This is a genomic window from Gilliamella sp. B3023, from assembly GCF_026536845.1.
Lineage (GTDB): Bacteria > Pseudomonadota > Gammaproteobacteria > Enterobacterales > Orbaceae > Gilliamella > Gilliamella apicola_E.
The window spans coordinates 119,213-176,883 of sequence record NZ_JAFNNH010000003.1; the positions used below are offsets into that span (position 1 = coordinate 119,213).

General features: G+C 35.3%; 56 protein-coding genes, 3 pseudogenes and 1 riboswitch (1 of these 60 cut by a window edge). Of the genes and pseudogenes, 39 read left to right on the top strand and 20 right to left on the bottom strand.

Annotation, left to right across the window (positions count from 1 at the left end):
- The 7 genes from J3U16_RS02925 to J3U16_RS02955 all read left to right on the top strand — a co-directional run.
- On the top strand, positions 1-856 hold an 856-nt coding region (locus J3U16_RS02925), incomplete at its 5' end, for an acetyl-CoA C-acyltransferase (protein WP_267342488.1).
- A 9-nt stretch (positions 857-865) separates the two neighbouring features.
- Positions 866-1,525, top strand: coding sequence for a CoA transferase subunit A (locus J3U16_RS02930; protein WP_065734675.1), 660 nt, complete (start codon positions 866-868; stop codon positions 1,523-1,525).
- 2 nt (positions 1,526-1,527) lie between these two features.
- Positions 1,528-2,166, top strand: coding sequence for a 3-oxoacid CoA-transferase subunit B (locus J3U16_RS02935; protein ID WP_267330516.1), 639 nt, complete (start codon positions 1,528-1,530; stop codon positions 2,164-2,166).
- 154 nt (positions 2,167-2,320) lie between these two features.
- Complete coding sequence (locus J3U16_RS02940; protein ID WP_267330460.1) at positions 2,321-3,016, top strand: TetR/AcrR family transcriptional regulator; 696 nt, start codon at positions 2,321-2,323, stop codon at positions 3,014-3,016.
- A gap of 146 nt (positions 3,017-3,162) precedes the next feature.
- Positions 3,163-3,930, top strand: a complete 768-nt coding sequence (locus J3U16_RS02945; RefSeq protein WP_065734673.1) for a cyclase family protein — start codon at positions 3,163-3,165, stop codon at positions 3,928-3,930.
- Between the two features lie 15 nt (positions 3,931-3,945).
- A complete protein-coding gene (locus J3U16_RS02950) occupies positions 3,946-5,151 on the top strand; it encodes an MFS transporter (RefSeq protein WP_065734672.1) in 1,206 nt (401 codons plus the stop codon).
- Positions 5,152-5,164: 13 nt separating this feature from the next.
- Positions 5,165-5,986, top strand: a complete 822-nt coding sequence (locus J3U16_RS02955) for a 3-keto-5-aminohexanoate cleavage protein (RefSeq protein WP_267330461.1) — start codon at positions 5,165-5,167, stop codon at positions 5,984-5,986.
- 60 nt (positions 5,987-6,046) lie between these two features.
- Here the strand turns inward: J3U16_RS02955 and pepN are convergent, their stop codons facing one another.
- Entirely contained in the window at positions 6,047-8,674 is a 2,628-nt protein-coding gene (gene pepN / locus J3U16_RS02960; protein ID WP_267330462.1) for an aminopeptidase N, read from the bottom strand.
- Between the two features lie 273 nt (positions 8,675-8,947).
- On the opposite strand from pepN, the gene pncB reads away from it, so the two are divergent.
- The 6 genes from pncB (at position 8,948) to mdtH (ending at position 16,444) form a co-directional block, all read left to right on the top strand.
- Positions 8,948-10,135 (top strand): nicotinate phosphoribosyltransferase, encoded by a 1,188-nt coding sequence (pncB, locus tag J3U16_RS02965; protein ID WP_065734669.1) that lies wholly within the window; start codon positions 8,948-8,950, stop codon positions 10,133-10,135.
- Positions 10,136-10,296: 161 nt separating this feature from the next.
- On the top strand, positions 10,297-11,700 hold the full coding sequence (gene asnS, locus J3U16_RS02970; protein ID WP_267330463.1) for an asparagine--tRNA ligase: 1,404 nt from the start codon (positions 10,297-10,299) through the stop codon (positions 11,698-11,700).
- Between the two features lie 306 nt (positions 11,701-12,006).
- Complete coding sequence (locus J3U16_RS02975; protein WP_267330464.1) at positions 12,007-13,185, top strand: porin; 1,179 nt, start codon at positions 12,007-12,009, stop codon at positions 13,183-13,185.
- Between the two features lie 309 nt (positions 13,186-13,494).
- Positions 13,495-14,640 (top strand): porin, encoded by a 1,146-nt coding sequence (locus J3U16_RS02980; RefSeq protein ID WP_267330465.1) that lies wholly within the window; start codon positions 13,495-13,497, stop codon positions 14,638-14,640.
- A 133-nt stretch (positions 14,641-14,773) separates the two neighbouring features.
- Positions 14,774-15,232, top strand: a complete 459-nt coding sequence (locus tag J3U16_RS02985) for a methylglyoxal synthase (protein ID WP_065734666.1) — start codon at positions 14,774-14,776, stop codon at positions 15,230-15,232.
- Complete coding sequence (gene mdtH, locus J3U16_RS02990) at positions 15,233-16,444, top strand: multidrug efflux MFS transporter MdtH (RefSeq protein ID WP_267330466.1); 1,212 nt, start codon at positions 15,233-15,235, stop codon at positions 16,442-16,444.
- Here the strand turns inward: mdtH and J3U16_RS02995 are convergent.
- Together J3U16_RS02995 and lpcA are read right to left on the bottom strand one after the other, a co-directional pair.
- Positions 16,422-17,201: a class II glutamine amidotransferase gene (locus tag J3U16_RS02995; protein ID WP_267330467.1), complete on the bottom strand. Its 780-nt coding sequence runs from the start codon at positions 17,199-17,201 to the stop codon at positions 16,422-16,424. The two genes, mdtH and J3U16_RS02995, sit on opposite strands and share 23 nt — an antisense overlap.
- Position 17,202: 1 nt before the next feature.
- Entirely contained in the window at positions 17,203-17,778 is a 576-nt protein-coding gene (gene lpcA, locus J3U16_RS03000) for a D-sedoheptulose 7-phosphate isomerase (protein ID WP_267330468.1), read from the bottom strand.
- 359 nt (positions 17,779-18,137) lie between these two features.
- Between lpcA and ribE the strand changes: the two genes are divergently transcribed.
- The 11 genes and pseudogenes from ribE to gorA all read left to right on the top strand — a co-directional run bounded on the left by ribE (position 18,138) and on the right by gorA (position 26,930).
- Entirely contained in the window at positions 18,138-18,608 is a 471-nt protein-coding gene (ribE, locus tag J3U16_RS03005; RefSeq protein WP_065563599.1) for a 6,7-dimethyl-8-ribityllumazine synthase, read from the top strand.
- Between the two features lie 4 nt (positions 18,609-18,612).
- Positions 18,613-19,032, top strand: a complete 420-nt coding sequence (nusB, locus tag J3U16_RS03010) for a transcription antitermination factor NusB (protein WP_218058472.1) — start codon at positions 18,613-18,615, stop codon at positions 19,030-19,032.
- Between the two features lie 21 nt (positions 19,033-19,053).
- Positions 19,054-20,091, top strand: a complete 1,038-nt coding sequence (locus J3U16_RS03015) for a TrmH family RNA methyltransferase (RefSeq protein WP_267330469.1) — start codon at positions 19,054-19,056, stop codon at positions 20,089-20,091.
- Between the two features lie 144 nt (positions 20,092-20,235).
- Entirely contained in the window at positions 20,236-21,171 is a 936-nt protein-coding gene (nadR, locus tag J3U16_RS03020) for a multifunctional transcriptional regulator/nicotinamide-nucleotide adenylyltransferase/ribosylnicotinamide kinase NadR (RefSeq protein WP_267330470.1), read from the top strand.
- Between the two features lie 62 nt (positions 21,172-21,233).
- A complete protein-coding gene (gene ubiE / locus J3U16_RS03025) occupies positions 21,234-22,004 on the top strand; it encodes a bifunctional demethylmenaquinone methyltransferase/2-methoxy-6-polyprenyl-1,4-benzoquinol methylase UbiE (protein WP_267330471.1) in 771 nt (256 codons plus the stop codon).
- Positions 22,005-22,019: 15 nt separating this feature from the next.
- A complete protein-coding gene (gene ubiB / locus J3U16_RS03030; protein WP_267330472.1) occupies positions 22,020-23,561 on the top strand; it encodes a ubiquinone biosynthesis regulatory protein kinase UbiB in 1,542 nt (513 codons plus the stop codon).
- A gap of 72 nt (positions 23,562-23,633) precedes the next feature.
- Entirely contained in the window at positions 23,634-23,846 is a 213-nt protein-coding gene (gene tatA / locus J3U16_RS03035) for a twin-arginine translocase TatA/TatE family subunit (RefSeq protein WP_065563594.1), read from the top strand.
- A gap of 3 nt (positions 23,847-23,849) precedes the next feature.
- Positions 23,850-24,173 (top strand): annotated as a pseudogene (gene tatB, locus J3U16_RS03040) (Sec-independent protein translocase protein TatB); the annotation flags it as partial.
- Between the two features lie 14 nt (positions 24,174-24,187).
- Positions 24,188-24,949, top strand: a complete 762-nt coding sequence (tatC, locus tag J3U16_RS03045; protein ID WP_267330473.1) for a twin-arginine translocase subunit TatC — start codon at positions 24,188-24,190, stop codon at positions 24,947-24,949.
- Positions 24,950-24,993: 44 nt separating this feature from the next.
- Positions 24,994-25,343: pseudogene (locus J3U16_RS12095) on the top strand (PfkB family carbohydrate kinase); the annotation flags it as partial.
- Between the two features lie 234 nt (positions 25,344-25,577).
- On the top strand, positions 25,578-26,930 hold the full coding sequence (gene gorA, locus J3U16_RS03060) for a glutathione-disulfide reductase (protein ID WP_065734658.1): 1,353 nt from the start codon (positions 25,578-25,580) through the stop codon (positions 26,928-26,930).
- Positions 26,931-27,003: 73 nt separating this feature from the next.
- Here gorA and J3U16_RS03065 read toward each other — a convergent pair whose 3' ends face one another.
- Positions 27,004-28,353 carry an MFS transporter gene (locus J3U16_RS03065; protein ID WP_065734657.1) on the bottom strand — a complete coding sequence of 450 codons (1,350 nt, stop codon included), beginning with the start codon at positions 28,351-28,353 and terminating at the stop codon, positions 27,004-27,006.
- A gap of 243 nt (positions 28,354-28,596) precedes the next feature.
- On the opposite strand from J3U16_RS03065, the gene J3U16_RS03070 reads away from it, so the two are divergent.
- From J3U16_RS03070 to mnmE, 3 genes are all read left to right on the top strand, one after another.
- On the top strand, positions 28,597-29,148 hold the full coding sequence (locus tag J3U16_RS03070) for a DNA-3-methyladenine glycosylase I (protein ID WP_267330474.1): 552 nt from the start codon (positions 28,597-28,599) through the stop codon (positions 29,146-29,148).
- A gap of 10 nt (positions 29,149-29,158) precedes the next feature.
- Entirely contained in the window at positions 29,159-29,761 is a 603-nt protein-coding gene (locus J3U16_RS03075) for a YdcF family protein (RefSeq protein ID WP_267330475.1), read from the top strand.
- A gap of 95 nt (positions 29,762-29,856) precedes the next feature.
- Positions 29,857-31,218 (top strand): tRNA uridine-5-carboxymethylaminomethyl(34) synthesis GTPase MnmE, encoded by a 1,362-nt coding sequence (gene mnmE, locus J3U16_RS03080; RefSeq protein ID WP_267330476.1) that lies wholly within the window; start codon positions 29,857-29,859, stop codon positions 31,216-31,218.
- Positions 31,219-31,400: 182 nt separating this feature from the next.
- Here the strand turns inward: mnmE and J3U16_RS03085 are convergent, their stop codons facing one another.
- Complete coding sequence (locus J3U16_RS03085) at positions 31,401-32,291, bottom strand: LysR family transcriptional regulator (protein ID WP_267330477.1); 891 nt, start codon at positions 32,289-32,291, stop codon at positions 31,401-31,403.
- Positions 32,292-32,439: 148 nt separating this feature from the next.
- On the opposite strand from J3U16_RS03085, the gene J3U16_RS03090 reads away from it, so the two are divergent.
- Positions 32,440-33,342 (top strand): DMT family transporter, encoded by a 903-nt coding sequence (locus J3U16_RS03090; RefSeq protein WP_065734652.1) that lies wholly within the window; start codon positions 32,440-32,442, stop codon positions 33,340-33,342.
- Positions 33,343-33,614: 272 nt separating this feature from the next.
- A pseudogene (locus J3U16_RS03095) lies at positions 33,615-33,797 on the top strand (tRNA uridine-5-carboxymethylaminomethyl(34) synthesis GTPase MnmE); the annotation flags it as partial.
- 89 nt (positions 33,798-33,886) lie between these two features.
- On the opposite strand, the gene J3U16_RS03100 reads toward J3U16_RS03095, so the two are convergent.
- Positions 33,887-35,311: an MFS transporter gene (locus tag J3U16_RS03100; RefSeq protein ID WP_267330478.1), complete on the bottom strand. Its 1,425-nt coding sequence runs from the start codon at positions 35,309-35,311 to the stop codon at positions 33,887-33,889.
- A 15-nt stretch (positions 35,312-35,326) separates the two neighbouring features.
- Entirely contained in the window at positions 35,327-36,499 is a 1,173-nt protein-coding gene (locus J3U16_RS03105) for a M20 aminoacylase family protein (RefSeq protein WP_267330479.1), read from the bottom strand.
- Positions 36,500-36,928: 429 nt separating this feature from the next.
- On the opposite strand from J3U16_RS03105, the gene J3U16_RS03110 reads away from it, so the two are divergent.
- A complete protein-coding gene (locus J3U16_RS03110) occupies positions 36,929-37,135 on the top strand; it encodes a heavy-metal-associated domain-containing protein (RefSeq protein ID WP_065563584.1) in 207 nt (68 codons plus the stop codon).
- A gap of 196 nt (positions 37,136-37,331) precedes the next feature.
- On the opposite strand, the gene thiD is transcribed toward J3U16_RS03110, so the two are convergent.
- From thiD to J3U16_RS03175, 13 genes are all read right to left on the bottom strand, one after another.
- Positions 37,332-38,144: a bifunctional hydroxymethylpyrimidine kinase/phosphomethylpyrimidine kinase gene (gene thiD / locus J3U16_RS03115; protein ID WP_267330480.1), complete on the bottom strand. Its 813-nt coding sequence runs from the start codon at positions 38,142-38,144 to the stop codon at positions 37,332-37,334.
- Between the two features lie 11 nt (positions 38,145-38,155).
- Positions 38,156-38,797 (bottom strand): thiamine phosphate synthase, encoded by a 642-nt coding sequence (thiE, locus tag J3U16_RS03120; protein ID WP_267330481.1) that lies wholly within the window; start codon positions 38,795-38,797, stop codon positions 38,156-38,158.
- Complete coding sequence (gene thiM, locus J3U16_RS03125; RefSeq protein WP_267330482.1) at positions 38,797-39,582, bottom strand: hydroxyethylthiazole kinase; 786 nt, start codon at positions 39,580-39,582, stop codon at positions 38,797-38,799. The genes thiE and thiM overlap by 1 nt, the downstream gene beginning before the upstream one ends.
- Positions 39,583-39,634: 52 nt before the next feature.
- A riboswitch (TPP riboswitch) is annotated at positions 39,635-39,736 on the bottom strand.
- 54 nt (positions 39,737-39,790) lie between these two features.
- A complete protein-coding gene (trkA, locus tag J3U16_RS03130) occupies positions 39,791-41,152 on the bottom strand; it encodes a Trk system potassium transporter TrkA (protein ID WP_065563580.1) in 1,362 nt (453 codons plus the stop codon).
- 114 nt (positions 41,153-41,266) lie between these two features.
- Positions 41,267-42,262: a tryptophan--tRNA ligase gene (gene trpS / locus J3U16_RS03135; protein ID WP_267330483.1), complete on the bottom strand. Its 996-nt coding sequence runs from the start codon at positions 42,260-42,262 to the stop codon at positions 41,267-41,269.
- Between the two features lie 23 nt (positions 42,263-42,285).
- A complete protein-coding gene (locus J3U16_RS03140) occupies positions 42,286-42,981 on the bottom strand; it encodes a phosphoglycolate phosphatase (protein WP_267330484.1) in 696 nt (231 codons plus the stop codon).
- Positions 42,974-43,651: a ribulose-phosphate 3-epimerase gene (gene rpe, locus J3U16_RS03145; RefSeq protein WP_065734647.1), complete on the bottom strand. Its 678-nt coding sequence runs from the start codon at positions 43,649-43,651 to the stop codon at positions 42,974-42,976. The genes J3U16_RS03140 and rpe overlap by 8 nt, the downstream gene beginning before the upstream one ends.
- Positions 43,652-43,690: 39 nt before the next feature.
- A complete protein-coding gene (locus tag J3U16_RS03150) occupies positions 43,691-44,509 on the bottom strand; it encodes a Dam family site-specific DNA-(adenine-N6)-methyltransferase (RefSeq protein ID WP_267330485.1) in 819 nt (272 codons plus the stop codon).
- Positions 44,510-44,518: 9 nt separating this feature from the next.
- Positions 44,519-45,328 carry an SPOR domain-containing protein gene (locus tag J3U16_RS03155; RefSeq protein ID WP_267330486.1) on the bottom strand — a complete coding sequence of 270 codons (810 nt, stop codon included), beginning with the start codon at positions 45,326-45,328 and terminating at the stop codon, positions 44,519-44,521.
- 60 nt (positions 45,329-45,388) lie between these two features.
- Positions 45,389-45,910, bottom strand: coding sequence for a shikimate kinase AroK (aroK, locus tag J3U16_RS03160; protein ID WP_065563574.1), 522 nt, complete (start codon positions 45,908-45,910; stop codon positions 45,389-45,391).
- Positions 45,911-46,098: 188 nt separating this feature from the next.
- The gene (gutQ, locus tag J3U16_RS03165; RefSeq protein ID WP_267330487.1) at positions 46,099-47,061 is read right to left on the bottom strand and encodes an arabinose-5-phosphate isomerase GutQ; all 963 of its coding nucleotides are present in this window, start codon (positions 47,059-47,061) and stop codon (positions 46,099-46,101) included.
- Positions 47,062-47,231: 170 nt separating this feature from the next.
- Positions 47,232-47,855, bottom strand: a complete 624-nt coding sequence (locus tag J3U16_RS03170; RefSeq protein ID WP_065563572.1) for a LysE family transporter — start codon at positions 47,853-47,855, stop codon at positions 47,232-47,234.
- Positions 47,852-49,294, bottom strand: a complete 1,443-nt coding sequence (locus tag J3U16_RS03175; protein ID WP_065563571.1) for an LTA synthase family protein — start codon at positions 49,292-49,294, stop codon at positions 47,852-47,854. The genes J3U16_RS03170 and J3U16_RS03175 overlap by 4 nt, the downstream gene beginning before the upstream one ends.
- Positions 49,295-49,517: 223 nt before the next feature.
- On the opposite strand from J3U16_RS03175, the gene J3U16_RS03180 reads away from it, so the two are divergent.
- The 9 genes from J3U16_RS03180 to J3U16_RS03220 form a co-directional block, all read left to right on the top strand.
- On the top strand, positions 49,518-50,144 hold the full coding sequence (locus J3U16_RS03180; RefSeq protein ID WP_065563570.1) for a nitroreductase family protein: 627 nt from the start codon (positions 49,518-49,520) through the stop codon (positions 50,142-50,144).
- Between the two features lie 11 nt (positions 50,145-50,155).
- Positions 50,156-51,343, top strand: coding sequence for an FTR1 family iron permease (locus tag J3U16_RS03185; RefSeq protein WP_065563569.1), 1,188 nt, complete (start codon positions 50,156-50,158; stop codon positions 51,341-51,343).
- Between the two features lie 132 nt (positions 51,344-51,475).
- Positions 51,476-52,039 (top strand): iron transporter, encoded by a 564-nt coding sequence (locus J3U16_RS03190; RefSeq protein WP_065563568.1) that lies wholly within the window; start codon positions 51,476-51,478, stop codon positions 52,037-52,039.
- 97 nt (positions 52,040-52,136) lie between these two features.
- Positions 52,137-53,351 (top strand): Fe-S-containing protein, encoded by a 1,215-nt coding sequence (locus J3U16_RS03195; RefSeq protein ID WP_065563567.1) that lies wholly within the window; start codon positions 52,137-52,139, stop codon positions 53,349-53,351.
- Between the two features lie 21 nt (positions 53,352-53,372).
- Entirely contained in the window at positions 53,373-54,641 is a 1,269-nt protein-coding gene (locus tag J3U16_RS03200; RefSeq protein ID WP_267342489.1) for an ABC transporter permease, read from the top strand.
- Between the two features lie 13 nt (positions 54,642-54,654).
- Complete coding sequence (locus tag J3U16_RS03205; protein ID WP_065563565.1) at positions 54,655-55,797, top strand: ABC transporter permease; 1,143 nt, start codon at positions 54,655-54,657, stop codon at positions 55,795-55,797.
- A gap of 11 nt (positions 55,798-55,808) precedes the next feature.
- On the top strand, positions 55,809-56,468 hold the full coding sequence (locus J3U16_RS03210) for an ABC transporter ATP-binding protein (protein ID WP_267342490.1): 660 nt from the start codon (positions 55,809-55,811) through the stop codon (positions 56,466-56,468).
- Positions 56,469-56,488: 20 nt separating this feature from the next.
- Positions 56,489-56,956: a DUF4418 family protein gene (locus J3U16_RS03215; protein WP_267331767.1), complete on the top strand. Its 468-nt coding sequence runs from the start codon at positions 56,489-56,491 to the stop codon at positions 56,954-56,956.
- Positions 56,957-57,018: 62 nt separating this feature from the next.
- Positions 57,019-57,671 carry the 5' portion of an ABC transporter permease gene (locus J3U16_RS03220; RefSeq protein WP_267342491.1) on the top strand. 553 nt of this gene lie beyond the right edge of the window, so only the first 653 of its 1,206 coding nucleotides appear in the window; it begins with the start codon at positions 57,019-57,021; its stop codon lies off the right edge, out of view.

Below are 57,671 nucleotides of genomic sequence, written 5' to 3' on the forward strand. Positions count from 1 at the left end.
AATCGTCATTGCAGGCGGTACGGAAAGTATGAGTAATGCTGGTTATGTCTCTTTTGGTATGCGATTTGGCATGAGAATGGGAGATTCAAAATTGATTGACTCTCTTGTTTACGATGGTTTAACCGATGCTTTTTCTCATGTTCATATGGGAATTACTGCAGAAAATCTAGCTGAAAAATACCACTTAACTAGAAATGAGCTGGATGAATTTGCATTACAAAGCCAATTAAAAGCGGAACAGGCTCAAAAATCAGGTAAATTTGATGAAGAGATCATTCCTGTAGAGATAAAGAATAAAAAGGGAATTGAGGTTGTTAATCAAGATGAGTATCCAAGACATGGTTCAACATTTGAGTCTTTAAATAAATTGCGACCTGCATTTAAAAAAGATGGAGTTGTAACGGCGGGTAATGCATCAGGAATTAATGACGGGGCAGCAGCTTTAGTTTTAATGAGTAAAGAAAAGGCAGTTGAGTTGGGATTAAAACCCTTGGTTACCATTCGATCTTGGGCCAGCGCTGGTGTTGACCCACAATTAATGGGATATGGGCCAGTACCTGCGACACAAAAAGCGTTAAATAAAATTGGCTTATCTGTAGAAGATATTGATCTTATTGAAGCAAATGAAGCTTTTGCTGCTCAAGCAATTAGTGTAATTAAAGGATTAGATCTTGATACCAGTAAAATCAATGTTAATGGGGGTGCGATTGCACTAGGTCATCCAATCGGGGCTTCAGGTGCGAGAATTTTAGTTTCACTTATTCATGAAATGCAGCGACGAGATGCAAAAAATGGATTGGCAACGCTTTGTGTGGGTGGTGGTCAAGGTTTAGCAATGGTTGTCGGTAAATCCTAGGGTATTAATATGAACAAAGTAATGAATAGTATTGAAGATGCATTAAAAGATATTCAAGATGGTTCCGTTATCATGGTTGGTGGATTTATGGCTAATGGTACACCAGAAAAACTTGTTGATTATTTATGTGCTAAAGATGTTAGAAATTTAACGCTGATTTGTAATGATACAGGGCTACCAACAAAAGGTGTTGGAAAAATGGTCATGAAGAAACAATTTAAGAAAATCATCGCTTCTCATGTTGGTTTAAACAAAGAAACAGGACGTCAAATGAGTGCAGGTGAGACAATTGTTGAACTTGTTCCGCAAGGTACCTTGGTTGAGCGGATTCGCTGTGCTGGTTATGGCTTAGGTGGTTTTTTGACACCGACTGGGCTTGGCACGTTGGTAGAAGAAGGAAAAACAAAAATTAAAGTTGATAACAAAGATTATTTACTTGAGTTACCATTGAAAGCAGATGTTGCATTACTTTTTGCATCAAAAGCAGATAAATCAGGTAACTTAATTTATAAAGGTTCAATGAATAATTTTAATAATATTATGGCATCTGCCGCGGATATTACTGTAGTTGAAGTTGAAGAGCTAGTCGAAGTTGGTGAATTAGATCCGCATCATATTATGACACCAAGTGTGTTTGTTGATTATATTATTGATGGGAGAAATTGCTAATGATGGATAAAGAGCAAATCCAGAACTATATCGCTAAGAGAGTTGCACTTGAGCTTAAAGATGGCAATGTAGTAAATTTAGGTATTGGATTACCAACTAGAGTTGCCAATTTTTTACCAGATAATGTACATATTATTTTGCAATCAGAAAATGGTTTTATTGGGCTTGGCCCAACGCCTGATGAAAATCAAATTGATGACTCGATAGTCAATGCAGGCGGACAACCTGTCACTATTTTACCTGGAGGGTGTTTTTTTGATAGTGCTACCTCGTTTGGTATTATACGTGGTGGTCATGTTGATGTATCTGTTCTTGGGGCATTACAAGTTGATCAAAAAGGCAATATAGCTAACTATATGATCCCAGGTAAAATGGTGCCTGGTATGGGCGGAGCAATGGATCTTGTTACTGGTGCTAAAAAAGTTATTGTCGCGATGGAACATACCTCGAAAGGTGCGGTTAAAATCCTAAGAGAGTGTTCTCTACCATTAACTGCTGTTAATGCTGTTGATATGATCATTACTGAGATGGGCGTTATAGAAGTGACCGAGCAAGGACTTGTTTTAACTGAAATAAATCCCATATACTCTTTAGATGAGATTTTGGCTTCTACAGAAGCGGATTTAACAGTAAACATTTAGTATCATTTCTATATTTATAGCGAGAATGTCATCATTTGCCATGACATTTTCGTTATGTCTAATGCCATCTTAAAAATGGCACCTACTGACACACCTATATATTTTAGATAAATTTTAGTAGAATGAAAAAATAATATCTAAATAAGAGTTAGTCATGAAAAATCAATCAGAAATAACCACAGCTGATAAGCTATTAAATGCTGCAGAGCAGTTGTTTGCGGAATATAGCTACAATGAGGTTTCGATTAGAGATATCACCTCGTTAGCAGGTGTAAAATTGGCGCTTGTTCATTATCATTTTGGCTCAAAAGAAGAGCTATATCGTGCAATTATACGTCGGAGAATTGGTAAATTAAGTCAAGATCGCCTTTTCTTATTAAACCACTTCCATAAAAAAAATGCAGGTAAACCCATTAACTTAGAATCAATAGTTGAAGCTTTTTTGGCACCTTATCTTTTTAATACTTTGTATGGTGGGGCTGGTTGGCGTGAATATGCCATTATCGTTGCAAGGTTACTCTCTTCTGGCTCAGAACTTTCTTTATCTATACTGCAACAGGAATTTGATCCTAGTGCTAATTATTTTTTAGATGCTATGCGTAATAACAGTCCTAATGCAAGTGAAAAGCAAATTCAATGGGGATTTGATTTTTTAGTCGGTTCTATGTGTAATATTTTTGCCGAAGTAGATAGAATTAATTTTTTATCAGGTGGAATGTGCTCTATTAACAAACCTGATGAAAGTTGTCAGTACCTATTTAATTATATTTCCATTGGATTAAAAGGTGTACTATCAACTGAACCTCACAGCTTTTCTCCATCCTTTAACCTCTTAAAAAATCGGAAATAACTCAAATTATTCAGATAAACAATTTATTGAACGTTCGTTCAATAAATTGTGATTAAGATCTCATATTTATAAGTTGATAATTGATTGATCGTTCAATTAATAATATTGTCAGATTGATGAAATTCAACTAATAAAAGGAGAAATGAATGAAAATAGTTGATTTGAGTGTTTGTGTTGAACACAACACACCATGCGATCCACCATCAATGCCAACAGAAATTGATTATTGGGATCACACAAAAGGATCTGAACATATTAAAACTTTCTTTCCTGAAGCGACTAATGATGACTTACCAAATGGTCTAGGATGGTCAATTGAATATGTCAAATTAACAACACATAGTGGCACTCATCTTGATGCACCTTGGCATTACCATCCAACAATGAATAATGGGGAAGTCGCCACAACAATTGACAATATGCCACTGGAATGGTGTTTTTCTGATGGTGTGGTACTCGATTTTTCAAATAAACCTGATGGATATCTAGTCACCGCAGACGATATTAAGGATGAATTAAATCGCATTAATTATCAATTAAAGCCGTTAGATATAGTCTTAGTTTGTTCTGGTGCCCAAAAATATTGGGGAAGTAAAGAGTATTTAATTAAAGGTTGTGGAATGGGTAAAGAGGCAACTCTGTACCTTTTAAATCAAGGTATCAAAGTTGTTGGAACTGACGCATGGAGTTGGGATAGACCACTTTCTTTAGTTGCAAAGGAGTTTAAAGAAACCAGAGACTCATCAATTATTTGGGAAGGACATTTTGCTGGGATTGAGAAAGAGTATTATCACCTGGAAAAACTGACTAACTTGGATAAGTTACCGCCCACGGGTTTTAAAGTTGCCTGTTTTCCGATCAAAGTTCATAAAGCGAGCGCAGGTTGGACTCGTACAGTTGCAATTTTTCCTTAATTAGCAGGTGATAAAATGAAAAATCAAATTATTAATAAATGGCATGTGCTCACGGGCGGTTTTTTTAGCTACATGTTTGATGCGATGGATATTACTTTATTAGCTGTTTCTCTTCCGTTCATCATGAAAGATCTTGATATGAGTATGGCGCAAGGAGGTTTATTAGGTACAGCAACACTTGTCGGGGTTGGGATTAGTAGCGTTGTAGTTGGTTGGTATTCTGATAACTATGGCCGACGCAAGGCTTTGTTATGGAGCTTGGTACTGTTTGGTATTTTGACTGCAGCTATTTCACTGAGTCCTAATTGGTATGTAGTGCTAATCTTACGTTTTCTTGCTGGCCTAGGATTAGGTGGAGTATGGGGTATTATTGCTGCTTATATCGCTGAAACCTGGCCCGTTAGACAAAGAGGGCGGGCAGCCGCTTTTGTACTGAGTTCATTCCCAGCTGGAGCTGGTATATCTGCCTTTTTAGCCACTATAGTAATTCCTGTTTATGGTTGGAGAGGACTATTTATTGCTGGAGCTGGTTCAATTCTCGCAGCCTTATACATCTATTTTTTTGTTCCTGAATCTGAAACATGGAAACAACAGAAAGTTGCACGTCAACAACAAGGTGAGCCTGTTAATGTTTCTGTAAAAGAAATATTTTCACCAGAACTGGTTAAAATCACTTTTTTTGCAACTTTATCAGCAACTTTTGCACTTGTTGCTTATTGGGGATCGACAACTTGGATTCCAACATTTTTAATGAAAGAAAGGGGATTAGATATGGAAACCATGTCATTATTTTTCCTCATTTTAAATATCGGTATGTTTGTTGGTTATAATTTATTTGGGTATTTAGCCGATATGATCGGTCGCAAAAATGCCATTATATTATCCTTTTTAGGAACAACGATTACATTACCCATCTATGTCATGACAGAAAATACTTCTGCCCTATTATGGCTTGGTCCTGTATACGCATTTTTTATCTCATTTGCTGGTTTATTTGGCTCATATTTTGGCGAGCTATATCCAACAAGAGTTAGAACGCTAGGTGCTGGATTTTGTTTTAATGTTGGTCGAGGATTATCTGCTTTTTCTCCTGTAGTTTTGGGTATGGTGTCAGCAAAATTTGGTTTAGCTATTGGCATTGGTATTTGCTCAATATTCTTTTTTCTTGCTGCAGTCATGATGTTATTTTTACCAAGTACACATAATAAAGATAAAGGATAAAAAGGAGTTTATCATGAAAAATAAAACGATTATTACTGTTGCAACTACGGGTGCATTCCCGACTAAAAAGCATAATCCTGCGATACCTATGACACCAGAGGAGATCGCTAATGATGTCTATGATTGTTGGCTGGCGGGTGCGTCAATTGCTCATTTGCATATGCGTGATGGCAACGAACAAGGTACTATGGATAAAGCCCGGTTCAAAAAAACTGTAGAATTGATTCGTGCAAAATGCGATATTGTATTAAATCTGACTACTTCTGGCGATCTCAACGCTACCGATGAAACTCGAATGGCACATCTTATTGAGTTGAAACCAGAAATGGCTTCATATGATTGTGGAACAATGAATTGGGGACACTCAACATTATTTGTTAACCATCCCCAATTTCTTGAAAAACTCGGTCAAGTGATGTTAGAAAATCATGTCAAACCAGAGATAGAAATTTTTGATGCAGGCATGATTTATAATTCAGAGTACTATCTAAAGAAAGGTGTATTGCAAGCACCAACTCATTACCAATTTGTTCTTGGGGCACCGGGAGGATCGACAGCAACTGTTGAAAATTTAGTGTATTTAAAGAGTCAATTGCCTGTAGGTTCAACTTGGTCTGCATTAGGGATAGGACAAGGTCACATACCAATTATGCTTACGGCTATTGCTATGGGTGGGCATATTCGGGTTGGGTTAGAGGATAATATCTACTATGCAAAAGATAGATTAGCTAAATCTAATAGAGAATTGGTGGAAAGGGCAGTTCGTCTTGTAAAAGAGGCTAATAAAGAAGTAGCAACGCCCGATGATGCACGCAAAATTTTAGGTCTTATTTAATTTGCCTTGAAAGATATAATACCCTATCACCAGATTTAATGATGGGGTATTAATACTCATCTATGCTGAAAGAGCCTTGCTAATTTTTTCGTAAAGATCTTTAGATAAATTATTCAACTTCAATAAGCTTTCTAAAGCTGCTGTCATTTTTTTCTGACGGTCTTTATTATAATGTTTTAGACGGATAAGTGGATCAATGAGTCGTGATGCCACTTGTGGATTTTTTTGGTTTAACTCTGTTAATATTTCTACTAAGAAATGATAACCACTACCGTCTTCTGCATGGAAAGCGACAGGATTATTATTTACAAAAGCACCAATTAGGCTTCTAATCCGATTTGGATTATTCAGTGAAAATGAGCGGTGATTGAGTAGTTTTTTTACTGTTGATAATACATTTTGCTCAGGGCTTGTTGCATTCAAGGCTAACCATTTATCCATAACCAAACCATCTTGATGCCATTTATTATCAAAATCGACAAGTAAAGTATGACGGCAATCAAGCTGTGCTTTCACCGCTGCGGTAAGTGCAGCTAATGAATCTGTCATATTATTCGCTTGTTCATATTGTTTTTTGGCTAAGGCATCTACTTGTGGTTTATCATTAGCATATGCCAATAATGACAAACAGCAGTTTTTCAGCATACGTTTGCCGATATCTGAATGTTCAATATGATATTGAGCTGTTTGATTATGATGATAGACCGCTGTTAACTCATCATAAAGTTCATTAGCAAACACACCTAATAAGAATTGGCGTACTTGATAAATAGCAATCGGATCAACAACATCAAACAGATTTGCTAATTCATTCTCTGAAGGTAATGTTAATATTTGTGCAATAAGTGCAGGCTCAACAGAGTCTGATAATAGTATTCCTCTAAAAGCATCCAAAACAAGTTCAGAGAAAGTCATAGGTAGATTATGTTGATAATTACTGACATTTAAACGCACATATTTTGCTAATAGCATTTGCGCAGCATCGTAACGACTAAAAGCATTACTAGCATGTTGCATTAAGAATATAAGATCACCATCTTGGTAATCGTAATTGAGTTTTACCGGTGCTGAGAAATCACGCAATAAAGATATAATTGGTTTTTCACTAATATTATCAAATACAAATTGTTGTTTTGCTTGTGTTACATTTAATACATGATGTATAGATTTGTTTTGATATTGCAATCTAATCACTTCGCCATCATGTTGATAAAGTTCAATATCTAATGGAATATGTAGTGCTTGTTTTTGGCTTTGATCTTGCGTTGCTGGCGTATGTTGCTCAACAGTTAGGGTATATTGATGATTTTGAGGATCGTAACTGTCAGTTACTGTTAAAATTGGGGTGCCCGATTGGCTGTACCATAATTTGAATTGTGTTAAGTCAATGCCTGATGCATCTTGCATAGCAGCAACAAAATCATCACAGGTAGCAGCACTTCCATCATGTCGTTTGAAATAGAGTTTCATCCCTGCTTGAAAGTTTTCTTCACCTAATAATGTGTGCATCATACGTATAACTTCTGCACCTTTTTCATATACGGTAACAGTATAGAAATTATTCATTTCAATTACTTGTTCCGGGCGAATAGGATGAGACATAGGGCTGGCATCTTCAGCAAATTGAACGGTTCGTAGTAGTTTGACATCATTAATACGTTTTACCGATCTAAGTCCTTGGTCAGAAGTAAATTCTTGATCTCTAAAAACAGTTAATCCTTCTTTTAAACTAAGTTGGAACCAGTCTCGACAAGTAACGCGATTACCAGTCCAGTTATGAAAATATTCATGACCAATTACGGATTCAATTCCGATATAATCGTCATCTGTCGCGGTTTCAGGTTTAGCCAAGACATATTTAGAATTGAAAATATTTAGTCCTTTATTTTCCATTGCGCCCATATTGAAGAAATCAACAGCCACAATCATGAAAATATCTAAGTCATATTCTAAATCGAAACGATTTTCATCCCAGCGCATGGCATTTTTTAAACTGGTCATTGCCCATTGTGAACGCTCTAAATTACCTTTATCTACATAAATTTCTAAATCAATTTTTCGATTAGAGCGGGTAATAAAGTGATCTTTTAATATATCAAAGTCACCAGCTACTAATGCGAATAAATAGGCTGGTTTAGGAAATGGATCTTGCCATTGAACCCAATGTCTACCGTCGGCTAGTTCGCCTTGTGAAATGCGGTTTCCATTAGATAATAGAAAAGGATATTGTTTTTTATTGGCAGTAATTCGAGTTGAAAAACGAGCTAATACATCTGGTCTATCAAGGTAGTAAGTGATATGACGGAAACCTTCCGCTTCACATTGTGTACAAAGCGCATCACCTGAAACATATAGTCCTTCAAGTGCGGTATTATCAATTGGTTTGATTTCGTTGACAATGGTTAAAGTAAATTCAGATGGAACATTTTTAATGATTAATCCGGTTTTTGTGATTTGATAATCACTCCAAGGCTGCTCATCAATATTTATTGAAACTAATTTAAGTTCTTCACCGTCTAAAATTAAATCGTTAGCTTGATGATTTTTATTAATAACATGACTACGAGCGATAACTGTAGTTGTTTCTGCAGCTAAATCAAAATCGAGGTCAATATCAGTAATCGTGAAGTCGGGTGTTTTATAGTCATGACGAAATTTAGCAATTGGTTGGATATCAGTTGTACTCATTTTTCTTTGCCTTCTAAAGTGATGCGCTGATCATGTATTTGAATTCATCAAAATAGGTCTTAATTACTTTCACTTTCATTTATTAATCAGATAAAAGTAAGTGAATTATCAATATTAATCATTTTGGAATAGATATGGATTAATTTATCAAAATATCTTTATTGGCTATTATAGCGTATTAAAAATAATCTTATTAGATAATTAATCTATATCTTAATTATTATTCTGCTATAATCTCCAGAATTTTCTTGAAAGAACTGATAATAGATAGACATGTTACCCGCAATAATTACATCAATATTAGATACTGATGCTTATAAATTGCATATGCAGCAAGCTGTTTTTCATCATTATCCTGATGTGACTGTGAATGCACAGTTCCGGTGTCGTAGTGATGATTTACTTGGTCAGTATGCTGATCAAATTGCTCATCAAGTTAAATTAATGGAGTCTCTAGCTCTTACTGAAGATGAGTTCGCTTATTTGTCGCATATTTCTTTTTTTAAACCAGATTATTTAAATTGGCTAAAAAATTGGCATTTTAATAGTCAATTGTTAACGATTAAAAATGAAGATGGTCAGCTAGTTATTCAAATTGAAGGTAAATGGGTTGATGTGATTTTGTGGGAAGTGCCATTGCTTGCAGTAATTAGTGAGATTGTTCATAAAGATCGTTCTCCTAATATTGGTGTTGATCAAGCACTGGTAAGACTTAAAGATAAATTAGCAATATTTGATACTAATGATATCGATATATCTGGTTTTAATTTGATGGATTTTGGCACACGAAGACGTTACTCTTTTGCTGTACAAGAAGCCGTTGTTAGTTATTTGCAAAACCATTTTACCAATTTTAATAGTACTAGTAATTATTTATTGGCATATCGTTTAGGATTGACACCAGTTGGTACTCAAGCACATGAATGGTTTCAAGCTCATCAGCGTTTAAGTACCAATTTACAAGACTGCCAGAAGACGGCACTACAAGTTTGGTTAGATGAGTATCCACATGATTTGGGTGTTGCATTAACTGATTGTATTACGATGGATGCATTTTTACGGGATTTTGATTATTATTTAGCCTCTCATTATCAAGGATTACGCCATGATTCAGGCGATCCGATAGAGTGGGGCGAAAAAGCGATTCGTCATTATCAGCAATTAGGAATTGATCCTAAAACAAAATTACTGGTTTTTTCTGATAGCCTAAACTTTGATAAAGCGCTTAAAATCTATCAATACTTCAATAACCGAGTAAAATTATCTTTTGGTATAGGCGGTTTTTTAGCTTGTGACATTCCGTCTACAGAGTTTAATACCAAATCCTTGAATATTGTGTTAAAACTCACTGAATGTAATAATCAACCTGTAGCTAAATTATCAGATAGTCCTGGAAAAACGATTTCGAAAGATTTGGCCTTTATTGACGAATTGAAAAGAACGTTCAAAGTCAATCATTAATAATAAAAGTAGATTATTAATGCTAAAAATTAAATAAGTAATATATCATTAACCGGTATTATTAATCATAAAGAAAATTTTTTATGGTTAGTCATTTTAAATTTATATTGCTTTTAATAACATTAACTATATAGATAATAAAATAGAGATGGATAATTAAAATGAATTCAGTTGCTCCTATTGTTGACGTGTTACAAGGCAAAATTGCTGTTGGTAGCACTATTTCTGTTCAAGGCTGGGTACGAACGCGCCGTGATTCGAAAGCCGGTATTTCATTTCTGGCTGTTTATGATGGCTCATGCTTTGATCCTATTCAAGCTGTTATAGAAAAAGATCTACCAAATTATGAACAGGATATTTTACGTTTAACTGCTGGCTGTTCAGTAAAAGTAACAGGAAAAGTAGTTGAATCTCCTGGTCAAGGTCAAAAATATGAGTTGCAAGCAACGAATGTTGAAGTTTATGGTTTTGTTGACGATCCTGAAACTTATCCTATGGCCGCTAAACGTCACTCAATTGAATATCTTCGTGAGGTTGCCCATTTACGAGCTAGAACCAATATTGTTGGAGCAATCACTCGTGTGCGACATACATTAGCCCAAGCTATTCACCAATTTTTTGATGAACGTGGATTCTTCTGGTTATCAACACCAATTATTACCGCATCAGATACAGAAGGTGCGGGAGAAATGTTTCGAGTTTCAACTCTTGATATGTTAAATCTACCTAAAACAGATAATGGTAAAATTGACTTTGATAAAGATTTTTTTGGTAAAGAAGCCTTTTTGACTGTTTCGGGTCAACTCAATGCAGAAACTTATGCTTGTGCACTTTCTAAAGTTTATACTTTTGGTCCAACATTTAGGGCTGAAAATTCAAATACTACTCGTCATTTAGCCGAATTTTGGATGATGGAGCCGGAAGTTGCTTTTGCTGATCTTAACGATAATGCCAAACTAGCCGAAGATATGTTGAAATATGTTTTCAAGACGGTACTAGAGAAACGTGCTGATGATATGCAGTTTTTTGCTCAGCATATTGATAAAGAAGCAATCAATCGTTTAGAAAACTTTATTAATGCTGATTTTGCTCAAGTTGATTACACCGATGCCATTTCTATTTTACAAAATTGTGGTGCAAAATTTGAAAATCCTGTCAGTTGGGGAATTGATTTAGCCTCAGAACATGAACGGTATTTGGCTGAACAACATTTTAAAGCGCCTGTTGTTGTTAAAAATTATCCTAAGGATATAAAAGCATTCTATATGCGTATGAATGATGATGGTAAAACTGTTGCAGCAATGGATGTATTAGCGCCAGGAATCGGCGAGATCATTGGTGGTTCGCAACGTGAAGAACGCTTAGATATGTTAGATAAACGTATGGATGAGTTAGGTCTTAAAAAAGAAGACTACTGGTGGTATCGTGATTTGCGTCGTTATGGAACTGTACCACATTCAGGTTTTGGACTTGGTTTTGAACGCTTGATAGTTTATGTCACTGGTGTACAAAATGTTCGTGATGTGATCCCATTCCCAAGAACACCTCGTAATGCAAATTTCTAAAATTTGCTCAAATTATCAACTGACTTTTTGTCAGTTGATATAAAAATTAATATAAATAAAATACAAAAATTGTATAAAAATTAATCAAACGGATGCAATTTTAAGCTTAGACACTAAGTTTTAGGAAAAGTTCACTTGATTTTAATAAATTTTTATACATAATTTACAGTACTGTGAAAATTGAGATAAAAATAATAGTTATAAACATTAGTTAAAAACATTATTTTTGGATGAATAATCATTGTAACAAAATTGACACAACCCAAAAGACGTGTCTATTAAGAAAAATAACCATGAGGGTAAGAAATGAAACGTAATCTATTAGCAATCGCTATCCCTGCTCTTTTAGTAGCAGCAGGTGCAAATGCTTCTATCGAAGTATGGAATAAAGATGGTAACAAAGTAGACTTTTACGGACGAGTAAAAGCTGCTAACAACATCACTGACCGTGGACAAGCAGGTGAAGGTGATGATACTTCTGCTCGTTTAGGTATGTCTGGTCAAACACAAATCACTGACGGCATCACTGGTTACGGTCGTTGGGAATATGAAGCTAAAGCAGGAAAAAATTCTGACAATGAAGTGCGTTATGCATTCGCTGGTTTAAACTTCGGTGATTTTGGTTCATTCGATTATGGTCGTAATGACGGTGTGTTAAAAGCAATCACTGCATATACTGACGTATTACCACAATTTGGTGGTGATGCAGCAAACAACGCATGGCATGTATTAACTGAACGTACTAAAGCAGTTGCTACTTACCGTAATAACAACTTCTTTGGTTTAACTGATGACTTGAGCTTTGCATTACAATATGCTGATAATGGTGATGCTACTAAACCATATAGTCTTTCAAAAAATCATCTAGATAGATATAATAAGCAATCGAAAGAAGCTTGGGGTGCAAATGCACAATGGCGTATTTTTGATACTGGTTTAACTCTTGGTGGTGGTTATGCACAAGATTCAGGAAGTGAAAATCGCCATAGTACTTGGGCAACAGGTATCAAATATGACAACTATAATCTATATTTAGGTGCTAACTACTTCCAAAGTAAACATAAAAATGCTCATGCTATCTTTGGTGACTCAAGCGTTAATTCAGCATATTTAAGAGATACTGATATCAAAATTAGAGGTTTTGAATTAGTTGCTCAATACGGTATTGATCTTGAGGTTGGTCGTTTAACTCCATCAATTGCTTACGTTCAACACAAAGTTAAATCTTCTGATTTTAGTAATTTCCATAAATATGGTTATATTTGGAAATATAGAGGGTTTAATTCACCAGAAGTTAAGTATGTATCTGTAGGTGCAACTTATGATCTAAATAAAAACTTTAGTGCGATTGTTGAATATAAATTTAACTTACTTGACCATAAAGATATTGGTGCAGCAAGTAATACCAAGTCTCCACGTGGTAAACATGCGACTAAACCAGGTACTAAAGACGTGTTAGGTGTTGGTTTAATTTACCAATTCTAATTTCTTAATATCCTTAAATATCTCAAAAAGGCACTTAGGTGCCTTTTTTTTCGTCTATTAAATATCAAACCATACAAAAAAACATTTTATGCTTAAAAAAAATTAATTTTAAGTCATAAAATAGTCCTAATTCGCAGAATTACATGTGATAAACATTGTTAATCTACAGTGTTTCAATAAAAATCTAGTATTCAATAGTAGATATCCTAGTAATAATTTAGTTGCTATTTGAAAGCAACTATTTATTAAACCAAGAACAAATATTTTTGTATCTTTTTTCAATAATAAAATACCTAAGAGGGTAATTAAATGAAACGTAATCTATTAGCAATTGCTATTCCTGCACTATTAATTGCCGGAACAGCTAGCGCTTCTATTGAAGTGTGGAATAAAGATGGCAATAAAGTTGACTTTTATGGCCGAGTCTATGCTTTAAATTATCTTACTGATCGAAATAATCAAACTGGCGAAGGTGACAAAACGACAGCTCGTTTAGGTATGTCAGGTGAAACACAAATTTCAGATAGTTTGAGCGGCTATGGTCGTTGGGAATATGAAGCAAAAACTGGAGCAGATGCTGATAACGAAACTCGTTATGCATATGCTGGTTTAAATTTTGGTGATTTTGGTTCATTTGACTACGGTCGTAACGATGGCGTATTAAAAACTTTAACTTCTTATACTGACGTTCTACCTGAATTTGGTGGTGATGCTTCAAATAATGATATTTATGCATTAACGGCTAGAACAAAAGCAGTAGCGACTTACCGTAATTCAAACTTTTTTGGATTAGTTGACGGTTTGCGTTTTGCAGTACAGTATGCAGATAACGGAGATAATAGTTCAACTCAATATCTAAATAAACACGATCGTACTGACCATGATAGTGCAGAAGCATGGGGTTCTGTAATTGATTGGGATGTGCTTGATAGTGGTTTATCTATTGGTGCAGGTTATGCGCAAACTGGTGGACATAAAGATGCTAAAGCATGGTCAGCAGGTGCTAAATATAATAACGACAATCTTTATTTAGCCGCACTTTATATTCAAGGTAAACAAAAATATGGTTGGGAAAAAGCATCAACCACAAGTAATACTGATGATTTGAAAACCAAAGGTTTTGAATTAGTTGCACAATATGGTATTGACTTTGAAGTTGGTCGTTTAACGCCTTCTGTTGCTTATATTCAACATAAAGTACAAGATGCTTCAAACTTCTCAAGAAGTGGTGATGCAGGTCTTAAAGGTAATGATTTAGTTAAATATGTTGATGTTGGCTTAACTTATGATTTTAATAAAAATTTATCAGCCATTGTTGATTATAAAATCAATTTATTAGATAAGAATGATATTGGCGCACGTCGTGCTTTATATGAAGACGGTACATTTAGTAAATCTCAAATTAAAGCAACAGCTAAGGATACTGTTGCATTAGGATTAATTTATCAATTCTAATTATTTTATCTTTTGATTTGATGAAAGGCACTTCGGTGCCTTTTTTCTTGTCTTTCTGGATCAAATACTGCTTGCACTTTAATAGAGAGTTTGCTAAAAAATACACAAAATAATAAGGAATTAGGATTATTTGATGCTTTATATTACTCGAAAGCTACCTGCAAAGAAAAGCATTGCATTGGTTGCACATGATCATTTGAAAGAAGCATTATTAAATTGGTGCAAAACAAATCGCGAAGAACTCTCTCATCATAATTTATGTGGGACAGGTACAACAGGTACATTAATTAAGAAAGAAACCGGATTAAATATTACGCCAATGCTTAGTGGTCCAATGGGGGGCGATCAGCAAATCGGCGCTTTAATCGCAGAAGGTAAAATTGATATTCTTATATTTTTCTGGGATCCTCTAAATGCCGTTCCTCATGATCCAGATGTAAAAGCACTATTACGCTTATCAACGGTTTGGAACATTCCTGTTGCAACTAATCAAGCAACAGCTAACGCATTAATACAGTCCTCAATATTTACTCAAGAAGTGGAGATAGAGATCCCTGATTATCAAGGCTATTTAAATGAAAGAGTAAAATAGATGCCAATTCCTTCACAAGTTCGCAAAACAGGTAGATACATATTATTATTTGATAATCTGTTTATTGTATTGGGATTTTATGTCGTATTTCCGCTCGTTTCTACGCACTTTGTTAGCCAAGTAGGTTGGAGTGCACTATTTGTTGGTTTTGCTTTAGGATTTCGTCAATTTGTTCAACAAGGATTTGGCTTAATTGGTGGTGCTATAGCTGATCGATTTGGTGCAAAACCAATGATCATAACAGGTATGTTTTTGCGGTCGATTGGATTTATTTCAATGGCTTTAGCAACTGAACACTGGTTATTACTTGTATCTTGCTTATTGTCTGCATTGGGTGGACTGTTATTTGATCCACCTCGAATGGGATTAACCATAAAATTTACTAGACCTCACGAACGAGGTAAATTTATATCATTATTAATGATACAAGATAATGCCGGTGCTGTTATTGGTGCTCTTATTGGTGGTATCTTAATAGATTATGATTTCCAATTAGTTTGTTGGTGTGGTGCTTTTATCTTTTTCTTATGTGGTATTTTTAATCTGATGCTTTTACCTGCTTATCACATCGCAATTGGTAAGGCTCCAATCATTACTGGCATGAAATTGGTTTTGAAAGATAAAAAGTTTACTCATTATGTACTTACATTGACTGGTTATTATGTGCTTTGGGTTCAAATCATGTTGATGTTACCTTTAACTATTACTAATGTCTCAGGAAGTCCAAGTTATGTGAAATGGATGTACGCTATTCAAGCTACTATCTCGCTAATTCTACTTTATCCTCTTGCGCGGTTTAGTGAAAAATATTTTAGACTAGATCAACGTCTTAAATTTGGATTATTATTAATGTCATTCGCCTTTATAATAATTGGATTTACATCTCAACTATCAGTTTTATTATCCTTGATTGCGCTTTTTTATCTTGGCGCAATTATTGCGGAGCCGGCTAGGGAGACCTTAGCAACCGTTCTAACTAATCCAAAAGCCAAAGGTAGTTATATGGGATTTAGTCGGTTAGGACTTGCTTTAGGCGGATTTATTGGTTATACCGGCGCGGGATGGCTTTATGATATTGCCATCGCGATTGGTTTTCCACATCTGCCTTGGCTCATCTTAACCTTTATTGGTTTATTAACATTAGTTTATCTAAAATATCTATTTAAAGATGAGCCACCAATGGTTTGCGTTAAGATGAAAAAAATTGGCTGATTTCACCATTCTTAAATAAAATAGCTTCACCTGTATTTAATTTTGTCCATACTTCGTTTGATGTTAACGGCATAGTTGAAATAATGGTTACAATATCATTAGGGGTAGTATGTTTTTGAAAATCAATTTCAACATCTTCATCAATTAATTTAGCTTTACCAAATGGTGCTTTTCGGGTTATCCAATGTAAATTTGTTGAACAATAGGCAAACACATATTGTCCATCTGAAAGTAACATATTAAAAATACCGAATTCGGTTAATTTAATCGCATGTTGTCGAATATAATTAAAAAGTTCAATGTAATTATCTGGTTTTTTGGGATATTTTTTATGTAATTCGTTAATTAAATAACAAAAAGCATATTCACTATCAGTTAACCCAACAGGTTCAAAAATCCCTATATCTAATGTTTGATAATCAGTCAATTGCCCATTGTGAGCAAAAGTCCAATTTTTTCCCCATAATTCGCGAGTAAAAGGATGGGTATTTTCTAGAGCTACTCCTCCTCGATTAGCTTGACGAATATGAGCAATTACTGCCGTTGATTTTATTGGGTATTGTTGAACTAATTTAGCTATAGGTGAAAAACTACAAGGTTCAGGATCTTTGAATGTACGACATCCTTTACCTTCATAAAATGTTATTCCCCAGCCATCTTTATGTGGACCTTTATCACCGCCACGTTTGATTAAACTGGTAAAACTAAAACAGATATCAGTCGGCACATTGGCACTCATACCCAATAATTCGCACATATTAAGCCATCTCTTTTTCAATGAGTAAAATCAAAATATGAATCACTTTTATATGGATTTCTTGCACTCTATCAGCATAACCAAAATGAGGTACACGAATGTCTACATCAGCCAAACCATTCATTTTTCCACCATCTTTACCTGTAAGAGTGATAATTTTCATACCTTTTTGTTTTGCTGCTTCAATCGCTTTAATGACATTAGTTGAGTTTCCTGAAGTTGAAATACCTAGTAGTACATCACCTTTTTGACCAACACCTTCTACATAGCGAGAAAAAATAGAATCGAAACCATAATCATTACCAACGCAAGATATATGACTTACATCTGAAATTGCAATGGCAGGATAGGATGGTCGATTATCGCGAAAACGGCCAGTTAACTCTTCAGCAAAATGCATAGCGTCACAATGAGAACCTCCATTACCACATGAAAGTACTTTACCACCTTGTTTAAATGTGTTTGCGATTAAAATGGCCGCCTGCTGGATTTGTTTAAGATTTTCATCATTTGAAATGAAATTGGCTAAAACTTCAATTGCTTGATTTAGCTCATCTCGAATAGTGTTAATGTACATCAATTTTCCCCTTTTTTGTAGAAATTTTTTCTTATTATTGTAATTCGTTAATAATAGCTTGCAAGTAATAAAAATTAAATTTCTTATAGTAAGAAGAAACTTTGATGCAATTATTAAAAATTTATAAATCTTTGTTGAAGGAATGATAATTTATAAATGTAAAAATTACACTTTATAAACAGTAAATTTACAAACAATAACTTTCAAATAATCATACTTACTTATGCTTGTTATAAACATGTTAATTCCCCATTTTTGCTAATAGGATAACCCTTTAATCTGTGCTATAATTGGCTTATAAATTTTTCACTAAAAGTGATTATAAAATTGCATCTAGAATCTATCGATAAGGAATAAATATGCAAATAGTTAAAGGTAAAGTTGCTGCACCAAAAGCTAAAGTAGCCATTATCGTGGCACGTTTTAACCAATTTATTAACGAAAGTTTAGTTAATGGAGCAGTAGATGCATTAACTCGTATTGGTCAAGTTGAAGATAAAAACATTTCAGTTATTTGGGTACCAGGCGCTTACGAAATTCCTTTAGCAGCAAAAGTTGCTGCACAATCAAAAAAATATGATGCCATTGTAGCATTAGGTACGGTAATTCGTGGCAGTACGGCTCATTTTGATTTCGTTGCTGGAGAATCAAGTTCAGGTTTATTGAATGCTAGTTTAGAGTATTCAATACCAGTTGGTTTTGGAATTTTAACCACCGAAAGTATTGAGCAGGCGATCGAACGAGCTGGAACTAAAGCGGGTAATAAAGGTGCTGAAGCAGCATTAACCGCACTTGAAATGTTAAATGTTATCAAAACAATTAAGGGGTAATTTAGTGGCGTTAGTTAATCCTCGTCGTCGAGCAAGAGAGTGTGCCGTTCAAGCCATTTACTCTTGGCAAATTTCTAAAAATGATCTTGCTGATGTTGAGAGCAGTTTTATAGCTGAACAAGATATGAAAGGTGTTGATAGTAAATATTTTAGAGAATTACTTCATGGTGTTGCCAAAAACACAGCAGAATTAGATGAAAAAATGGCACCTTACCTAACAGAAAGAACTGTTGATGAGTTAGGACAAATTGAATTAGCGGTACTACGAATTGCAACTTATGAATTAATGAAGAGACATGATGTCCCTTATAAAGTGGTTATCAATGAAGCAATTGATCTGGCGAAAACTTTTGGCGCAGAAGAAAGCCACAAATTTATAAATGGTGTATTGGATAAAGTTGCTCCAACTATTCGTACACGATAACTGTCTTAAATTGGGAATATTATGAACGACACGATCGAAAAAAGCAGGCCTTCAATTTTTTATGCCAAAAATAGTCAATCAAGTGTGAAATCTGTAAAAAACAAAGGCAATGATCATCGAAGTAAGCGTAAAAATGATAGTCTTCAGTCTAATTCAAAAGCAAAACATGATCGAATTGAAACATTTAAAGTAAAATCATCAAATAAAACTATAAAGTCATCTAAAGTAAACTTAAATTTATCAGATGAACATGATTCTCCCTGGCAAAAAAAAGTTAAAGATAACGATCAAACTCCAACATTTGGTTACGATGAGTATCGACAAAAAAAAGAAGAGACTTTAGTTTATAGTGAAAATAGTTGTAGAGCTGTATTTAAGCATCGACGCTCTGCTATAGTGAAATTATTTATTACTCAAGAAATGACTTACCAGTTTAAAGATTTAATTAATTGGTTAGTCAAACAACGACTAGGTTATGACGTTGTATCAACAGAACAAATTACTAAAATAACTCAAAACCTACATCATGGTGGAGTCTGTTTAATTGTTAAAAAACGGATACCACTCTCTTTACTTGATTATTTACATGAACATGATGATAGAGTTCGTGATTGTATTCTTGCGATTGATGATGTTAATAACCCTCATAATTTAGGTGGATTAGTTCGTAGCGCTGCTTTTTTTGGCGTTAATGGTATCATTTTGCGTCAAACTAATTTGCTTGATAGTGGATCAGCAATGCGAGTCGCTGAAGGTGGTATTGAAGCGATTGAACCAATTAAAAGTGATGATTTTATTGTATCCATAGATATATTAAAAAAGAATGGTTATCAAATAATTGCCTTATTACCATGTCAGTCAAAATCCATTAAATCAACCGAATTATCACAACTTGAATTTAAAAAGAAAGTTGTATTAATTATATTTCAACAAATTAATACAAAGTTAATTAATTGTGCTGATAATGTTGTGCATTTGAGTGGTAATGATAATATGTCGGCATTAAATATTTCTGTTGCAGCAGGGATTGTTTTATCTACTATTAAATATCAATCTTAATTGATATTGCTCTAGTTATTTTTGAATATTTTGATGAAGTTAACACTTTTATCTTCTCATTATATTAAATAGCATCAATTGGTTAGAAAATGGTTGTTTTTTCTGTACATTGGTATCGAGTTTTTTAATGTATTGGTAATTATTATGTCATCTAAACATCGAGTTGGTTTAATTTTTGGTAAGTTCTATCCATTACACAGTGGCCACATTTATCTTATTGAAAAAGCGTTAACGCAAGTTGATGAATTACATGTAATGCTTGGTTGTGAAGCAACTCGCGATAAACAACTATTTGAGAAAAGTCGTTTACCTAGACAGCCACAAGTTAGTGATCGTTTTTCATGGTTAAAAGATACCTTCAAAGATAGACATAATATTCATATTTATATTTCTGATGAAACTGGAATTAACTATTATCCTAATGGTTGGAAAGAGTGGAGTGATAGTATTAAACATATATTATCAGAAAATAAAATTGAACCATCTGTTGTATTTACTAGTGAACCACAAGATGTAACGGAGCATGAGCGCTATTTTGGTTGCCCAGTAGTTGTTATTGATGCTAATCGTGAATTCGTTAATATCAGTGCGACCAAAATTCGAGAAAATCCTTATCAAAATTGGTCTTTCATTGCCCAAGCAGCTAGACCTTTTTTTGTTAAAAAAGTCGCCATCATTGGACATGATAAATTTAATGAATTGCCCCTAAAATTAGCTAATATTTATAATACACAATATGTTTCAAATGGGTATATAAATTATATTCAACGAGAAATTTCCACTCTAGAAAATAAACGTTACTTAAGTGAAAATGATTATCTAAGAATTGCAATGTTACATGTAGAGAGAATGAGTAAATCATTAGAAAATGCTAATAAGCTTCTCTTTACTTCGATCGATTTTGGGACATTATCTAACTACTACGAGCAAATTTTTGGCAAATCTAATGAAGTCTTAATTGGACTAAAAAGTAGTTACCAATTTGATTTAATTATTCATGAAAACGAATTACCGGCGAATTCCACTCCATTACAGCATTTTGAAATTGTTTCTAAAATGGTTGAATCGTTATTGATTTAGCTCATCACATTTAGGTTAGCTTATGTTAAAATAAGCTAACTTTTTGTGATAGGTGAATTTTTATGTCTCAATCTTCTCAACCAAATGAAAATCAGGATAAAATTGATTTTGGGTACACCCAAGTTTCAAAACAAGATAAAGTAAAACGCGTAGCAGAGGTGTTTCATTCTGTTGCAGATAAATACGATATCATGAACGATCTAATGTCATTTGGTATTCACCGAATCTGGAAAAAAATAACTATTGAGTATAGTAGTGTTAGGAAAGGACAAAAAGTCCTTGATCTAGCTGGTGGTACAGGTGATTTAACAGCTAAATTCTCACAAATAGTTGGAGATGATGGCTTAGTTGTATTAGCAGATATCAATGAGTCAATGCTTAAGGTTGGTAGAGACAAACTACGAGATAAAGGCTTATTTAAAAATATTGAATATGTACAAGCAAATGCAGAGGAGTTACCATTTGCAGATAACTATTTTGATTGTATCACTATCTCATTTGGTCTACGAAATGTGACTGATAAGCAAAAAGCGCTAGAATCTATGTGGCGAGTTTTAAAGCCAGGAGGGCGTTTATTGATTCTAGAATTCTCTAAACCACAATACCAAATTTTAAATAAAGCCTACGATCTTTACTCATTTACTATGTTGCCATTAATGGGAAAAATCGTAGCGAATGATTCAGATAGTTATCGATATTTAGCTGAATCTATCAGAATGCACCCAGATCAAAAAACACTGAAAAAAATGATGGAAGATGCTGGGTTTGTCGATGTTAAATATCACAATATGACAGGCGGTATTGTAGCCTTACATACTGGTTTTAAATTTTAATGTGATAAACAAATAATGACATTTTTTCGACTTTATAAAATATTAACCATATTTCGAGCTTATCGATTAGAAGAGCTATTACCAAAACACCGTGTCTCAAGGTGGTTACGAGTATTATTGTTTTGTTTGTTTTGGGTTAGACCTAAATCAAATCAACAAGAGATTGGTGAAAGGTTGCGTCAAGCCTTACAAGAGCTAGGCCCGGTATGGATAAAATTTGGGCAAATGGTTTCAACAAGACGCGATGTGTTGCCAAAACATCTTGTCGATGCTCTAGCCAAATTACAAGACCAAGTTACCCCTTTCGATGGAAAAATTGCAAAACAAATTATTGAAACTGCTCTAGGGTGTCCTATAGATTTTTATTTTTCAGATTTTAATGTTCAACCATTAGCATCAGCATCCATCGCACAAGTTCATACAGCAACTTTAAAAAGTAGCCAAGCTGAAGTGGTAATCAAAGTTTTGCGACCAAATATTTTACCTATAATTAAATCTGACATTCGCTTAATGTATTGGATTGCTAACCAATTTACTAAACGGATAAAATTTGGTGAAAAGTTACGGGCTGTAGAAATTGTCAGTGATTATGAAAACACGCTTCTAAAAGAATTGGATCTTCAGAAAGAAGCCTATAACACAGCTCGTTTGCGTGACAATTTCATTAATAGTGAGATCCTTTATATTCCCTATGTGTACCAAGATTTGTGCCAAAAAAATGTTTTAGTTGAAGAGCGAATTTACGGTACTCCGATAGCTAATGTTGATGAATTAAAAAGAAATAATGTCAATATGAAGTTATTAGCAGAGCGTGGTGTTCAAGCTTTCTTTACCCAAGTATTTAGGGATAATTTTTTTCATGCAGATATGCACCCGGGCAATATCTTTGTGGATATAAGCGAACCCCAAAATCCCCGTTACATTGGGATAGATTGTGCAATTGTAGGTATTTTGACTGAAGATGATCAACGCTATTTGGCTGAAAATTTTCTTGCATTTTTTAACCAAGATTATCGAAAAATTGCACAAATTTATATCAAATCTGGTTGGGTTCCTGAAACAACGGATGTTGCCGCATTAGAAATGGCTATGCGCAATGTGTGCGAACCTGCATTTGCTAAACCACTTGGTGAGCTCTCCTTTTCGCAAATTTTATTATCACTATTTCAAGTTGCACGTCAATTTGAGATGGATATTCAACCTCAATTAACCTTACTTGAAAAAACGTTATTTTATATAGAAGGGTTAGGGCGCCAACTCTATCCAGAACTTGACTTGTGGCAAACGGCTAAACCATTTTTAGAAAATTGGTATGAAGATAAATACAGTGCTAAAAAGTTATTACATCAAGTTTGGACCTCCTTACCAGAATGGAAAAATCTTGTTGTTGAGCTACCGGAAAAGTTGAATGATCAAGCTCGGATGACTAAGCTGATGCATGTTCAGTTAAAACAGATTAATCAACAACTTCAACGTAGTAAAAGAAACCAACAAAGATTAATGTTTGCAATTAGTATTCTTAGTCTTTTATGTATTGCTTTACTTGTCGGGCATTAAGCGAGTTATTTTTTGGAATCTCACCATTTAAGTGTATAATTTTACTATTTTAAGCTATTGGAGACTTATCATATGCCAAGTTTGCCCAAATTACTCATATTTGTAGCGGTTATTGTTCTATTATTTGGAACAAAAAAATTGCGTTCATTGGGCTCTGATCTTGGGGCTTCAATTAAAGGTTTTAAGAAAGCTATGAATGACGACGATGATCAAAAAGAGACTGATGATTCACAAAAAGTGGAACGTCTTAACTCATCTGATGATAACCACACCAATAAAGAGTAACTTGTGTTTGATATTAGCTTTGGTCAGCTACTATTAGTCTTAATTATCGGGTTGGTCGTATTAGGACCAGAGCGTCTACCTATTGCAATTAAAACTGTTGCAAGCTGGATAAAAGTACTCCGCCGTATGTCTGCAACTGTTCAGTTAGAATTGAATAAAGAGCTTAAATTACAAGAGTTACAAGATAGTTTAAAAAAAGCAGAACAAAGTGGGCTAAATACTCTAACACCGGAAATTCAAGAATCCATTGATGAATTAAAACGCGTAACCGAAACACTACAAAAAGAGATCGATTCCGCCTCTCAAATAGATACAACAATTCATTCAGATAAAGATAAATTATGACAGACGACGCAACGCAACCACTTATTGGTCATCTAGTAGAACTAAGAACACGGCTTTTACGATGTATCATCTGTATATTAATTGTATTAACGTGTTTACTCTATTTCTCGAATGATATTTATCATATTGTTGCTAATCCGCTTATTAGTCAATTGCCAAAAGGTAGTAGCATGATTGCAACTGACATTGCGGCACCATTTTTTACTCCTATTAAACTGACTGCTGTTGTTTCAATATTTATTTCGATTCCTTATATTTTGTATCAAGTATGGGGATTTATTGCACCTGCATTATATCAACATGAAAAACGTCTAATTATGCCATTGATAATTTCAAGTACGGTACTTTTTTATATTGGTATTGCGTTTGCTTATTTTGCGGTATTTCCTCTCGCTTTTTACTTCTTTATTCACACTGCTCCAGTTGATGTTGCGATAAATACCGATATAACTAAATATCTTGATTTTGTCATGACATTATTTATAGTCTTTGGTTTTGCATTTGAAGTCCCTGTTGCAATAATATTGCTGTGCTGGACAGGAATAACAACCCCTAAAAATCTACGTAAAAAAAGACCTTATATTATTGTAGCAGTATTTGCTGTAGCTATGTTTGTTACACCACCAGACGTATTTTCACAAATTTTATTAGCTGTACCTATCTGTTTATTATTTGAAGTTGGGACATTCTTTGCCCGGTTTTATCAACCAAGAAAAAAAATCATACAAGATGATGATAAAAATATAGACGATGAATAATAGATTGATAATTGATCCAATGAATACGAGTAAAGGATAACTAAATGAAAACATCTCTTCCTGAGTTTAATCTGGCAAATGTTCTTGTTGTTGGCGATATTATGTTAGATCGCTATTGGTATGGCGGTACCAATCGCATATCACCAGAAGCGCCTGTACCAATTGTTAAAATTGATTCTCTTGAAGAACGTCCTGGCGGTGCAGCTAATGTTGCACTCAATATTACTCCCTCGGAGGTAAAGCGCGTTTAATTGGTCTTACAGGAATGGATGAATCTGCTAAGGTGCTTGATGAGCAACTTACTAATCGACATGTTCATTGCGATTTTGTATCTGTCTCAACACATCCAACTATTACTAAATTAGTAGTTAAAGTCCTTAATTTTGAAGATGGATGTTCGACTACAAACATCATTGATAAGATTAAACAGAAATAAATAATATAATAATTAGCTATTTATTTAAGTAGCTAATTAGTCAATTATCGAATTATTTAGGTTTGGGTATATTTTAAAACCAATCAATAGATAATAACTATCGTTAAATTTCAAAATTAATACTTTTTTTATTATCTGCTTTATGCAAACCTATCAACTACCAAATGCTAATTTATTTAAAGGATTTCTTTTATGACTAAACACTATGACTATATTGCTATCGGTGGTGGTAGTGGGGGTATTGCTTCAATTAATCGAGCGGCATCTTACGGTAAAAAGTGCGCTATTATTGAAGCTAAATTATTAGGCGGAACTTGTGTCAATGTTGGGTGTGTTCCCAAAAAAATTATGTGGTATGGTGCACAAATTGCTGAGGCGATTAATCATTATGGCCCTGATTATGGTTTTGATACGACAATTAATCATTTTGATTGGGATAAACTAATCGCTAGCCGAACAGCTTATATTGATCGTGTTCATCAATCTTATGATCGAGTATTAAATAATAATAATGTCGATGTTATTCATGGATATGCTAAATTTATTGATAGCAAAACGCTTGATGTCAATGGTGTGCATTATAGTGCCGATCATATTCTTATTGCTGTCGGTGGTAAGCCAAGTATACCCAATATTCCCGGAGCGCAATATGGAATTACTTCAGATGGATTCTTTGAATTAAAAGCATTACCAAAAAGAGTGGCCGTTGTTGGTGCAGGCTATATAGCTTGTGAAATTGCCAGTGTTTTACACTCGCTAGGTGCTGAAACTCATCAATTTGTTCGGCAAGGCACACCATTACGTGCTTTCGATCCATTAATTGTTGAAACATTAATGGAAGTTATAACTAATGATGGTCAGCATTTGCATACTTTTGCAATTCCATCTTCTGTCACTAAAAACGTTGATGAATCATTAACGTTAACATTAGAAGATGGTAAAAGTTATACTGTTGATTGTTTAATTTGGGCAATAGGACGAGAACCTGCAACTAAAGAAATGAATTTATCTGCAGCTGGCATTAAAGTTGACAGTAATGGGTTTATTATTGTTGATGAGTATCAAAATACTAATGTAGCAGGAATTTATTCTGTTGGGGATGATACTGGAGCTGCGGCATTAACTCCAGTTGCAGTTGCTGCTGGTCGACGCTTATCTGAGCGACTTTTCAACAATAAACCAAATGAACATCTAGATTATACTAATATTCCAACGGTGGTATTTACCCATCCACCGATCGGGACAGTTGGGTTAACAGAACCACAAGCAATGTTACAATATGGCCCTGAAAACGTGAAGGTCTATAAATCTACGTTTACTGCTATGTATACTGCCGTAACTTCTCATCGTCAACCGTGTAAAATGAAATTAGTTTGTATTGGTGAACAAGAAAAAATAGTCGGCATTCATGGTATAGGCTATGGTATGGACGAAATTTTACAAGGTTTTGCTGTCGCATTAAAAATGGGTGCAACAAAAAAAGACTTTGATAACACCATCGCCATTCACCCAACAGCGGCAGAAGAGTTTGTTACAATGCGCTAATGTATTGAAAATTTATTATATCTTGTTAAAAAAAAACAGGGCTTTAGCCCTGTTTTTATATGGTGTTAAGTGATTAATTATCTAATCTATTTTGCCAACCCTTTTGAGCTAATGATGAAAAACCAACTAAAACAGCAAGTAAAGCCACTGCTGAGATGTAAATACCTGCTCCCAGATAACTGTATTCACCTAATATATGATCGGGACTTAATAAGTAGATAGTTAAAGTCGGCGTTATTGCACTAAACAATGCATAGGCTAAATTGTAAGATAATGATAGACCAGAATAGCGAATGGCTGGTGGAAAGGTTCTAGTTCCTATAATTGGTGTCATAGCGATTGATCCGATAAATAAGCCAAATATCGCCCAAATCGAATATAATTTAGCTAATGACATATCTGGCGTTAGTGAACTATAGAAATAGATGCTTACCACAGCCAATCCACCCCAAGTTATGACGACTGTTTTTGCTGTACCTAATTTATCATCTAACCAACCAGAAATAACACAGCCAATTGATAATGTTAAGGCAGCAATACATCCACCAATACGCCAATCCAGATTAGCAAAATGATACATACCGCCAACGATACGGCCAGGAGTAATTAAAATACCAACCATAATTGCTGTTGATAATGACCAAGTTAACAAAGCGACTATCAAACAAGCTGTCTTATGTTTTTTTAGTACGGTAACAACAGGAATGCTTTTTTCTAATGCTTTACGTGCAGCTAATTCCTTGAAGATTGGCGTTTCAGATAAAAATTTTCGTAAGTAGACTGAAATCACACCAAAAATTCCACCAATAATAAACGGTATACGCCAAGCATAGTCTAAAATATTTTGGCTAGTAAAATAGAGATCAACAATAATTGTAACGAAAAATCCAAGTAAAATTCCGCCTGTAATACCTGATGTTAACGTACCAACGCCCAAACCATAGCGTTGTTTTGGTGTATGTTCTGCGATAAATACCCATGCACCAGGCATTTCTCCACCAATAGCAGCGCCTTGTAACATACGCATCAACAATAATAATAATGGTGCTACAATACCAATTGCTTCATAGGTCGGTAAAATACCGATAATAAAAGTAGGTAAAGCCATCATTGCTACACTTAAGGTAAACATCCGTTTTCGGCCAACTTTATCTCCAAAGTGGGCCATAATAATTCCGCCAACAGGACGAACTAAATAACCAGCAGCAAAAATCCCCCATGCAAATAAATCTAAGGTTAATGGTGACAAGGTATGTGGTAAAAATAGTGGCTTGACAATGGTATCAATATATAGCGCATAGATAACAAAGTCATAAAATTCAAGCGTTCCGCCTAAAGATGACAATATTAATGTTTTAAAATCCTTACTATTCAATGGTCGGGCGACCGGTTGCCATTCAGCGTTAATTTCAGATTGACTCATGAAAAAACCTTATTTTTATTATTAAATGAATATAGCCAGTAAAGGAAATGACTATTCTTTGATAAATTTTAATCTTGAAAAGGCATTCTGCCATAAAAAGTAGTCTTTTGTTTAATCATAAAAAAATTTAATCAACAATAACGATATGTTTGTTTGATTTATAATATGTATAAAAAATGATATTAAGCTAAAATTCTATCTATATATCGCATATAATAATTTTAAAATATTTGGATAAAAATAATGGCAAAACGATGCAGTTGGGTTACAAAAGACCCGTTATATATAAATTATCATGATAATGAATGGGGTTATCCACAATATGATAGCCTTAAACTATTTGAAAAAATTTGTCTTGAAGGACAACAAGCTGGATTATCTTGGATTACCGTACTAAAAAAAAGAGAAGAATATCGTCGATGTTTTTTTAATTTTGACCCAGAAAAAATTATTCAATTAAATGCTATTGATATAGAGTCATTAATTAAAAATAAAGGCTTAATTCGAAATCGTTTAAAACTTAATAGCATTATAAAAAATGCTCATGCCTATTTAGCTATGCAAAATAATAATGAGGACTTCTCACAATTTATTTGGTCATTCGTTGATGGTAAGCCAATAGTCAATCACTACAAAGATAAAAGTGAGGTTCCTGTTAGTACAGAAATATCCGATAAAATGTCAAAAGCACTGAAAAAGAAAGGATTTTCATTCGTAGGATCAACAATTTGTTATGCATTTATGCAATCGATGGGTTTAGTTAACGACCATTTCGAAGATTGCTTTAAAAAATGAGGAGAAATTGATGACAATCATGAAATTAATAAAATATTGCCTGATATTAATATTGGTTTATTTCATTATTTGTAATATTATTATTTTTATTTATGCTAATCGAAAGCCATTAACCAATGCTGATACTTTAGTTGTATTGGGATCACAAGTGGTTGGAACCCCAGCTGAAGCTCCACCTACCTTACAAAATCGTTTAGATACAGCATTTAATTATTTGCAGAGTAATCCAAATACCAAAGTAATTGTTTGTGGTGGGCAAGGAAGCGATGAATCTGCAACTGAAGCAAGTGTGATGGCTGATTACCTAATTAAAAAAGGTATTGATTCCTCAAGAGTATATCTTGAAGACAGATCAAGGCGAACGGCTCAACAGTTTGTTTATGCTAATCAAATTTTACCACTAGGCAAAACAGTTGTTGTGACCAATGATTTTCATATTCTTCGTTCAATTATGCTAGCTAAACGCTCGGGTATTAGTGATATTACTGGTTTACCTGCACCGTTAGCTTATACCAATATTGATAAATATATAGCAATGATAAGAGAGCCATTAGCTTTACTTAATTCATGGCTGTTTGACCATCCATTAGATTATGTTGAAAATAATAATTAGCCATTCTAATTAAGTTAGATAGCTTGCCTTTACAGATTTTTAATGATAGTCATGGTATGATTAATTATTGCTATTTTTAATTACAATTAATAAATATGAATTCAGACACAATTGTTGCACAGGCAACACCACCTGGTCGTGGTGGTGTTGGCATATTGCGTATTTCTGGTCCTAAAGCACAAGAGGTTGCCAAAGCAGTTTTAGGTATCTTACCTAAACCGCGATATGCTCATTATCTACCGTTTTTAGCCGCTGATGGAACAACGTTAGATGAGGGCATTGCTTTATTCTTTCCCAATCCAAACTCGTTCACAGGTGAAGATGTGCTTGAACTACAGGGCCATGGTGGACCCGTTATTTTAGATCTACTGCTAAAACGTATATTAGAAATATCTGGTGTGCGTATAGCAAGACCAGGTGAATTTTCAGAGCGAGCTTTCTTAAATGATAAATTAGATCTTGCGCAAGCTGAAGCCATTGCAGATTTAATTGATGCAAGTTCAGAGCAAGCGGCCAAATCTGCTTTGTCCTCTTTACAAGGCGTGTTTTCCAAGAAGATTAATGAATTAGTTGAATCGCTTATTCATTTGCGTATTTTTACTGAAGCAGCTATTGATTTTCCTGAAGAAGAAATAGACTTTTTATCTGACGGAAAAATAGAAGCAGAGCTTGACCAAGTTATTCAACGATTAAATGAAGTTCGTCATGAAGCCAAACAAGGTTCATTACTGCGGGAAGGCATGAAAGTTGTCATTGCCGGTCGACCTAATGCGGGTAAATCAAGTTTACTTAACGCATTAGCCGGTCGTGAGGCGGCTATTGTTACTGACATAGCAGGGACAACACGTGACGTTTTGCGTGAACATATTCATATCGATGGTATGCCTTTGCATATCATTGACACTGCCGGACTACGCGAAGCCAGCGATGAAGTAGAACGAATCGGGATTGAACGGGCATGGCAAGAAATTGACCAAGCGGATCGGGTGTTATTTATGGTTGATAGCACAACAACCAATGAGGCTAACCCAGAAAAACTTTGGCCAGAATTTATTGAACGCTTACCTAAAAATATGCCAGTAACCGTTATTCGAAACAAAGCAGACTTAACAGGTGAACCATTAGGCTATAGTGAACAAAATGGTTATTGCCTTATCCAACTATCAGCACGAACTGGAGAAGGTATTACCTTATTACGTGATCATCTTAAACAGGTAATGGGCTTTACTAGTAGTACAGAAGGGGGCTTTTTAGCTCGTCGACGACACTTACAAGCACTTGAAAAAGCTGCAGAGCATTTAAATAATGGTAAATACCAGCTCACAACATTTCATGCTGGCGAATTATTAGCGGAAGAACTCAGATTAGCTCAAGAATCTCTGAGTGAAATCACTGGTCAATTTACATCTGATGACTTATTAGGAAGAATATTCAGTTCATTTTGTATTGGTAAATAATTCAAGTTTTACAGTTAACGAGCTAATACTTGTCAAAAACCAGAATTCAGTTGTTTTGGTTTTTGAACATAAAGACATAGAAGAGTTGAACTACTGTAATGTCTGGAATAATTCAGTGTTATTCAAAAAAAGATAAAAAATATACTCAGTAAATACGAGAGATAATCGTTTAGGTATGGATTCTAAAGCATTAAATTTACATAATTTTCAATGTATTGTTTAAAAACTTTCACTCTGTTTGGCATATAATTTCTATCCTTGAATATTAAAGAGATAGGTCGAATGCTACCGATCCAATTAGGTAACACTTGCACTAACTCTCCATTAACTAAACTTTTTTGAACAAACTGAGATGGAACAAAACATATCCCCATTCCTGCTTTGGTTGCGTCAATTATTAGTTCAGTATCATCCATAATTAAATAAGGATTTGCTTGTACCTCATAATATTCTTTATTTGTGGTATTAGTAAGTGACCAGCTTAGGTTATGGCTTATATTAATTAAATTTTTGTCGAGCAAATCAATTGGATGTGTACATATAGGTATTTGTTCTAAATAATCTTTGGATGAGCACAATATATTTTTCGATAATAGTATTCGTTTTGCTATCCAATCACTATCGGTCAAATCTCCCACACGTATGGCAATATCTATATTCATATCAGCTAAATTGACAATTTGATTCGTAGCCATTAAATCTATTTTTATATCAGGGTATGTTTTCATAAATGAAAACACACAGTTTCCAAACCATTGATGTGTTAGGCTTAATGGTGCAGTTATTCTTATTGTTCCGGATAACTTTTGGTTAAAATCATACAAATCTTCAGCTGTTTCAACAAACTCCTCAACTAAGATAGTAAATTTAGCAATATACATTTGTCCTAATGTCGTTAGGGTGATCTTCCTACTGCTTCTATGCATCAAAAGACCGCCAATAGCTTCTTCTAATTGAGTTAGACGTCTGCTTATGGTTGGTGAAGGCATACAAAGTTTATGCGATGCCTTAACAATACTACCTTCTTTAATTACATTAATAAAAATGACCAAATCATCTAATGATAATTTCATTTTTGAAATTTAACCTTCTTTTTTTGTTTATTGTATTATAAATGGATTATTCATAAAATCAAAATCTATCAGTTATTGACCAACCTTAAGCAACGAGGACTAACTTGATATCATCAGATGCCTTTTTATGAATAAAATAGAGATTAAAATGAAAAAAAAAATTACAATTTTACTTGTTACACTATCAACCTTTTTTTGGGGAACTAATTTTAATGCAGGTTCAATAGTTGTCTCTTCCGTATCGCCACTTACAGCAGCTTCTGAACGATTTATTATTGCAACATTAGCTATTTTTGTTTTTATGATCATTAAAGATAAAGGCAACATCAGCACATTTAGATTAAATTGGAAACCATTAATTTTACTTGGGTTATGTGGCATTACAGGCTTCAATTTAGCCTTTTTTATCGGATTACAAACTACATCCGCTTTAAATGGTGCACTTATTATGGCTACATCGCCAGTGACAACCATATTAATATCATCAATTATAGAAAAACACCGTGTTTCATTGCCACAAACTGTAGGGATGTTGATCAGCTTGATTGGTGTAATTTTAGTGATAAGCCATGGTGATATAAATAATATACTTAAATTACATTTTACTCGTGGTGATTTGATTATTTTATTGGGAAATCTGGCTTGGGCAACCTACACTGTTGGATGTCGTAGATTTATATCCGATTCGACACCATTACAAACAACAGCTTTTACGATGTTATTTGGTACTATAGGAATAGTTGTATTTTCTTTTTATCAAAGTGACTTAATAAAAGAGATTGAAGAAATTTCAACATACAATCAAATTATTCTTATTTATATGGGACTTGTTGGTTCAGTATTAGCATATTTATTTTGGAATGTTGGGATAAAAGAACTAGGTGCAGCTAATACTTCATTGTTTTTCAATTTCGTACCTGTTTTTACTTTATTACTCGCTTTTATAACCGGTACAATACCCAATTTATTACAGTTAGCTGGAGCCCTTTTAGTTATAAGTGGAGTGATATATGCGACAGGATCTTATCAAATATTAAAAATTAATCGTTAAAAAAGTCCTAATATCACAATTCAATAATCATTATTTGACATAATTAACCATAAGTTCGAGAGTTTTTTTGTTTAAAGATTTTTTGAGTAAAATGTCATTTAATGTTTTGTGCAATGACGGTTAAGTAGATTTGTACTCGTTATGGCTATTCCCTCATTCAATTAGTACGAAAAGGATCAGCTATTAACCTAAATATGTGATTATATCAAACAGGTAATGTGTTTTATGAGTAGCACGGGATGAGACTTTTGGCTTATCACTGACATTTATAAGCACTTGAAAAAGCAGCAGAGCATTTAAATAATGGTAAATACCAGCTCACAACATTTCATGCTGGCGAACTATTAGCAGAAGAACTTCGGCTTGCGCAAGAGTCATTGAGTGAAATCACTGGCGAATTTACCTCCAATGATCTACTAGGGCGCATATTCAGCTCATTTTGCATTGGTAAATAAGCTGAACATACTGTCGGTTAGAAATATAGGGATAGAAATAAAAAGTCATATCCCTATGAAGTGTTTTAAGAATTAAAAATTAACTTAAGCTATTTATTCTTGCCGGCATTATTTGGAACTAAAAATAAAATTGAAATAAAACATAACAGACAAAATCCGACATTAATCCATAATCCAATTGCTGCGCCAGTTGCTATACTTTGACCACTGGCAATAACTGCAGCATAAATTGATGCTGAAATGGCAACACCAAAAGCACCGCCTAATGAACTTGCCATTTTATATATTCCTGATGCAATACCAACTTTATCTTCAGGGGCGCTAGAAATTGCTGTGTCGATCGAAGGAGTCGCATAAAAACCTAAACCAAGACCAAATAAAATGTAGCCACCTAATACTGAAATAATATAAAGCATATCTGGTAAAAATGTCAGCGTCATCAATGCAATTCCGGAACCAGTAATTAACGGTCCCATTAACATTGGTTTTTTCGCACCTACCTTTTGTAAGATTTTTTCACCAACACGAATCATACATAAAACCGAAACTAAATAACCAATAGTTAATAATCCATTTTGGAAAGAGGTAAACCCTCGCCCCTGTTGGGTATAAGTGCTGGCCACAATTAACGTGCCTGCAACAGCATTTAGCATAAAGTTGGATAAGGTAGCACCACGGTAAGGGATATTTTTAAATAATGCAAAATCAATGAAAGCGCCACTCGCTTTACTTTTTTCAATAACAAAAAATAAAATCATAAAAACAAAACAAACGGTAGCCAACGATAATGTTGCTACACTAGCCCATCCAAAAGTAGAGCCTTTGGTTATCACAAGATTTAATGAAACTAACGTAATAACAAAAACAAATAGCCCTACATAATCAAATTTTGGCAGACTCGAAGGATCTTCAATTTTGGTCTCAGGAGTTCCTTTCAACAAAAGCATACCTAAGACAGCACAGATAATAGAGATTATAAAGATCCATTGCCAACCTAAATAAGTCGCTATTGCACCGCCAGCAAGCACACAAGTGCCCGAGCCGCCCCAAGATCCAATCGACCAAAAACTCAATGCACGCTGACGATCTTTGCCTTGATAATAGGTTTTCACTAATGCTAAAGTCGATGGCATAATACAGGCTGCAGATAAGCCTTGAATAATGCGTCCAAAGGTAAATAATATTTCTCCTTGGGCAAAAATCAAACAAAGACAACCAATAATACTTAAAATAAAACCAAGGTAAGTAAAACGAACTCGTCCAAAGCGATCAGCTAAACCTCCAGCAACCACAATAAAGCAGCCAGAGAAAAGTGCAGTCAAACTTACTGCTAAATTAAAAGAGGCTGGAGTGATACCAACAGTATGCTGAACAGCCGGTCCAACATTGACTATTGATTGAGCAAACAGCCAAAAAGTAATAACTCCTAATACAATACCTAATGTTAACCGGTTATAACTTTTAACTTGCTTGGTGCTAGAATTCTTTGAAGTTGACATATTTAAACCAGACATAGAAGCGATTTATCCTTATTTACTTAAATATGTTTCAGTTAATGCAACCCAATATGACGCAGCAGGAACAATACATTTATCATTAAAATCATAACCAGGATTATGAACACTACAAAATCCTTGTTCGTCTCCATTGCCGATAATCATGTAACAACCATTTGGATTGCTCTCTAACATAAAAGCAAAATCTTCACTGCCCATAAAAGGATGGCAATTATCATGAACACGATCTTTACCGACTAATTTCTGAGCAACTTCTAATGCAAATTTTGTTGCATTAGCACCATTATGTAAAACAGGGCTACCATTGATATGTTCGATTTTAACTGAGGCGCCAAAACTTTCCGCCTGCGAAGTGGCAATTTCGGTAATACGCTTGAGCAATAAAGTCCGGGTATTATTATCTAATGCTCTGACGGTTAGCTTCATCAATGCATCGCTATTGACCACATTGGGGGCTTCGCCAGATTGAATACAACCAATCGTGATAACAGCTTTCTCAAAGGGTGAAACATTGCGGGAAACAATACTTTGTAAAGCAATGCCAATATAACAAGCAACAAGCGTCGCATCAATTCCTCGCTCAGGCATGGCTCCATGAGCACCTTTCCCTTTGATGGTGATATGAATCGTATCGGATGAAGCCATAAGAGCACCGCTTTTAAAATAAAAATGGCCTTCCTTAAATCCGGGCATATTGTGAATACCGAAAATCACATCACAAGGAAATTGTTTAAATAAACCCTCATCGACCATCACTTTCCCACCATATAACAACTCTTCAGCTGGTTGAAAAATGACATGTAAAGTCCCATCAAAGTTGCGTGTTTCGGCAAGATATTTAGCTGCACATAGCAAAATAGTGGTATGCCCATCATGACCACAACCATGGAATTTACCATGGCTAACACTGCTCCAAGGTTTACCCGAAGCTTCAACAATAGGTAATGCATCCATGTCAGCTCTAATACCTATTTTCTTATTACTAGCGCCATTTTTCAAAACACCAACGATGCCAGTTTTTGCTAGACCACGATGAACCTCATAGCCCCATTCAGATAGCTTATTTGCAACTAAATCACTGGTTTTTTTCTCTTCAAAACCTAACTCAGGATGTTTATGAATCTGATGTCGAATATCAACAAATTCTTGTTCTGTTTTTCTAATCGTTTCCATAATATGCTGCATTTTAGGCTCCTAATTAACCTGAATATCGTTTATGAGAAAAAATAAAAATGGAACTATACATCTAAGTTAAAATTATATTTAAAAACAAAAACTAACTTTATTATCAAAACCACATAGATGAATAAATATACAATCTAATTTTGTATAAGTCGATTATTTCTGTTATTCAATTTTTATTCTTGAAGGATAACCTTGATTATTTTTCTTGGCACCATGGTTTATTTGAGTATAAAGGAGCAGAAACGCTCAATCATTACGATTTATTAATAACAGATATAAATCTTATAAATTTTCATTATTCTGAGGTGTTTTTTTTGTAGGCTTATTGGCGTAATATAATCACTATACTTTATATGGCAGACAAATTTATTTTAATTATAGATGTTCCAACGTTGCACTAGATGAATTATTAGATAACAAAAGGGGATAATGATGAAATTAATCGTCGATAATATGAGTTGTCAACATTGTGTTAAAACCATTACTAAAGCAATTAATGATATTGATCCTAAAGCTAAAGTGACCGTTGATTTAGCGAAGCATGAAGTTGATATAGAAGGTGGTACTATCTCACAAGAAGCTGCAATTCAAGCCGTTAATCAAGCGGGGTTTGAGTTTGTGGGTATTTCGTATTAAGGCAATACTATTTACAATTTCTCATTTTAAACGATTAAGACAATCGCTTAAATACTAGATAATACAAATATCCAATAGCCTCTATTTGACTAGATAATGCACTAAAAAAGTTTTCATATACTTCATTGGCACGGATTGTCGATGAAGTATAAAGCTGTTGAAAATAGCGTTTGCCGAAAATACCACATTTAGCTTTCTAGCCTTTTCCTGCGGTGTCCCACCATTGATAAAAATGGTGAGTAGGTCCAATTCCTTTACCAATTTTCAAATTATCTGCATTTTCAATGGCACCTTGTAGGTATTTTTTTGCTTGTTTAACGGCTTCTTCTAACTCATATTTTGGTAGTAATGCTGCAATAGCTGCCGATAATGTGCAACCTGTACCATGAGTGTTTTTAGTTTGGATACGTGGTGATGCCATTCTGATGATCTTTGTTGGCGTGATTAGATAATCCGGACTTTCTTGACTTGGCAAATGTCCCCCTTTCATTAATACTGCCTGACAGCCTAATTTGAGTAGCTCATAACCCTGTTGTTGCATTTCATCTTCGTTTTGTGCCTCATGACAATCAAGTAATGCTGCTGCTTCTGGAAGGTTAGGGGTGATGATGGTGGCGAATGGTAATAGCAATTCTCGAATAGCGGTAATGGCATCATTTCTCAATAAAGGATGCCCCCCTTTGGCTATCATTACCGTATCAAGAACAATATTGGCAATAGGATTATTGCTTAATAAATGATTAACCGTGGTTACAATCTCTTTATTCATCAGCATACCGATTTTAACGCTATCAATATGGATATCTTGATAAAGTGTGTTAAATTGAGCCTCAACAAATTCGGGTGGCACTGGGTATATGCTATTAACACCTTGTGTACTTTGTGCGGTTAAAGCAGTAATGACTGACATCCCATAAGCGCCAAGCGCTGAAAAGGCCTTTAAATCGGCCTGAATACCTGCACCGCCACTAGGATCGCTACCAGCTATAGTTAATGAAATTGTTGTCATGGTTTAGTTTCCTATCTTGCTTGTCTTATTTTTCTTATTAAATCAGATGTTGCATTAGCAATATCTCCTTGCCCGCAAATTGCGGATACAACGGCAATACCTTCAATGCCAGTTTGAATCACTTCAGTTAAATTGTTTACACCGATACCACCTATCGCAACGGCAGGGCATTGTTTTGCTTTAACAAGTTCAGTCAATTGGGCGATGCCTATTGCTTCTGCTGCATCTTTTTTGGTGGGGGTTGGATAGATAGGGCCAATACCTAGATAATCGACTAGTTGCCAAGGAACGCGCTCAAGTTGCGAATAATTAGAGACTGAAAGCCCTATCCATTTATCTTCTCCAATTAATCGTCGTGCAACTTCGACAGGTAGATCGCTTTGTCCAACATGAACACCATCGGCATCGACAGCTAAAGCTATATCAATATGATCATTAATCAATAGTGGAACTTGAGTGTCGATTAATACTTCTTTTAAAGCTTGGGCGGCTTTATACCAATTTTTACCTGAATATTCTTGTTCTGAACGTAATTGAACGGCAGTAACACCATTTTCAACTGCAAACTTAGTGGTATTAACCATACCATTTATGCCATCACAAAGTACTGGGTCAAGTACTAAATAGAGTGTTAAATCAAGTTGCTTCTTCATCAAAAATCCTTATTTGTGGTGAAAAGAGAAAGTTGGTCAATAATTGACATAGCAAAAGTACCTAGCCCTTGCTGTTTATTAGCGAGTTCACCCGCTTTTTTCATCATAAAGCAGGCTGAAGCAGTAGCCTTTAAATGATCTTCAGAACTTGCAATCAATGCAGCTACAATCGCAGATAATGAACAACCAGTACCAGTTACTTGTGTTAGCGCGATATCACCCCCAACAATGCTATAAACCTGCTCACCATCTGTGACATAATCGGTCTCACCTGTTATTGCAACAATGGTTTGATATTTCTTGGCTAATAGCATTGCCGCATCTAATGCAGAATCAGTAGAATCCAGCCCATCAGGCCCTTTTGATGATGATTGTTGACCACTTAATGCTAGAATTTCTGAAGCATTTCCTCGAATAACTGTCGGTTTAAATGTTAATAATTGCTTAGCAATTTCAGTACGATATTTCAATGCTGCTCCAACTGCGACAGGATCTAATACCCAAGGAGTTTGATTAGCTTTTGCGGCGGCTAGTAACATGCTTTTAGCGCTATGACTATTGATCGTACCAATATTAATTAACAAACCATTTGCAATGGCAACAAAGTCCTCAACTTCTTGCTCAGCTACCACCATCGCTGGTGAAGCCCCAATCGCCAAAAGAACGTTAGCGGTGTAATTTTGTACCACATCATTGGTAATACAATGGATTAAAGGTCGCTTCTGATGAACTTGCTCAATAAAAGGAATGGCATCTTGATTTGAAAATAATTTAATGACCGACATATTCTTTCCTTATCTAATAAATAATATTAAGGGAAGAATGTGTCAAAAGCGGTAATTAAGACAGAGACTTCCCTACGCTGGCATGATCCAGATCAGGTTCAACGGGTAAATTCTCAGTTTTTTGCTCTAACAAAAAACACCCCGAGTCTAAATAACAAATTTGGATAAAATTGAATCTATTATGAACTGAGTTTAAAAATTAAACAAGTTATTGTAATAATCTTTCTATATCACTAATGGCGCGTCTATCCGGTAAGAAAATTATTAAATGATCGCCATCTTCAATCATTAAATCCGTATTTACTATAATTACATCTTCACCACGAACCACGGCACCAATCGTAGCACCTGAAGGTAATTTTAAACTGTTGATATTTTTACCGACTAATTTTGAATTTTCGGCTTCACCACGAGCAACTACTTCGACAATTTCTGATTCACCTTGGCGTAATGAGACAACTTTAACTACACCTGTTTGCCTAACATGGCTTAGTAGTTCTGAAATAGTGGCATGTTGTGGTGAAATCGCGATATCAATAACACTATCGTTAATCAATTCTAAGTAGGCTTGTCGCTGGATAAGAACGATGACTTTTTTTGCCCCCATTCTTTTTGCCAGCATAGATGACATAATATTGGCTTCATCATCGCTAGTGACCGCCACAAACAGATCGGTTAACTCGACTTGCTCTTGCGATAATAATTCTTGGTCTGATGATTCACCATGTAACACGGTGGTATTAACTAACTGCTCAGCTATTAATTCAGCTTTTTCTGCATTACGTTCAATCAACTTAACTTGATAATCATTCTCTAAACGTTTAGCTAAAGCAATGGCAACGCCACCACCACCGCTAATAATAATACGTTTATAAGGTTTTTCTAGCCTTTGTAGTTCACTGGTTACTGCTTTAATGTTGAGGGGAGGGGTAATAAAATAAACCATGTCTCCAGCTTCAATTAAAGTCGAACCTATTGGACGAATAAAACGATTTTGACGATAAATAGCAACAACACGCGCTTCGACATGTGGTAAATGCTCTTTAAGTTCGGACAGTTCGCTCCCCACTAACGCACCACCGTAATAAGCGGTTACAGCAACCAAACAGACACGATTATCATAAAACGAAGCAAACTGTAGAGCACCAGGATATTGAACTAATTGGCTAATATGATTTGTAATTAAGTTTTCAGGAGCAATAATATGATCGATGTTGATACAATCTTTATTGAAGAATGGGTATCTTTCATCGTTATATTCAGGAGCACGGATTCTAGCAACTTTTTGTGGAATATTAAACATCACATGCCCAATCTGACAAGCCATCATATTTACTTCATCAGAATTGGTAACGGCAACTAACATATCGGCTGATTCCGCGCCAGCACTCTCTAATACTTGTGGGTAAGAGGATTTACCGCAAATGACTTGTAAATCAAAACGCTCTTGCAAAGATTGCAATTTATCATGATCTTCATCAACGACAGTCACATCGTTCTGCTTTTCAGTTACTAGATATTCAGCAAGTGCACTACCAGTTTGGCCTGCACCAAGAATGATAATTTTCATAATAAACCTATTATAATCAAAAGGCCTCAAGCTAACTCATTATTAGAACAATAGAGCTCATATCAATTAAAGCCGTTTGATATTGTTTAGTAATAATCGCAATCTTATTTTAGATTATACAAAACCGATTGCGTCATAAACCTTCTTCAACGTAGGCTCTGCTTTAGCGCGAGCTTTTTGTGCTCCTTCTTGCATAATTGAAAGAAGATAATTTTCATCATCTCGATATTGATGATATTTTGCTTGTAAACCGGTTAACATCTCGATAACTTGATTTGCCACCTCGGTTTTTAGATGACCATACATTTTGCCTTCAAACGCTTTTTCAAGTTCAGCAATCGGCTTACCTGTAATACCTGTCAAAATATCTAACAGATTTGAAACACCGGCTTTGTTTTTTGAATCATAACGTACAACAGGTGGTTCGTCTGAATCGGTCATTGCCCGTTTAATCTTCTTCTCGACATCTTTCGGATTCTCAAGTAAACCAATAACATTGTTACGATTCTCATCTGATTTAGACATCTTTTTGGTTGGATCTTGTAAAGACATCACACGAGCACCTACTTTAGAAATAAACGGCTCAGGAACAGTAAAAATATCGCCATAAAGTGCATTAAAACGCATAGCGATATCACGTGATAACTCGAGATGTTGTTTCTGATCATCACCTACAGGAACTAAATTAGCTTGATATAACAAAATATCAGCAGCCATTAATACTGGATAATCAAATAGCCCGGCGTTAATATTTTCAGAGTGACGAGATGACTTATCTTTAAACTGCGTCATACGGCTCAGTTCACCAAAATAAGTATAACAGTTCAACGCCCAACCTAATTCAGCGTGAGCTGGTACTTGTGATTGAACAAAAATAGTACTTTTTTGTGGATCGATACCACACGCCAAATAAAGCGCTAACGTATCAAGTGTTGCTTTTCGCAACTTATTAGGATCTTGACGGACCGTGATCGCATGTTGATTGACAATACAATAAACGCAATCATATTCATTTTGCAAAGACACCCAATTCTTCAAAGCCCCTAAATAGTTGCCTAATGTTAGTTCTCCTGATGGCTGAGCGCCACTAAATACAATTGGTTTACTCATAATTTATTCCTAATTTATACTCATTATTTTTTTGCATCAGCCTTTGGCTGAGGTAATAAGGTTAATATATCTTTAAAATCATCAAATAAAAAATCAGGCTTGCTAGATGCAATCGACACCCCATAATTATAACCATAACTTAACGCCACTGTTGGGCAATTAGCATTTTTAGCAGCAGTAATATCATTCTTTGAATCACCAACAAACAGCAACTGATCACTAAACAATCCAAAGGTTGCCATGACTTGATAAAGTGGGGCGGGGTGTGGTTTCAACTTAATCACATCACCACCACCAAGTACCAATGAAAAGTATTCTTTAATACCTAATGACGTCAATAAAGCAGGTAAAAATTGCGCAGGTTTATTGGTAACTAAAGCTAAGGGATAATGATTTTCATAAAGCGTTTTTAAGGTTTCTTTAACATGCGGGAATAGCGTTGTTTGCTCATCCATAACCTCATCATAATGATGATTAAACAACTGTTTCGCTTTATTGAAATCCTCTTTAGACGGATTGCGACCAATCACGTTGAATACGCGTTCGAGCATGACATCAATGCCATTACCGACCATGTTTTTTACTTGCTCATTAGTAACGGTGGGTAACTCCAAATCTGCTAACATCTTTTGTGCAGCTAAGGCAAGGCCAGGCACACTATCGACTAAAGTTCCATCTAAATCGAAAGCAATAGCTTGAATATCATTTAACTTAGCCATGGTTAACACCTTCTAATTCTTTACGCATTGCATCAATTACGGCTTTATAATCCGGTTGACCAAATATTGCCGAACCAGCAACAAACATATCAGCACCCGCTCTGGCAATTTCAGCGATATTATCAACTTTAACACCACCATCAATTTCTAAACGAATCTTTCTGCCAGACTCAATAATGCGCTGTTTAACTTGTTGCAATTTTTTTAGAGTACTTGGTATAAATGATTGTCCACCAAAACCTGGATTAACGCTCATTAATAAAATAATGTCGACTTTATCCATCACATAATCCAAATAATCTAACGGCGTTGCAGGATTAAGTACAATTCCTGCACTGCAACCATGATCTTTAATTAATTGCAAAGAACGGTCAAGGTGAATAGTAGCTTCAGGGTGAATAGAGATATTAGTTGCGCCAGCTTTGGCAAATGAGGTAATTAAATCTTCAACCGGCGAAACCATCAAATGAACATCAATCGGAGCCTTAATACCATAATCACGAAGAGCCTTACAAAACATACTACCCATCGTCAAATTTGGTACAAAATGGTTATCCATTACATCAAAATGGACAACATCGGCACCAGCGTCTAATACTTTCTGCGTATCTTCTCCAAGACGAGCAAAATCAGCGGATAATATTGATGGTGCAATAATAAACTCTTTCATAACATACCTCTACTAATAAAACCTTATACATAAAATAGGTTATTTTTGGTACAAGGCTAATATTTCATCAATTTTTTTGCGTCCTTCGCCAGCACAGCTAATTGAGCGTCGCATTTCTGCACGGTAAAGATAACGCGCTTTACTATATAACGTTCTGGTATACTCTGTATCGTGATTTGATAGTAGTACAGGAATATTTTTTTTATAAGCTATTTTTTCAGCTAATTGTGACAATCGCTTATGTTCTTCAAAACCAAAATTATTGGAATAATAAGCCGTAAAACCGATAGATTCATTTGGAGAAAGATAAGGCGGATCACAATAAATGACAGAATTGCGTTTTGCCATTTTCATTGCTTCATGATAAGGAGTACAGATAAACTCAGCTTTTTGTGCTTTTTGAGCAAAATAGTAGAGCTCCTTCTCAGGAAAATAGATAGTTTTGTAACGTCCAAAAGGTACATTAAAAAGCCCGCTATTATTATAGCGACATAAACCGTTATAACAGTGGCGATTCAAATAGACAAACAAAAGCGATCGTAGATATTGATCTTTACTATAATTAAAGACATCTCGTAGCTGATAAAAAGCCTCAGCTTGATTATTCTGATGATTAAATAATAGCTTAAGATCATTAATAAACTTATCAGGATTGGATTGTAATAACCTAAATAACGCAATTAGATCATGATTGATATCAGCTAAAATATAACTTTTAAAGTTTGTGTTTAAAAAAACAGAACCAGCGCCTACAAAGGGCTCAATGAGTTGGTCCCCTTCTGGTAGATATTGTTTAATTGTGTCCACAAGCTCATATTTTCCTCCAGCCCATTTTAAAAAGGCTCGTTGCTTCTTCAAAGGAAACTCCTATTTTGCTGATTTTTCTTTATTAATTGTTTCGCCAGATTTAATCCAAGGCTTATCTTTTTGTAGTGCACTTGGTAAAGATTTGATCGCTTTTCTGGCTTCGTCAGCAGAATCATATGTACCTTTAACTAAGATATACCATTTAACATTATTTCGTTTGGTTTCATAAATTTGGTAATTAGTAAGATTATGTTCTTTAACCAATCTTTTCAAACCATCAACTGAACTAGAAGAACTAAGTTGAATTGAAAACTGATCATTCTTAATTTTGGCAATCGAAGTTGAATTATTACCTGTTATTACACTATTATTTGAGTTAGAAACAGTAGGATTGCCTCTATCTGGATTTATTGGTTTATTTAAATTAGTTGATGAACCACTAGTATTTTGAGTTGTACTGTTACCCGTTGGTTGCAGCTCTGGTCTAGAACCCGATGTTGACTGTGTTGATGCTGGAGGTTGACTAACCCCATTATCGTGCTCATTAACATTACTATTAATTGGGGCTGGTGGCACAGGTGCAGAATTTTGTTGACCTTGCGCTAACGCCCCACTATCGCTACTGATTGTTGAATCAGGCGTTTGCGTCGACGAAACACCATTGACTTCAGGAGGAGTCAGTATGGTTGTTTTTTTTGATGGACGAGATATCACAAAGCAAACCAACAAGACAATAATAGCTAAAGCTAATCCCATAATAATCAATTTTTTCTTCGAATAATGCTGAAAAAAAGTTGATATACTAAAAGAAGGCGTAGAAGACTTACTTGATTGTTCTGGTATATAACGATCATCTTTATCTACACGCATATTAACTCCTTTCAAATGGTTTATTGCCTCATGGCCAGCCGAATTTAAAAAATTGAAATTTTAAATTTGTTCTATTTTTTCAATAATATATCCAGCAACACCTTTAGCACTTTGCTCATCAGTTTTAATCGTAATATCAGCGATCTCTTCGTAAAGTGGATCACGCTCTTCGGCTAATTCTTCGTAAAGTTCACGGGGAGTATTGCCACCTTGTAATAAAGGACGACGCTTATCTTTCTGGGTTCTTGCCATCTGTTTTTCTATTGTAGTTTCTAAATAAACTACAATACCGCGAGCTGATAAACGGTTACGTGTCTCTTTAGATAAAATCGAACCACCACCAGTAGCAAGAACTATACCTTGTTTTTCAGTCAACTCATTAATGACTTTCTCTTCTCTGGCTCGGAATCCGTCTTCACCTTCTAAGTCAAAAATCCATGCAATATCAGCACCTGTACGTTTCTCGATTTCTTGGTCAGAATCAAAAAATTCCATACCTAACTGTTGTGCAATTTGTCGGCCTATTGTGCTTTTTCCTGCCCCCATAGGGCCAATTAGAAAGATATTTCGCTTTTCTGCCATTGTAGTTTCATCATCTATTAATTTTGGTTAAAATTTACAACACAATATCAATTTATAATGACTTAAATAACTCATCATTTCGGTATTGAATTGTGTAACTTACTTGGATCTCCGTCTAACGACAAAAATTTAGGTCGGTAATTATCTCAATAGATAGCCCCATTTTGCAACAGGTATTTATTAATCGATTAACTAATACCTGCTTGATGCAGATCATGAATATTCAGCGCACCAACCAATTCGCCGTGATTATTTACCACAGGTGCAGCAGTAATATTATGATCATTAAATGATTTTAAAGCTTCGACCGCTTTCCAAGTTTCAGGTATTTGATGTCCTGGACTTGTCATTACATCGACAATATTATCTTGTAATGTACCATGTTTTAGTAACAAACGGCGTAAATCGCCATCTGTAAAAACGCCAACTATTTTATTATCATCTTGGCATATTGCAACTAACCCCACACCAGTACGACTTAATTCTAACATGGCATCAAGTACTGTTGCTGATTGTGGTACTCTAGGAATTAAATCACCCTTACGCATAATATCTTTTACATGATTTAATAGTTTAGCGCCTAAACTGCCAGCTGGATGTGAACGAGCAAAATCTTCTTCCTTAAATCCACGAGCTCGCATAACGGCAATTGCCAGCGCATCGCCCATCATTAACGTATTAGTTGAGCTTGAGGTTGGAGCTAATCCCATTGGACACGCTTCCTTTTCGATTGAAATATCCAGCACTGCTTGCGCAGCTAATGCTAATGGGGAATCAAGCCCACCTGTTATGGCAATAACTGGAATATTCATTGCTGCAAGAATGGGTAAAATAAATTGAAATTCCTTAGCTCGTCCTGAATAAGAAATCAAAATCACGACATCATTCTCGGTCACCATTCCTAAATCACCGTGTAATGCTTCAGATGGATGCATAAAAAATGCTGGGCTACCAGTACTGGCTAATGATGCTGCGATCTTTTTACCAATATGACCAGATTTACCAATGCCTGACACTACAACTTTGCCTTTTGTTGACAAAATTAACTGACAAGCCTTAACAAAACCCTCACCAAGCCGAGCTGGCAGCTTCTGTGCCTCATGAAGCTCAAGTTCAAGTAATTCTCGACCATATTGTAATAATTTGTCCATTTTTAGCCACTCATCAAATTAAAACTAAAAAATATATATTGATTAAATTATTAATAGTCTAGCAATTAACTATTCAATATTCAAAAGCCTTTTAGAATAAAAAGATAAGAAATAATTGAGGAGCGCACTTTTTGGAATAAAAAATGTTGAGGAACGGGGTTTTTAAAGCTTTAGAATCCTAATCCAACTTTAACTCCAAGCACGATTAATATCACGCCTAACAACTTATCAATAATCAACTGTAACTTAAAATAACGACGTTGGACAATTTGGGTTTGGAAGACGAATACTACCATCGGCCACCAAATTGCAGCTTCAAGCCAGATTATAAAAGCAACTACCAGTTTATCTACCATCGTTGAGCTGGCATTAAGTAGTTGAGTAAAGATAGCTAGAAAAAACAGCGTAGCTTTTGGATTAAGTAAATTACACAATAGCCCTTGCATAAACGCAGCTTTGGCTGTGACATTCAGTTCCAGCGCTTGTTTGGAAACATAGGCGGTGCCACTGCTTTTGGCTAGTAACGCTTTAACTCCAATCCATAACAAATAAGCGGCACCGGCATAACGTAATGCATTATAGAGCCAAGGGGTGGCGGTGATTAATACAGCAATGCCTGCCACACAGTAACTCATATGAATGGCGATAGCACTAATTACTCCTAAACAGGTCATTAATGCTATTTTTCGGTTATAGCTTAAACTATTTTTTAAGACCAGAAAAAAATCTGGCCCGGGTGATATCATGCCTAAACAACTAATGGTTATGACCAAAATTAAGGTATCGACTGTCATTTTTGCTCTTGTGCTGCATTGTTTAACGTGGCGATGTTTGATTTATGTTGTTCGATAAATTGCTTTTTATCGAAATTTTCACCAATTAAGTAATCAGTTAAGAATTTTGCATTCGTTTTAATTTGTGCACCATTCAAAATCATTCTTGGTAAGTCGATTTGGTAAATGGTTTGGTTGGATGATTTTTGTAAATCATCACTATTCGCATTGGTTAATAAGTACAATTTGCGTTCTTTTTCCGACAATTTTTTAACGGTTTCGGTACCCGCACCCATCATTAAATGGTCAGGGAAGATATAAAATACGGTATTGTCTAGTAAACCTTGCTCTTTTAGGTGGTTAATAAATTGCCCTAAATTGTAATCGAGAGATGCGGCTACAAAAGACATGTTGTCATGCTTTGGGCTAATAACAGAGGTCATGCGTTCATCGTTAAAGCCATTTGGTGCATGGGTTGAAACAGTCGAAACAAATAGCGCAAATGGTTTGTCATTATTTTTCATCTCTTGTATTTGCTGTTCGGCGATGTCTAATATATCTTTATCATATAACCCAAATGGCGCATTTGGGTATTTGCCTGGATAGTTTTTTTCAGATACCACTTGCATTCCAACTACTTCTGCTGTGTGGCCAATGCTCGCAAATTCAGGACCAGCCATAACGTAACGAGTTTGGTAGCCCGCTTGTTTTAATACATCACCTAAAGTGACTAATTTAGTCGAGTTAGCGTTTTTTAAAGGGGATGTTGAATGCTCACCAATTAAAAATGGTACACCGGTCATATAAGTGTACATTGAGGCGGTTGTCCAGGTACTACCTGCACTCATTGGCATATTTGGATAAAAGGTATATTGTTGCTTTAGCTGTCTTAAATTAGGCGTAATATCAGCAAAATCTAAAAATCCTTGCTCGAAAGATTCTAACGATAGCACAATAATATTTTTGCCTTTTTGACTGTTTAACTGTGATTTTGCAACATAATCATTCATATTGAGCGTTTGTAATGCTTGCTCGAAGGTTGCTTTTGGCGCACAGGTGACTTGATAGATTTCATAGAGGCGACTAATTGGACCATTATGATAACTAATTGAAGCAATTGCGATGACAGCAAACGATAAGCGCCATAACAATCGGCATTTATTGCGAAATAAGTTGGCTAATTTACTAATTATAAAAACTAATCCTAAAAAGACTACAATCACTAATACAGCCTGTAACTTGAAGATAAATAATCCTTCAATAATGTCATTCACATTTAAATTCACGTAAAACTGATAATCAATAAATCCACCACTAAAATAGATAGAGGTGAGTTCCATAACAATGATGACGGTCATTAAGACAATGGTGAGCAGTTGCCATTTTTTTTGTTTAAAAAAAGAAGCTAAGGTAATAGTTAAGATAAAAAGTGGTAATACGATTAAAGTCGAAAACGGCATAGTTAATGATACTCAGATTTTCTTAAAACGGGAATATTGCATCAGTATATACGTTTTAATCAGAAAAATAAAAATCGTAGATTGCAAGGTAATATTAATGCGTTGATTTTATTATATGTAACAAGCTTAATGATAATTATTATTGTTTGTTGTTGATAATTGAAAGCATTAGCAATAAGATAGCAACAATTATTTTATTTCCTAAAGCTGAAAGGTTTATGCTATGTTGTTACGTAGATTTGCCATTGTTTTGCTATTATCTTGTTTTTCCTATAGCTATGCTGATGTCACTTTACCGGCCCCACAAAAGAAAGAGGGTATGGGATTATTTGATAGTCTTAAAAAGCGTGCTTCAACGCCGGGTGGAGGATTTCCAACAGGTATGGTGTCTGACGATGAGCTTTCAAGTGTACTTTGGGCAGCCAGTGGCTTAAATCGAGGTAAAAACGGTTGGACAGTACCAATGGCAAGTGGTAAACCGCCTTATGTTCGCCTGTATGTTGCAAGTGAAAAGGGAACCTTTATATACGAGTGGGAAGGGCACTATCTTCGTGAGATCAATAATCAAGATATTCGTGGCGACATCGGTAAACAAAGTTTTACTAAACGTGCACCTTATATTTTTATTTTTGTGTCTGATGGTGACAATCTTAAAGATTATGATACCCAACAAGCCAATGATTTTAGTCAAATTGCTGTTGGCGCAATGAGCCAAAATGTTTATTTGTCGGCGACAGCATTAAAACTCAGCACACGTTATATCCATTCAATCAATCCTGAATTTATTAGTCAATCATTACAATTGCCAGAAAACAGCAAACCAATAGGGATTATGTTGTTAGGAAAATAAAGGAGTAGGAAGTGAAAAGGTATTTAACTTTAGTTGTTCTACTAATTGCCAGTTTAGCTGTTTTTAGTTCCCCTTCTTATGCAGCCGAAAAGAAATATGAAAGCTGGAATGCAATTATTGATGAGATGGATATCATTTTGAATGATGCCTACAACATCTATTTTATGAAAGACGTCGAAGGTGCTAAAGCCCGTGTTAACAATGCTTACTTTGGATTTTACGAAAAGCATGGCGTTGAGCGCGCAGTGATGTCTTATATTTCAGGTAAGCGCGGTACTGATACTGAATACCAGTTTGCAAAAATTAAACGATTAATGACACAAAATGCGCCGAATAAAACGGTGCGAGCAGAAATTGACGTTATTTTAAAAATGCTCCATGAAGATGCCAACGAGTTAGATGGTAAAAAAGAGAGTGGTTGGAGTGTCTTTTTGGCGTCGTTTATCATCATTTTCCGAGAAGGGTTAGAAGCGATATTGGTTATCGCGGCTATCTCTGCCTATCTTGTTCGCTCAAATAATAAACCGATGCTTAAAGTCGTTTATCTTAGTAGTTTGTTTGCGGTGTTCGCTAGTATTTTAGCGGCGATAGCGTTACATACAATTGTAGGATTAAGCGGTGCCAACCAAGAAATTATGGAAGGTTGCGCCATGTTATTGGCAACGGTAATGCTGTTCTTTATTAGTAATTGGATGCTGTCCAAGTCAGAATCCATAGCATGGAAAAACTATGTGGAAGGTAAGGTCCAAAATGCGGTTTCTACAGGCAGTAGTTTTGCTTTAGGATTTGCTGCCTTTTTAGCAGTATTTCGTGAAGGCGCAGAAACTATCATCTTCTATCAAGCCATGTTAGCAGATGCTAATGAGCATATGGATATGGTGTGGTATGGTTTGGGCGTGGGAATGATTGTATTAGCGTTTGTGTTTGTTATTATTCGCTTTGGTACGGTTAAATTGCCACTTAAACCGTTCTTTATTTGTACCAGTGCCTTAATGTATCTGATGGCGATTGCGTTTGCTGGTGGTGGTGTAAAAGAGTTGCAAGAAGCTGATATTATTCAGGTTACACCGGTCGATTTTGTTCATTCGGTTGAGATATTGGGTATCTATCCAACAGTTGAAACATTACTACCACAGTTGTTCATGGTAGTGGCAGTGATAGGGTCGATTATCTATTCCACAAAATATAAAAAGAAATAATTAATATAAAACATTAAAAACGATTAATGATTAGTGATAAATCGTAAATACATTGGTAGTAAATTGTTATTGACTAGTCATGATTTTATTGATTAGTGATCAAAAGTGAAAAACAAAATTAAGGAGTTTTCAATGAAAAAACTATTAGTCTCTGCTGGTATTTCATCAATACTTGCACTTTCTTCAATGGCTTATGCTGCTGCACCTGCACCAGGTGAAGAAAAAGGCTTCGAAGAGTTTCCAATTGGTGATGAAGTAACTGTTGGTCCTTTACATATCGGTGCAGTTTATTTCCAACCTGTTGATATGGAACCTGCTGGTATGGGTGGTTTACCTGCTTCAAAATCTGATATGCATATTGAAGCTGATATTTCAGCGGCTGAAGGTAATAACTTAGGTTTTGGTACTGGTGATTTCGTGCCTTACTTAACTGTAAAATATAAAATCCAAAAAGAAGGCAGTGATAAAGCTATCGAAGGTACTTTTATGCCTATGAATGCTTCAGATGGTCCTCACTATGGTAACAATATTAAGTTAGATGGTGCAGGTAAATACAAAGTAACATTTACTATCGAAAACCCTGAAAAACAAGGTTATTTATTACATGTTGATAAAGAAACTGGCGTTGAAGGTCGTTTCTGGACTAAACCAATTGAAGTTTCTTGGGACTTTAACTTCATCCCACGTGCATGGTAATTATTATTTTTAATTAAATTTAATTTTCAATAATTAGTTGTACTATCGGCGAGTGTCAAAACTCGCCTATATACGTTGTAATTTTTAGGCAATCATTATGCTCCAATACCTTATCAATGTTACTGATAATACTTTTGTACCTGTGATTATGTTGGCACTACTTAGTGCTGTATTTGTTCAATCAAGTAAAAAATACCTTATCACGGGATTTGTATTGGGGATGTTGTCGGCTCTTATTTATGCAATATTAAAACGAAATACGGGTTTTGCTGTTCGTGAGTTTTATGATCTTGGTGTGATTGTTACTTGGTGCATTATTGTTGTTCCATTGCTGATCTGTTTATCTTTTAGAAATTTTCTAGTTTTCATCATAGTATCTATTGCAATTGGACTTATTACAGCACAATGTTTACCGAATATTTTACTTTATCCATTTGAATTTGATGTTGGCATGGAGTCAATTTTCAATAATGATTATCTGTTTAAATGGATTGGTTACAGTTTCGCTTTATTAGTTTGTATTTTAATTGGATTGTTTATCTATCGGCTTTGCCAAAGGTTTTCAACTCGATTTATTACTGTTATTACTTCATTAGCGATTATTATTTTTACTACACAGAATATAATTAATTTTCTACAAATTTTGATTGTGCGGCGGTTTATCTCACCACAAGAATGGATGATGGAATTAGTTATTTTTGTTTTAGCTCATGTCAATTTATTTACTTTCATCTTTATGGCATTGGTGTTACTACTTACTATTTTATTATACACCAAATCCAAAACTACCTCATTAGTAGGTAGTAATCCTGCCCAAGTGCGTAAACTCAAAGCAAGTTTACGACGTGATCGCCGTACCTCATTATTATTAATGGCAGGTATTGCCATAACGGCTTATACCGTTACTCGCGCACGCTATATTCTCCAAAAAGGTGTGGAGTTATCACCCGCTGAGCCAGTTAAACCTAATGCGGATGGTTTGATTGTGATTCCATTAGATAAAATAAATGACGGCAATTTACACCGTTATGGTTATCAAGCAGTAGATGGCACCTTAATTAGATTTATTGTCATTAAGAAAAGCGAAAATGCATATGGTGTAGGTTTTGACGCTTGTGATATCTGTGGTGCAAGTGGTTATTATCAACGAGGTAATCAAGTTGTCTGTATTTTGTGTGATGTGGTAATGAATATTGCAACAATTGGTTTTTCAGGCGGTTGTAATCCAGTACCGCTTAAATATGAAATTTTAGATGGCAATATGATTATTCGTCCAGCTCATCTTGAAGCTGAAAAAAGTCGCTTTAAGTAAAGGTGTGAAAAGGAAGAAAATATGTTTCGAAGAATGTTACTTAGTGTGTTAGTTCGCCAAAAAAAGAAGCTATTTTTAATTGCCTTAACCGTTGCTTTAGGGGTTTCGCTAGCGACAGCCATGTTAAATGTGATGTTTGATGTTGGTGATAAAGTTAATCAAGAATTAAAAGCCTATGGTGCTAACTTAAATATTGTGCCCAAAAGTGTAGCGATGGTAAATGAGTTATATCAACTCGATGACAAACAAAACGCAACTCAATATATTAAGCAAGATGATTTAGTCAAGATTAAAATGATTTTCTGGGCATATAACATTGTTGATTTTGCACCCTATTTAACGACCCAAGTGACCGTTAATGATAGACCTATTACACTAGTGGGAACATGGTTTAATAAGCATCTGACTATTCCAACTGGTGATGAAGTTGACACAGGAATGTTAGCCATGAAGTCGTGGTGGTCGATAGAAGGCAAGCCAATGAAAGATGATAACTTGCAAGGTGCCATGGTGGGTGAAACACTTGCCAAGCAATTAAATCTTAAATTAGGCGATAGTATTGAGCTAACTTCCCCAAAAATGAAGCTAATTGTAAATAATATCTTTCATAGTGGTGGTCTTGAAGATAACGAGCTTTATGTATCGCTACCAGTTGCTCAAATGTTAGCGAATAAACAAGGTCTAGTTGAACGGGTTGAAGTGAGCGCTCTTACCACACCTGAAAACGATTTAGCTCGCAAAGCGGCGCAAGATCCCAATAGTTTATCGCGTGCCGAATGGGATCGATGGTACTGCACCGCTTATATCAGTTCGATTGCCTATCAGTTGGAAGAATTAATGCCCGATGTTCGGGTTAAAGCGATAATGCAAGTTGCCGACTCAGAAGGCTCTATTTTACAAAAAACACAATTATTGATGTTATTACTGACAGTGTTATCTTTGATCTGTTCGGCTTTGGCGATATCTAACTTAGTTACTGCTAACGTGATTGAACGTAGTACTGAAATTGGTTTATTAAAAGCACTAGGGGCAACTAATACCTCGGTAGCGATGTTAATTCTTAGTGAAATACTAATCATTGCTTTATTCGGTGGTATGGTCGGCTATTTTATTGGTCTTGGCTTTGCCCAAATTATTGGACAGACGGTATTTGGTTCATTTGTTGAGCCTAAAATGATTATTATCCCAATGGTATTAATTATGGTAAGTCTCATTACCTTATTAGGAAGCTTGCCGGCATTACGTATTATGATGTTCTTACGTCCAACGGATGTATTACATGGTCGGTAAGCGAGGTTAAGTGATGATAAATAAAAACCAACGCTTTATTTTAAAAACGATATTTAGCTCATTAATTCGCCGTCGTTCTCGGATTGCAATTGCCTTACTTGGTGTTGCGATTGGGGCCACAGTGTTACTAGGTATGGTGACGCTTTGTTATGATATTCCAAGACAAATGGGACAAGAGTTTCGTTCTTATGGAGCTAACTTATTGTTAATGCCAGCTAATAATCAACCGACTATATCAATAGTTGAGGTAGAAAAAGCTATTAGCGTATTACCGAAAGACAAAGTATTAGGTGTTACACCATTTCGTTATAATTCTATCCGCAGTAACCAACAGCCTTATACCATCGTTGGCACCCAATTTGATCAGGTTATTAAAACTAGTCCATATTGGAAGATAGAAGGTGAACTACCAAAAAATCCGAACGAAATTATAATTGGTACGGATATTGCCCAGTTTGCTAAACTTAGTATTGGAAGTACCATGCCAATTTCAGGAAAATCTAAAGAAAATTCTCGCTTTGATGAGGACTTAACTGTTACTGGCATCGTCAAGACAGGTCGTGCAGAAGATAATTTTATATTTATCGATCTGAACGATCTTGAAAACCTACTTGAAGAAAGCAATCAGGCCGAAGTGGTCGAAATTAGTATCACTGCAACCAAAGATGAATTGCAACACTATATTCAAACCATTAAAGATCACTCAACCACAATCGAACCGCATCTTATAAAATGGGTGACACAGTCCGAAGCATCAGTGCTCGGTAAACTGTCATCTTTACTCTACTTAGTAACCTTAGTCGTGTTAATTTTGACTATGATCTGTGTGGCCACAACCATGATGACGGTAGTAATGGAGCGTCGCAAAGAGATAGGGCTGAAAAAAGCTATTGGTGCAACCAATAAAAGTATTGCCAAAGAATTTTTAGCCGAAGGGATGATTTTAGGTATTATTGGTGGGGTGATTGGGGTTATTTGTGGTTTAATTTTTGCTCAAGTAATTAGCGCCAATGTATTTGGGCGCTCAATTGTCATTGAATTTTATTTGATACCAACAACGATTGTCATTTCGGCTGTGGTAACCATCATTGCGTGTTTGATTCCGGTAAAACGTGCACTTGAAGTTGAACCAGCATTAGTTTTACGTGGCGAATAGGATAGTAAAGTATGAATATGCTAGAAGTTAATAATGTTTCAAAGATCTATGGCTCTTTACATGCCTTGTCAGAAGTTAACTTAACCGTTGAAGAAGGTAAATGGCTATCCATTATGGGACCTTCAGGCAGTGGTAAAACCACGTTAATGAATATTATTGGTTGTATGGATAAACCGTCGCTGGGTTCAGTAATTCTAGATGGACAAGATATTACCCAACTTTCATTACCCCAACTAACGGAAATTCGGCGTGATAAAATCGGCTTAATCTTTCAACAATTTCACCTTGTATCTTATTTAACCGCATTAGAAAACGTGATGGTGGCACAATATTATCATAGCATGGTAGATGAAAAAGAAGCCTTACAAGCATTAGATCGTGTGGGGCTTGCAGCACGGGCCAAACATTTACCGCGTCAATTATCGGGGGGTGAACAACAACGCGTTTGTATTGCTAGGGCATTAATCAATTACCCAAAACTGATTTTAGCTGACGAGCCAACCGGTAATTTAGATGAAAGCAATGAAGCAATGGTAATGAACTTACTACATCAACTTCACGAAGAAGGAAGCACAATCATCGTTGTTACGCATTCACCGGAAGTATCAAAACATGCGCAAACAACGGTAGTTCTTGAACATGGTAAAGTAGCAAGTATTATCAATAATTAATGATTATAAGGTCTATATTTATGAAAAATCGCATTGTTTCATCTGTACTATTTATCTTAATCGGAGCGTTACTTATTCTATTCCCGCTTTATATTTTACCCGTCTGCCCACTGCCGGATGTGCAATCTATGCCAGCCGATGCTATGCATTCTGCACCGATGGATGGCCACATGCACAATGCTGGTGGCAAAATCATGAAATGTTTTTGGACATCAAGGGCGGAAATTGGTATTGGTAGTTTAGTGATAGCTATTGGTGCCTTGGTGTTACTTAGCCGCTCGTTATTTGTACGTATGGGATTAAGTATGGCTATAGCTTGCACTGCGGTCTTAGCAGCTGCGATTCCAACTATTTTAATTGGTGTATGCGGTAATGAAATGATGCGTTGCAATATGGGGGCTAAACCAGCATTGATATTATTGTCAATATTATTAGCGATTGTTGCTATTATCAATGTGATATATTTAAATAAACAAGCTAATCGCTAGTAACTATTAGCAACTATTAAAAGCATTAGTTAGCCTTAACACCAATTATAGAGAACTCCAACATGCAAGAAATAACTATAGCGAATTTAGCATGGCGAAATATCCAACGACGACCTTTTCGAAGTTGTTGCTTGATTATCATCATTATGCTTTTTTCCGCTACGCTATTTGGCGGTAGTGTATTGATGAAAAACCTAAGCTTAGGAATTTCAGGCATGGCTAATCGGTTAGGTGCGGACATTCTTATTGTACCTTATGGTTATGAAAAAAATCTTGAAGTCGCCTTATTACGTGGTGAACCAAGTAGCTTTTATCTAAAAGCTGACTTAATTGATAAAATCAAAGATATCAAAGGAATCGAAGCTGTCTCACCACAACTATTTATTGCTTCGTTAAGTGCTGGTTGTTGCACATCAAAAGTTCAATTAATTGGTTTTGATCAGCAAAGTGATTTTGTAATTAAACCTTGGCTACAAACACAATTAGAACAACCATTGGTTGACGACCAGGTAGTAGTTGGCAGCAAAATTACCTCAAATGTGGGCGACGAAATTAAGTTTTTTAATCATCCATTTAAAATTGCCGCTAAAATGGATAGTACAGGAATGGGTTTTGACACCTCAGTTTTTATGACCATTCCTGCTGCACAATCGCTCATGAAAGAAGCCAATTTAATTGAAGGCGATACTGACCACTTTGCTAACTATGTGTCATC

Excerpts from the sequence above, each read along its gene's own strand:
- gutQ (WP_267330487.1), bottom strand. The coding sequence starts at position 47,061 with ATGGACAAATTATTACAATATGGTCGAGAATTACTTGAACTTGAGCTT.
- J3U16_RS02945 (WP_065734673.1), top strand. The coding sequence starts at position 3,163 with ATGAAAATAGTTGATTTGAGTGTTTGTGTTGAACACAACACACCATGC.
- J3U16_RS03195 (WP_065563567.1), top strand. The coding sequence starts at position 52,137 with ATGCTCCAATACCTTATCAATGTTACTGATAATACTTTTGTACCTGTG.
- J3U16_RS03170 (WP_065563572.1), bottom strand. The coding sequence starts at position 47,855 with ATGACAGTCGATACCTTAATTTTGGTCATAACCATTAGTTGTTTAGGC.
- ubiB (WP_267330472.1), top strand. The coding sequence starts at position 22,020 with ATGACATTTTTTCGACTTTATAAAATATTAACCATATTTCGAGCTTAT.
- J3U16_RS03205 (WP_065563565.1), top strand. The coding sequence starts at position 54,655 with ATGATAAATAAAAACCAACGCTTTATTTTAAAAACGATATTTAGCTCA.
- J3U16_RS03070 (WP_267330474.1), top strand. The coding sequence starts at position 28,597 with ATGGCAAAACGATGCAGTTGGGTTACAAAAGACCCGTTATATATAAAT.
- J3U16_RS02975 (WP_267330464.1), top strand. The coding sequence starts at position 12,007 with ATGAAACGTAATCTATTAGCAATCGCTATCCCTGCTCTTTTAGTAGCA.
- nadR (WP_267330470.1), top strand. The coding sequence starts at position 20,236 with ATGTCATCTAAACATCGAGTTGGTTTAATTTTTGGTAAGTTCTATCCA.
- J3U16_RS03175 (WP_065563571.1), bottom strand. The coding sequence starts at position 49,294 with ATGCCGTTTTCGACTTTAATCGTATTACCACTTTTTATCTTAACTATT.
- J3U16_RS02995 (WP_267330467.1), bottom strand. The coding sequence starts at position 17,201 with ATGTGCGAATTATTGGGTATGAGTGCCAATGTGCCGACTGATATCTGT.
- J3U16_RS02935 (WP_267330516.1), top strand. The coding sequence starts at position 1,528 with ATGGATAAAGAGCAAATCCAGAACTATATCGCTAAGAGAGTTGCACTT.
- J3U16_RS02950 (WP_065734672.1), top strand. The coding sequence starts at position 3,946 with ATGAAAAATCAAATTATTAATAAATGGCATGTGCTCACGGGCGGTTTT.
- J3U16_RS02940 (WP_267330460.1), top strand. The coding sequence starts at position 2,321 with ATGAAAAATCAATCAGAAATAACCACAGCTGATAAGCTATTAAATGCT.
- ubiE (WP_267330471.1), top strand. The coding sequence starts at position 21,234 with ATGTCTCAATCTTCTCAACCAAATGAAAATCAGGATAAAATTGATTTT.
- rpe (WP_065734647.1), bottom strand. The coding sequence starts at position 43,651 with ATGAAAGAGTTTATTATTGCACCATCAATATTATCCGCTGATTTTGCT.
- gorA (WP_065734658.1), top strand. The coding sequence starts at position 25,578 with ATGACTAAACACTATGACTATATTGCTATCGGTGGTGGTAGTGGGGGT.
- J3U16_RS03100 (WP_267330478.1), bottom strand. The coding sequence starts at position 35,311 with ATGTCTGGTTTAAATATGTCAACTTCAAAGAATTCTAGCACCAAGCAA.
- J3U16_RS02930 (WP_065734675.1), top strand. The coding sequence starts at position 866 with ATGAACAAAGTAATGAATAGTATTGAAGATGCATTAAAAGATATTCAA.
- aroK (WP_065563574.1), bottom strand. The coding sequence starts at position 45,910 with ATGGCAGAAAAGCGAAATATCTTTCTAATTGGCCCTATGGGGGCAGGA.
- trpS (WP_267330483.1), bottom strand. The coding sequence starts at position 42,262 with ATGAGTAAACCAATTGTATTTAGTGGCGCTCAGCCATCAGGAGAACTA.
- asnS (WP_267330463.1), top strand. The coding sequence starts at position 10,297 with ATGAATTCAGTTGCTCCTATTGTTGACGTGTTACAAGGCAAAATTGCT.
- J3U16_RS03200 (WP_267342489.1), top strand. The coding sequence starts at position 53,373 with ATGTTTCGAAGAATGTTACTTAGTGTGTTAGTTCGCCAAAAAAAGAAG.
- J3U16_RS02985 (WP_065734666.1), top strand. The coding sequence starts at position 14,774 with ATGCTTTATATTACTCGAAAGCTACCTGCAAAGAAAAGCATTGCATTG.
- J3U16_RS03140 (WP_267330484.1), bottom strand. The coding sequence starts at position 42,981 with ATGGCTAAGTTAAATGATATTCAAGCTATTGCTTTCGATTTAGATGGA.
- tatA (WP_065563594.1), top strand. The coding sequence starts at position 23,634 with ATGCCAAGTTTGCCCAAATTACTCATATTTGTAGCGGTTATTGTTCTA.
- thiE (WP_267330481.1), bottom strand. The coding sequence starts at position 38,797 with ATGAAGAAGCAACTTGATTTAACACTCTATTTAGTACTTGACCCAGTA.
- J3U16_RS03190 (WP_065563568.1), top strand. The coding sequence starts at position 51,476 with ATGAAAAAACTATTAGTCTCTGCTGGTATTTCATCAATACTTGCACTT.
- tatC (WP_267330473.1), top strand. The coding sequence starts at position 24,188 with ATGACAGACGACGCAACGCAACCACTTATTGGTCATCTAGTAGAACTA.
- J3U16_RS03075 (WP_267330475.1), top strand. The coding sequence starts at position 29,159 with ATGACAATCATGAAATTAATAAAATATTGCCTGATATTAATATTGGTT.
- pncB (WP_065734669.1), top strand. The coding sequence starts at position 8,948 with ATGTTACCCGCAATAATTACATCAATATTAGATACTGATGCTTATAAA.
- J3U16_RS03015 (WP_267330469.1), top strand. The coding sequence starts at position 19,054 with ATGAACGACACGATCGAAAAAAGCAGGCCTTCAATTTTTTATGCCAAA.
- J3U16_RS03215 (WP_267331767.1), top strand. The coding sequence starts at position 56,489 with ATGAAAAATCGCATTGTTTCATCTGTACTATTTATCTTAATCGGAGCG.
- J3U16_RS02980 (WP_267330465.1), top strand. The coding sequence starts at position 13,495 with ATGAAACGTAATCTATTAGCAATTGCTATTCCTGCACTATTAATTGCC.
- J3U16_RS03155 (WP_267330486.1), bottom strand. The coding sequence starts at position 45,328 with ATGCGTGTAGATAAAGATGATCGTTATATACCAGAACAATCAAGTAAG.
- mnmE (WP_267330476.1), top strand. The coding sequence starts at position 29,857 with ATGAATTCAGACACAATTGTTGCACAGGCAACACCACCTGGTCGTGGT.
- J3U16_RS02955 (WP_267330461.1), top strand. The coding sequence starts at position 5,165 with ATGAAAAATAAAACGATTATTACTGTTGCAACTACGGGTGCATTCCCG.
- J3U16_RS03180 (WP_065563570.1), top strand. The coding sequence starts at position 49,518 with ATGTTGTTACGTAGATTTGCCATTGTTTTGCTATTATCTTGTTTTTCC.
- J3U16_RS03210 (WP_267342490.1), top strand. The coding sequence starts at position 55,809 with ATGAATATGCTAGAAGTTAATAATGTTTCAAAGATCTATGGCTCTTTA.
- J3U16_RS03085 (WP_267330477.1), bottom strand. The coding sequence starts at position 32,291 with ATGAAATTATCATTAGATGATTTGGTCATTTTTATTAATGTAATTAAA.
- J3U16_RS03105 (WP_267330479.1), bottom strand. The coding sequence starts at position 36,499 with ATGCAGCATATTATGGAAACGATTAGAAAAACAGAACAAGAATTTGTT.
- J3U16_RS03110 (WP_065563584.1), top strand. The coding sequence starts at position 36,929 with ATGATGAAATTAATCGTCGATAATATGAGTTGTCAACATTGTGTTAAA.
- trkA (WP_065563580.1), bottom strand. The coding sequence starts at position 41,152 with ATGAAAATTATCATTCTTGGTGCAGGCCAAACTGGTAGTGCACTTGCT.
- thiM (WP_267330482.1), bottom strand. The coding sequence starts at position 39,582 with ATGTCGGTCATTAAATTATTTTCAAATCAAGATGCCATTCCTTTTATT.
- mdtH (WP_267330466.1), top strand. The coding sequence starts at position 15,233 with ATGCCAATTCCTTCACAAGTTCGCAAAACAGGTAGATACATATTATTA.
- ribE (WP_065563599.1), top strand. The coding sequence starts at position 18,138 with ATGCAAATAGTTAAAGGTAAAGTTGCTGCACCAAAAGCTAAAGTAGCC.
- lpcA (WP_267330468.1), bottom strand. The coding sequence starts at position 17,778 with ATGTACATTAACACTATTCGAGATGAGCTAAATCAAGCAATTGAAGTT.
- thiD (WP_267330480.1), bottom strand. The coding sequence starts at position 38,144 with ATGACAACAATTTCATTAACTATAGCTGGTAGCGATCCTAGTGGCGGT.
- pepN (WP_267330462.1), bottom strand. The coding sequence starts at position 8,674 with ATGAGTACAACTGATATCCAACCAATTGCTAAATTTCGTCATGACTAT.
- J3U16_RS03065 (WP_065734657.1), bottom strand. The coding sequence starts at position 28,353 with ATGAGTCAATCTGAAATTAACGCTGAATGGCAACCGGTCGCCCGACCA.
- J3U16_RS03090 (WP_065734652.1), top strand. The coding sequence starts at position 32,440 with ATGAAAAAAAAAATTACAATTTTACTTGTTACACTATCAACCTTTTTT.